At 72.1% G+C, this 57,671-nt stretch carries 50 protein-coding genes (2 of these 50 running past the window's edge); 12 read left to right on the forward strand and 38 right to left on the reverse strand.

The genetic code is table 11. From position 1 onward, the window contains the following. Positions 1-644: the 5' portion of an SOS response-associated peptidase gene (locus tag FGG90_RS05425; RefSeq protein ID WP_094129543.1), read on the reverse strand. The gene continues 103 nt to the left of window position 1, outside the view; the window shows 644 of its 747 coding nt (coding positions 1-644); the start codon lies at positions 642-644; its stop codon lies beyond the left edge, outside the window. 46 nt (positions 645-690) lie between these two features. Continuing rightward, positions 691-1,746 (reverse strand): anthranilate phosphoribosyltransferase, encoded by a 1,056-nt coding sequence (gene trpD, locus FGG90_RS05430; RefSeq protein WP_094129540.1) that lies wholly within the window; start codon positions 1,744-1,746, stop codon positions 691-693. 80 nt (positions 1,747-1,826) lie between these two features. Here trpD and ctaE point away from each other — a divergent pair, with 80 nt between their 5' ends. From ctaE to FGG90_RS05455, 5 genes are all read left to right on the forward strand, one after another. Further along, entirely contained in the window at positions 1,827-2,465 is a 639-nt protein-coding gene (gene ctaE / locus FGG90_RS05435) for an aa3-type cytochrome oxidase subunit III (protein ID WP_081001874.1), read from the forward strand. 26 nt (positions 2,466-2,491) lie between these two features. Next, on the forward strand, positions 2,492-3,292 hold the full coding sequence (gene qcrC / locus FGG90_RS05440) for a cytochrome bc1 complex diheme cytochrome c subunit (protein ID WP_094129537.1): 801 nt from the start codon (positions 2,492-2,494) through the stop codon (positions 3,290-3,292). A 45-nt stretch (positions 3,293-3,337) separates the two neighbouring features. After that, positions 3,338-4,447, forward strand: coding sequence for a cytochrome bc1 complex Rieske iron-sulfur subunit (qcrA, locus tag FGG90_RS05445; protein ID WP_094129534.1), 1,110 nt, complete (start codon positions 3,338-3,340; stop codon positions 4,445-4,447). Beyond that, positions 4,431-6,062: a cytochrome bc1 complex cytochrome b subunit gene (gene qcrB / locus FGG90_RS05450; RefSeq protein WP_094131485.1), complete on the forward strand. Its 1,632-nt coding sequence runs from the start codon at positions 4,431-4,433 to the stop codon at positions 6,060-6,062. Before qcrA ends, qcrB begins: the two co-directional genes overlap by 17 nt. A gap of 205 nt (positions 6,063-6,267) precedes the next feature. Further along, positions 6,268-7,146: a methyltransferase domain-containing protein gene (locus FGG90_RS05455; RefSeq protein ID WP_094129531.1), complete on the forward strand. Its 879-nt coding sequence runs from the start codon at positions 6,268-6,270 to the stop codon at positions 7,144-7,146. Positions 7,147-7,614: 468 nt separating this feature from the next. Here FGG90_RS05455 and FGG90_RS05460 read toward each other — a convergent pair whose 3' ends face one another. The 6 genes from FGG90_RS05460 to FGG90_RS05485 all read right to left on the reverse strand — a co-directional run bounded on the left by FGG90_RS05460 (position 7,615) and on the right by FGG90_RS05485 (position 13,182). Beyond that, a complete protein-coding gene (locus FGG90_RS05460) occupies positions 7,615-8,052 on the reverse strand; it encodes a GNAT family N-acetyltransferase (RefSeq protein WP_094129526.1) in 438 nt (145 codons plus the stop codon). 4 nt (positions 8,053-8,056) lie between these two features. After that, positions 8,057-8,473, reverse strand: a complete 417-nt coding sequence (locus FGG90_RS05465; protein WP_094129523.1) for a cytochrome c oxidase subunit 4 — start codon at positions 8,471-8,473, stop codon at positions 8,057-8,059. A 1-nt stretch (position 8,474) separates the two neighbouring features. Continuing rightward, positions 8,475-10,220: an aa3-type cytochrome oxidase subunit I gene (ctaD, locus tag FGG90_RS05470; protein ID WP_175345470.1), complete on the reverse strand. Its 1,746-nt coding sequence runs from the start codon at positions 10,218-10,220 to the stop codon at positions 8,475-8,477. Positions 10,221-10,232: 12 nt separating this feature from the next. Continuing rightward, positions 10,233-11,144 (reverse strand): aa3-type cytochrome oxidase subunit II, encoded by a 912-nt coding sequence (gene ctaC, locus FGG90_RS05475; protein ID WP_094129520.1) that lies wholly within the window; start codon positions 11,142-11,144, stop codon positions 10,233-10,235. A gap of 122 nt (positions 11,145-11,266) precedes the next feature. Continuing rightward, positions 11,267-11,629, reverse strand: coding sequence for an iron-sulfur cluster insertion protein ErpA (gene erpA, locus FGG90_RS05480; protein ID WP_012038530.1), 363 nt, complete (start codon positions 11,627-11,629; stop codon positions 11,267-11,269). A gap of 131 nt (positions 11,630-11,760) precedes the next feature. Beyond that, complete coding sequence (locus FGG90_RS05485; protein ID WP_094129517.1) at positions 11,761-13,182, reverse strand: dipeptidase; 1,422 nt, start codon at positions 13,180-13,182, stop codon at positions 11,761-11,763. Positions 13,183-13,222: 40 nt separating this feature from the next. Between FGG90_RS05485 and FGG90_RS05490 the strand changes: the two genes are divergently transcribed. Beyond that, the gene (locus FGG90_RS05490; protein ID WP_094129514.1) at positions 13,223-13,819 is read left to right on the forward strand and encodes a DUF3043 domain-containing protein; all 597 of its coding nucleotides are present in this window, start codon (positions 13,223-13,225) and stop codon (positions 13,817-13,819) included. Positions 13,820-13,870: 51 nt separating this feature from the next. Here the strand turns inward: FGG90_RS05490 and FGG90_RS05495 are convergent, their stop codons facing one another. The 3 genes from FGG90_RS05495 to hisD all read right to left on the reverse strand — a co-directional run bounded on the left by FGG90_RS05495 (position 13,871) and on the right by hisD (position 16,773). Continuing rightward, on the reverse strand, positions 13,871-14,905 hold the full coding sequence (locus tag FGG90_RS05495; protein WP_094131484.1) for a quinone-dependent dihydroorotate dehydrogenase: 1,035 nt from the start codon (positions 14,903-14,905) through the stop codon (positions 13,871-13,873). Positions 14,906-14,977: 72 nt separating this feature from the next. Then, complete coding sequence (nrdR, locus tag FGG90_RS05500) at positions 14,978-15,451, reverse strand: transcriptional regulator NrdR (protein WP_094129511.1); 474 nt, start codon at positions 15,449-15,451, stop codon at positions 14,978-14,980. 17 nt (positions 15,452-15,468) lie between these two features. Beyond that, a complete protein-coding gene (gene hisD, locus FGG90_RS05505; RefSeq protein ID WP_210433103.1) occupies positions 15,469-16,773 on the reverse strand; it encodes a histidinol dehydrogenase in 1,305 nt (434 codons plus the stop codon). Between the two features lie 61 nt (positions 16,774-16,834). On the opposite strand from hisD, the gene FGG90_RS05510 reads away from it, so the two are divergent. Next, positions 16,835-17,350, forward strand: coding sequence for a flavin reductase family protein (locus tag FGG90_RS05510; protein WP_094129505.1), 516 nt, complete (start codon positions 16,835-16,837; stop codon positions 17,348-17,350). A gap of 31 nt (positions 17,351-17,381) precedes the next feature. On the opposite strand, the gene dnaE is transcribed toward FGG90_RS05510, so the two are convergent. The 20 genes from dnaE to FGG90_RS05610 form a co-directional block, all read right to left on the reverse strand. Next, positions 17,382-20,843, reverse strand: coding sequence for a DNA polymerase III subunit alpha (dnaE, locus tag FGG90_RS05515; protein WP_250890990.1), 3,462 nt, complete (start codon positions 20,841-20,843; stop codon positions 17,382-17,384). A 127-nt stretch (positions 20,844-20,970) separates the two neighbouring features. Then, positions 20,971-21,888, reverse strand: a complete 918-nt coding sequence (locus tag FGG90_RS05520; RefSeq protein WP_094129499.1) for an RluA family pseudouridine synthase — start codon at positions 21,886-21,888, stop codon at positions 20,971-20,973. A gap of 123 nt (positions 21,889-22,011) precedes the next feature. After that, entirely contained in the window at positions 22,012-22,674 is a 663-nt protein-coding gene (locus FGG90_RS05525) for a DivIVA domain-containing protein (protein WP_094129496.1), read from the reverse strand. 138 nt (positions 22,675-22,812) lie between these two features. After that, positions 22,813-23,112 carry a YggT family protein gene (locus FGG90_RS05530; protein WP_094129493.1) on the reverse strand — a complete coding sequence of 100 codons (300 nt, stop codon included), beginning with the start codon at positions 23,110-23,112 and terminating at the stop codon, positions 22,813-22,815. A gap of 68 nt (positions 23,113-23,180) precedes the next feature. After that, on the reverse strand, positions 23,181-23,678 hold the full coding sequence (locus FGG90_RS05535) for a cell division protein SepF (protein WP_094131483.1): 498 nt from the start codon (positions 23,676-23,678) through the stop codon (positions 23,181-23,183). A gap of 48 nt (positions 23,679-23,726) precedes the next feature. Continuing rightward, positions 23,727-24,458 (reverse strand): YggS family pyridoxal phosphate-dependent enzyme, encoded by a 732-nt coding sequence (locus FGG90_RS05540; protein WP_094129490.1) that lies wholly within the window; start codon positions 24,456-24,458, stop codon positions 23,727-23,729. Continuing rightward, positions 24,455-25,594, reverse strand: coding sequence for a cell division protein FtsZ (gene ftsZ, locus FGG90_RS05545; RefSeq protein WP_094129487.1), 1,140 nt, complete (start codon positions 25,592-25,594; stop codon positions 24,455-24,457). Before ftsZ ends, FGG90_RS05540 begins: the two co-directional genes overlap by 4 nt. 135 nt (positions 25,595-25,729) lie before the next feature. After that, the gene (locus FGG90_RS05550) at positions 25,730-27,124 is read right to left on the reverse strand and encodes a cell division protein FtsQ/DivIB (protein ID WP_272930233.1); all 1,395 of its coding nucleotides are present in this window, start codon (positions 27,122-27,124) and stop codon (positions 25,730-25,732) included. Then, entirely contained in the window at positions 27,121-28,542 is a 1,422-nt protein-coding gene (gene murC, locus FGG90_RS05555; protein ID WP_094129484.1) for a UDP-N-acetylmuramate--L-alanine ligase, read from the reverse strand. The genes FGG90_RS05550 and murC overlap by 4 nt, the downstream gene beginning before the upstream one ends. Before the next feature lie 42 nt (positions 28,543-28,584). Next, positions 28,585-29,688, reverse strand: coding sequence for an undecaprenyldiphospho-muramoylpentapeptide beta-N-acetylglucosaminyltransferase (gene murG, locus FGG90_RS05560; RefSeq protein WP_094129481.1), 1,104 nt, complete (start codon positions 29,686-29,688; stop codon positions 28,585-28,587). Next, a complete protein-coding gene (gene ftsW / locus FGG90_RS05565; RefSeq protein ID WP_094129478.1) occupies positions 29,685-30,974 on the reverse strand; it encodes a putative lipid II flippase FtsW in 1,290 nt (429 codons plus the stop codon). The genes murG and ftsW overlap by 4 nt, the downstream gene beginning before the upstream one ends. Beyond that, positions 30,931-32,475 carry a UDP-N-acetylmuramoyl-L-alanine--D-glutamate ligase gene (gene murD, locus FGG90_RS05570; RefSeq protein WP_094129474.1) on the reverse strand — a complete coding sequence of 515 codons (1,545 nt, stop codon included), beginning with the start codon at positions 32,473-32,475 and terminating at the stop codon, positions 30,931-30,933. The genes ftsW and murD overlap by 44 nt, the downstream gene beginning before the upstream one ends. Before the next feature lie 2 nt (positions 32,476-32,477). Next, positions 32,478-33,587: a phospho-N-acetylmuramoyl-pentapeptide-transferase gene (gene mraY, locus FGG90_RS05575; RefSeq protein ID WP_094129471.1), complete on the reverse strand. Its 1,110-nt coding sequence runs from the start codon at positions 33,585-33,587 to the stop codon at positions 32,478-32,480. After that, a complete protein-coding gene (locus FGG90_RS05580) occupies positions 33,581-34,990 on the reverse strand; it encodes a UDP-N-acetylmuramoyl-tripeptide--D-alanyl-D-alanine ligase (RefSeq protein WP_094129468.1) in 1,410 nt (469 codons plus the stop codon). Before FGG90_RS05580 ends, mraY begins: the two co-directional genes overlap by 7 nt. Position 34,991: 1 nt before the next feature. Continuing rightward, positions 34,992-36,536, reverse strand: a complete 1,545-nt coding sequence (locus FGG90_RS05585; RefSeq protein ID WP_094129465.1) for a Mur ligase family protein — start codon at positions 36,534-36,536, stop codon at positions 34,992-34,994. A gap of 12 nt (positions 36,537-36,548) precedes the next feature. After that, a complete protein-coding gene (locus FGG90_RS05590) occupies positions 36,549-38,330 on the reverse strand; it encodes a peptidoglycan D,D-transpeptidase FtsI family protein (RefSeq protein WP_094129462.1) in 1,782 nt (593 codons plus the stop codon). Between the two features lie 91 nt (positions 38,331-38,421). Beyond that, a complete protein-coding gene (gene ftsL, locus FGG90_RS05595; RefSeq protein WP_094129459.1) occupies positions 38,422-39,096 on the reverse strand; it encodes a cell division protein FtsL in 675 nt (224 codons plus the stop codon). Next, positions 39,093-40,049: a 16S rRNA (cytosine(1402)-N(4))-methyltransferase RsmH gene (gene rsmH / locus FGG90_RS05600; protein ID WP_094129456.1), complete on the reverse strand. Its 957-nt coding sequence runs from the start codon at positions 40,047-40,049 to the stop codon at positions 39,093-39,095. Before rsmH ends, ftsL begins: the two co-directional genes overlap by 4 nt. A 103-nt stretch (positions 40,050-40,152) precedes the next feature. Further along, positions 40,153-40,584 (reverse strand): division/cell wall cluster transcriptional repressor MraZ, encoded by a 432-nt coding sequence (gene mraZ / locus FGG90_RS05605; protein WP_063072125.1) that lies wholly within the window; start codon positions 40,582-40,584, stop codon positions 40,153-40,155. A 341-nt stretch (positions 40,585-40,925) separates the two neighbouring features. Next, positions 40,926-41,318, reverse strand: coding sequence for a DUF3040 domain-containing protein (locus FGG90_RS05610; protein ID WP_094129453.1), 393 nt, complete (start codon positions 41,316-41,318; stop codon positions 40,926-40,928). 77 nt (positions 41,319-41,395) lie between these two features. On the opposite strand from FGG90_RS05610, the gene FGG90_RS05615 reads away from it, so the two are divergent. Beyond that, entirely contained in the window at positions 41,396-42,517 is a 1,122-nt protein-coding gene (locus FGG90_RS05615) for a polyprenyl synthetase family protein (RefSeq protein WP_094129450.1), read from the forward strand. A 32-nt stretch (positions 42,518-42,549) separates the two neighbouring features. On the opposite strand, the gene FGG90_RS05620 is transcribed toward FGG90_RS05615, so the two are convergent. Further along, positions 42,550-42,891, reverse strand: coding sequence for an Rv2175c family DNA-binding protein (locus FGG90_RS05620; protein WP_094129447.1), 342 nt, complete (start codon positions 42,889-42,891; stop codon positions 42,550-42,552). A gap of 224 nt (positions 42,892-43,115) precedes the next feature. On the opposite strand from FGG90_RS05620, the gene FGG90_RS05625 reads away from it, so the two are divergent. Both FGG90_RS05625 and pknB read left to right on the forward strand, forming a co-directional pair. Beyond that, on the forward strand, positions 43,116-44,384 hold the full coding sequence (locus tag FGG90_RS05625) for a LysM peptidoglycan-binding domain-containing protein (RefSeq protein ID WP_094129444.1): 1,269 nt from the start codon (positions 43,116-43,118) through the stop codon (positions 44,382-44,384). A gap of 82 nt (positions 44,385-44,466) precedes the next feature. Then, a complete protein-coding gene (gene pknB / locus FGG90_RS05630) occupies positions 44,467-46,416 on the forward strand; it encodes a Stk1 family PASTA domain-containing Ser/Thr kinase (protein ID WP_094129442.1) in 1,950 nt (649 codons plus the stop codon). An 88-nt stretch (positions 46,417-46,504) separates the two neighbouring features. Here pknB and FGG90_RS05635 read toward each other — a convergent pair whose 3' ends face one another. The 3 genes from FGG90_RS05635 to FGG90_RS05645 all read right to left on the reverse strand — a co-directional run bounded on the left by FGG90_RS05635 (position 46,505) and on the right by FGG90_RS05645 (position 49,679). Further along, the gene (locus FGG90_RS05635) at positions 46,505-47,875 is read right to left on the reverse strand and encodes a class II 3-deoxy-7-phosphoheptulonate synthase (protein WP_094129439.1); all 1,371 of its coding nucleotides are present in this window, start codon (positions 47,873-47,875) and stop codon (positions 46,505-46,507) included. Between the two features lie 58 nt (positions 47,876-47,933). Then, positions 47,934-48,623: a lysophospholipid acyltransferase family protein gene (locus FGG90_RS05640; RefSeq protein ID WP_053774695.1), complete on the reverse strand. Its 690-nt coding sequence runs from the start codon at positions 48,621-48,623 to the stop codon at positions 47,934-47,936. A 90-nt stretch (positions 48,624-48,713) separates the two neighbouring features. Beyond that, entirely contained in the window at positions 48,714-49,679 is a 966-nt protein-coding gene (locus FGG90_RS05645; RefSeq protein ID WP_094129436.1) for an ROK family glucokinase, read from the reverse strand. Positions 49,680-49,811: 132 nt separating this feature from the next. Between FGG90_RS05645 and FGG90_RS05650 the strand changes: the two genes are divergently transcribed. Next, a complete protein-coding gene (locus FGG90_RS05650; protein WP_094129433.1) occupies positions 49,812-51,635 on the forward strand; it encodes an AMP-dependent synthetase/ligase in 1,824 nt (607 codons plus the stop codon). 45 nt (positions 51,636-51,680) lie between these two features. Here FGG90_RS05650 and FGG90_RS05655 read toward each other — a convergent pair whose 3' ends face one another. Genes FGG90_RS05655 through FGG90_RS05665 form a run of 3 tightly spaced genes read right to left on the reverse strand, consistent with a single transcriptional unit; the run spans position 51,681 to position 57,087 of the window. Next, positions 51,681-52,172 (reverse strand): peptide deformylase, encoded by a 492-nt coding sequence (locus tag FGG90_RS05655; RefSeq protein ID WP_094129430.1) that lies wholly within the window; start codon positions 52,170-52,172, stop codon positions 51,681-51,683. A 32-nt stretch (positions 52,173-52,204) separates the two neighbouring features. Next, positions 52,205-53,671, reverse strand: a complete 1,467-nt coding sequence (locus tag FGG90_RS05660) for a mycothione reductase (protein ID WP_094129426.1) — start codon at positions 53,669-53,671, stop codon at positions 52,205-52,207. 8 nt (positions 53,672-53,679) lie between these two features. Beyond that, a complete protein-coding gene (locus tag FGG90_RS05665) occupies positions 53,680-57,087 on the reverse strand; it encodes a pyruvate carboxylase (protein ID WP_094129423.1) in 3,408 nt (1,135 codons plus the stop codon). 77 nt (positions 57,088-57,164) lie between these two features. Here FGG90_RS05665 and FGG90_RS05670 point away from each other — a divergent pair, with 77 nt between their 5' ends. Further along, positions 57,165-57,671, forward strand: partial view of a ParA family protein gene (locus FGG90_RS05670; RefSeq protein WP_094129420.1) — the 5' portion only. It continues 306 nt past the right edge of the window; only the first 507 of its 813 coding nucleotides appear in the window; the start codon lies at positions 57,165-57,167; the stop codon falls past the right edge of the window.

Consider the following 57,671-nt stretch of genomic DNA (forward strand, 5'->3'; position numbering starts at 1 on the left):
CGCGGCACGAGGTGCGGCTCGGGCAGCGACGCGAGCTGGTGCCGCACGTCCTCCACCGCCGTCGTGCCGGCGTCGAGCCAGTCGTCCAGCCGGTCGCGCGGCACGATCACGGGCGTCCGGTCGTGGATGCGCCCGAGCGCGTCGCTCGCGGCCGACGTGATGATGGCGAGGCTCCGCAGCCACGCCTCGGGCTCCCCCTCGGCGACGGCGGGGTCGCGCCAGTGCTCGTACACGGCGGCGAACGCGAGGGGCCGCTCGTCCTCGGCGTGCAGGTAGACGGGACGCTTGCCGTCCGCCGTCGCCTGCCACTCGTAGTACCCGTCGGCCGGCACGATCGCGCGACGCGACAGCACGGCCTTCCGGAAGGTCGGCTTCTCGGTCACGGTCTCGACGCGCGCGTTGATCAGCGGCGGCCCCTGCGGCGACCGCGCCCACGGCGGGACGATCCCCCACCGAGCGACCGTGGCCACGCGTCGGGACGGACCGGCGGCGTCGTCGCGCGGACGCCGGTCGGCGACCATGCGGACCGTCGTCGTGGGCGCCACGTTCCACGACGCCGGCGGACCCTCGTCCTCCACGTCGTCGACCGCCCAGTCGCCGACGAGATCGCCCGTCGCGCGCGCCACCACGAATCTCCCGCACATGCGTCCATCATCCGCCGTGCGCGCGACATCGCCGCGCCCGGGAGGATCAGGCGCGGGTCGCGGCCGCCCACTCCTCGAGCTTCGCGGCGGCGCGGCCCGAGTCCACGGCGTCGGCGGCGACGAGGAGCTTCTCGCGCAGCCGACGCGCCATGGGCTGCTGGACGCGCGTGGGATCCCCCATCAGGTCGAACGCCTCGAGCCCGGCCGCCGCGTTGAGCAGGACGACGTCGCGCTGCGGCCCCGGCTCGCCCGCCAGCACCCGCCGGATGACGGCGGCGTTCTCCTCGATCCCCTCGCCGAGGAGGGCCTCCACCGGCGCGCGCGGGATGCCGAGCTCCAGGGGGTCGAGGTCGTGCTCGGTGACCGCGCCCCGGCTGACCTCCCAGATGTGGCTGTGGCCGGTGGTCGTGAGCTTGTCGATGCCGTCGTCGCCCCGGTACACGAGCGCCGTCGCCCCGCGGGTGCGGAACACGCCCACCATGAGCGGGACCCGGGACAGGTCGGCGACGCCCACGGCGGACGCCTCGGGCCGCGCCGGGTTGCAGAGCGGCCCCAGCACGTTGAAGAGCGTCGAGATGCCGAGCTCGCGCCGCGTGGCCGCCGCGTGGCGGAAGCCCGGGTGGAAGAGGGCCGCGTGGGCGTACGTGATGCCCGTCTCGCGCAGGACCTCGCCGACGCGCCCGGGCGTGATCGTCAGGTCGACGCCGAGGGCGGTCAGCACGTCGGAGGCGCCCGAGGCGGAGCTCGCCCCGCGGTTGCCGTGCTTGATGACGGGGACGCCCGCCGCGGCCGCGATCACCGACGCCGCCGAGGAGATGTTGAGCACCGCGCCGTAAGGGTCCCCTCCCGTGCCCACGATGTCGAGCGCGCGGGGATCGGCGTCGAGGGGCAGCGCCTCCTCGAGCACGGCGTCGCGGAACCCGACGATCTCGTCCACCGTCTCGCCGGCCGCCCGGAGCGCCACCAGGAGCCCGCCCAGCTGGGCGGGCGTGGCCTCGCCCCGCATGACCTGGCGCATGGCCCAGGTGGACTCCGCGACCGACAGGTGGCCCCCCTCGATCAGGGTGGTGATGAGCGCGGGCCAGGTCGGGGCGGAGGGCATGCGGATCAGCCTAACGAGAGGCTGGATCGGATCTCACGGGCGGCCCGGGTGGGCATCGGGTGTCGTCGGCCTAGGTCATAATGGAACCTGTGACGACCACCTCAATCTCCCCTGCATCCACCGCGCCGGTGGTGAACCGGCCGAACACGGTCGCCGTCGGCACCATCGTGTGGCTCGGCAGCGAGGTGATGTTCTTCGCGGGCCTCTTCGCGATCTACTTCACCCTCCGCTCCACGTCCGGCGCCCTCTGGGAGTTCGAGGCCGGCCGCCTCAACGTGCCCTTCTCGCTGGTGAACACGCTCATCCTCGTGTCGAGCTCGTTCACCTGCCAGTTCGGCGTCTTCGCGGCGGAGCGCCTGCAGGCGCGGGCCACGGGCTGGAAGCCCAGCCAGTGGGGCACGGTCGAGTGGTTCTTCCTCACCTACGCCCTCGGCGCCATCTTCGTCGTCGGGCAGATCTTCGAGTACGCCACCCTCGTCACCGAGGGCATCACGCTCAGCAGCAACGCCTACGGCTCGGCGTTCTACATGACCACGGGCTTCCACGGCCTCCACGTCACCGGCGGGCTCATCGCCTTCCTCCTCGTCATCGGCCGCATCTTCGCGGTCCGGTCGATGGGGCACCGGGAGGCGACGAGCGCCATCGTCGTGTCCTACTACTGGCACTTCGTCGACGTGGTCTGGATCGGGCTCTTCCTGGTCATCTACGTCCTCAAATAGCACCGAGCGGGAGCAACAACCACAGCATGAGCACCAAGACAGCACGCGCCCGTCGCACCGGTCGCCGCAGCCCCCTGACCACCGTCGCCCTCCTCGCCATCGGCCTGCTCTTCACGGGCGGCGCCTACGCGCTGATCCAGACGGGCACCGCATCGGCGCAGGTCGACCTCAAGAGCGCGCAGACCATCGACGAGGGCCAGAAGCTCTTCGGCTCGAACTGCGCCACCTGCCACGGCATGGACGCGACCGGCACGGGCGTCGCCCCGAGCCTCATCGGCGTCGGCGCCGCCGCCGTCGACTTCCAGGTGGGCACCGGCCGCATGCCCCTCCAGGCCACCACGGTCCAGGCGGAGGAGAAGCCGACGCAGTTCACGGACGACCAGGTCAAGGAGCTCGCCGCCTACGTCGCCTCGCTCGCCCCCGGACCGGCGATCCCGGCCAGCCAGTACCTCGACGGGCAGGGCGATCCCGCGAACGGCGCCGAGCTCTTCCGCATCAACTGCGCCATGTGCCACAACGTCGCGGGGGCCGGAGGCGCCCTCACCGAGGCGAAGTTCGCCCCGAGCCTCAAGGGCGTGGACCCGGTGCACATCTACGAGGCCATGGTCACCGGCCCGCAGAACATGCCGGTCTTCAACGACACCAACATCTCCCCCGAGGACAAGCGCGACATCATCACGTCGCTCCAGTACATCGAGCAGAACAGCAACGTCGGCGGCGCGGACCTCGGCGGGCTCGGCCCGGTCTCCGAGGGGCTGTTCATGTGGATCTTCGGCCTCGGCGGCATCGTCGCCCTGACCGTGTGGCTCACGGCCCGGTCCAACTGACGCCCGCATCGATGACACGCACCAGAACACACGAGAGGCACGCACATGGCACACGACGATAAGGACGAGTCGGGCGTCGTCCCCGCGGGCTACGACGCCGGCGAGCTCGAGTCCGCCGGCCGTGACGTCGTCCTCCCGGGCGGCACCGCCGTCGCCACGCGCGACGCGTTCCAGAACCCCGGCTTCCCGGAGCACCGCCTCCGCGTCACCGACAAGGACCCGAAGAAGGCGCAGACGGCCGAGCGCGTCGTCTACACCTGGTTCTACCTGTCCATCGTCGGCAGCGTGTTCGCCATCGGGGCCTACTTCGGCTTCCCGATCTACGCGGACGACCCGGGCAGCGTGCGCCTCAACAACCTGTTCCTCGGCGTCGGCATCGCGCTCGCGCTGCTGAGCCTCGGCATCGGCGCCATCCACTGGTCGAAGGCGCTCATGAGCGACCACGAGCTGATCGACGAGCGCCACCCGCAGGGCGGCTCTCCCGCCACGCAGGCCCGCGCGGTCGAGATCTTCGCCCAGGCGAACGAGGAGTCCGGCTTCGGCCGCCGCTCGCTCATCCGCAACAGCCTCATCGGCGCCCTGGTCGCCTTCCCGCTCCCGGCGGTCGTGCTCTTCCGCGACCTCTACCCGGGCAGCGCCGAGGAGCCCGCCTCCGCCCTCAGCCACACGCTGTGGAAGAAGGGCGAGGTCCTCACCCGCGATCCCTCCGGCACGCCCATCAAGGCGTCCGACGTCACGATCGGCTCCGCGTTCCACGTCATCCCCGCGTCCCTCATGGACCTCGAGGAGGGCAAGCTCGAGGAGAAGGCCAAGGCCGCGGTGCTGCTCATGCGCCTGCGTCCCGAGGACCTCGTCGAGGCCCCGGAGCGCAAGGGCTGGTCGTACGACGGGATCGTCGCCTACTCCAAGGTCTGCACGCACGTGGGTTGCCCGGTGGCGCTCTACGAGCAGCAGACCCACCACCTGCTCTGCCCCTGCCACCAGTCCCAGTTCGACGTGACCAACCACTGCGAGGTCATCTTCGGACCGGCCAAGCGGCCCCTGCCGCAGCTGCCCATCGCCGTCAACGACGAGGGCTACCTCATTGCACAGAGTGATTTCACCGAGCCCGTAGGGGCGAGTTTCTGGGAGCGTCGTGGTGACTACAACAGCTGATCCGACCACGACGGGTGCCGCCGCGCCCGCCGCCAAGAGCGGGGGCGGCCTCACCGCCGCCGCCGCGACCTACCTCGACGAGCGCACCAGCGTCAGCGTCGCCGTCAAGGAGTTCGGGCGGAAGATCTTCCCGGACCACTGGTCCTTCATGCTCGGCGAGGTGGCGCTCTACAGCTTCGTCGTCATCCTGCTGACGGGCTCGTGGCTCACGTTCTTCTTCGACCCGTCCATGGCGGAGACGCACTACTCCGGCTCCTACGCGCCCCTCAAGGGCGTCGAGATGTCCGTCGCCATGTCCTCGTCGCTCGACATCTCGTTCGACATCCGCGGTGGGCTGCTCATGCGGCAGATCCACCACTGGGCGGCGCTGCTGTTCGTGGCGTCCATCGGGCTGCACATGCTGCGCATCTACTTCACGGGTGCGTTCCGCAAGCCCCGTGAGCTCAACTGGTTCATCGGCTTCGTCCTGTTCATCCTCGCGATGGCCGAGGGCTTCACGGGCTACTCCCTCCCCGACGACCTGCTGTCCGGCAACGGCCTCCGCATCATCGACGGCATGGTGAAGGGCATCCCGGTCATCGGCACGTGGATCTCGTTCCTGCTGTTCGGCGGCGAGTTCCCGGGCACCGACATCATCCCGAGGCTCTACACGCTGCACATCCTGCTGCTGCCGGCGATCCTCGTGGCGTTCCTGGCGCTCCACCTCCTGTTCGTGGTCGTGCACAAGCACACCCAGTTCGCCGGCCCCGGCCGCACGAACGAGAACGTGGTCGGCGTGCCGGTCCTCCCCACCTTCGCGGCCAAGGCCGGCGGGTTCTTCTTCGTCGTCTTCGGCGTGATCGTCGTGATGGCCTCGTTCTTCACGATCAACCCGATCTGGAACTACGGCCCCTACGACCCCTCGCCGGTGTCGGCGGGAACGCAGCCCGACTGGTACATCGGCTTCGCGGACGGCGCCCTGCGCCTCGTCCCGCCGGGACTCGAGTTCGTGCTGTTCGACCACACGTTCTCGTTCAACATCATCCTGCCGATCACGGTCCTGGGTCTGTTCATCGTGCTCGTCGCGCTCTACCCCTTCATCGAGGCGTGGATCACGGGCGACAAGCGCGAGCACCACATCCTCGACCGTCCGCGCAACGCCCCGACGCGCACCGCGATCGGCGCCGCCGGCGTCTCGTTCTACGCGGTCCTCTGGTCCGCCGCGAGCTCCGACCTCATCGCCACCCACTTCAAGGTGTCGATGGAGGGCGTCATCCACACGCTGCAGGCGCTGCTGATCCTTGGACCGGTCATCGCCTACCAGGTCACCAAGCGCATCTGCCTCGCGCTCATGAAGAAGGACCGCGAGATCGCCCTGCACGGCGTCGAGTCGGGCCGCATCGTGAAGCTGCCCGGCGGCGAGTTCATCGAGGTGCACGAGCAGCTCGACGAGTACGAGCGCTGGCGCCTGGTCAGCTACGACGACTACAAGCCGCTCATGATCCGCCCGGACAGCCGTGGACGCATCACGGTCAACCAGCGGGCACGTGCGGCGCTGTCCAAGTGGTTCTTCGAGGACCGGATCTCCCCGGTCACCACGAAGGACGTCGAGCGCAGCCACGGCGACCACCACTAGCAGCACCCGCTCGGTCTGATCCCGAGCGCGACCGAGAGCCGGTCCGGCATCACGCCGGACCGGCTCTCGTGCGTCCGGCTCGATTGGTTCGCCCTGCGACGCCGCGCAACGCGGCTCCGGCTACCGGCGGACGCTCACCCCTCCTGTCCGTCCCGCCACTGCTGACGCGTCACCCGACATCCACCACCCGCCACGAGGAGCGCACATGGACCTCGACCGCCTCGCGGCATGGCTCCGCTGTCCGGTCTGCGGCGACGACCTACAGGCCGTGCCGCCCCTCGTGCTGCGCTGCCGACGCGGGCACGCCGTCGACGCCAACAAGCGCGGCTACGCCTCCCTGCTGCCCGCCGGCACGCGCGTGACCGGCGACACCGCCGAGATGCTCTCGGCCCGTGGCCGATTCCTCGATGCGGGGCACTACTCCCCCATCTCCCAGGGCATCGCCGACGTGCTCGGCATCGGCGAGCACGGTGTCACCGACGCCGACAGATCGCGCCGAGTCCTGGACGCCGGATGCGGCACGGGCCACTACCTGCGAGCCCTCCTCGACCGCCTGTCGGACGCGCACGGTCTCGCGGCCGATCTCTCCGTCGACGCCGTCCGGACGGCCGTACGGGGACGACACGACGTCGACGGAGTCGTAGCCGACACCTGGGCCGGCCTGCCCGTCCGAGACGGCGTCGCGGATCTCGTGCTCGACGTGTTCGCCCCGCGCAACATGGCCGACTTCCATCGCGTCCTCGGGCGCGGCGGCCTCCTCCTCATCGTCGCGGCGGGGCCCGAGCACCTCCGCCAGCTGCGCGAGGCCGGCCGAGCGGTCGGGATCCAGGCCGACAAGCGCGAGCGCATCCTCGCCTCCGCGGACGCGCTCTTCGAGCCCCTGTCCGAGACGCGCATCCGCCACGACCTGCTGCTGCCTGCGGACGACATCGACCGCCTGCTCGGCATGGGTCCGTCCGCGCACCACCGCCATGCGCGCGGGGGATCCGACGTCCCGTGCCCGGAAGCAAGGTCCTCCCCCATCGAGGTGACGCTCGACGTGACAATCCACTTGATGCGGCGCTCCGACTCCCCGGGCACCTGATCGGGCACTGACGGCGCAGCGGGACGACGCCGAGCGGGTGCCCGCTACCTCGTGCCCGCGTCCGTCACGAGCGCCCGGTCAGCGCAATGAGGTCCAGCTCCGCCGTGACCCGCGTGCCGCGACAGCACGATCCGACGAACAGCAGGCAGCCATGACTCGGACGAGGACGCCCTCGTCCGGACAGCGGCACGGCGTCCAGCGCAGTGCAGCGCAGCGCAGCTCACTGCATGGACCGGATGTGCGACATCACGGGCGAGAGCCGTCCGACGTCGGACGCGGAGCTGCCCGCGCATCTCGGGCATCCGGTGGCCCATGAGGCCCTCGGCGCTGCGGAGCCAGCCCTTGCCCCCGGGCTCAGGAGCGGGGCAGAGTGCGTCCCGGTCCGTGTCCCGGCAGCAGCAAGCGCTCCCGCATACGAGAGACGCCCGGCCCCGCTCTCGCGGTTCGGGCGTCTCCGACGTCAGCGTCTCAGCGCAGCAGCTTCTTGTAGAACTCGGCCGTCCGCTCGTACCCGAGGCGCTTGTAGAAGTCGCCGGCACGACGGGTGCTCATCGTGATCTGGCCCACGCCGCGGTCGCCGCAGAGCCGCTCGACCGCGCGCACCAGGGCCGAGCCCGTACCGGCGCTGCGCGCCTCCCCGTCCACCACGAGCTCCTCGAGGTGGGCGCTGAGCCCTCCCGCGTAGAGCAGGCGGCTGACGACCAGGTACGCGTACCCGACGACACGACCCGCATCCTCGGCGACCAGGAGCACGTCGCGACCGACGTCCTTGTTCGCCCGCAGGATGTGGAAGAACGTGACGTCGAAGTCGTCCCGCGTCGCCGGGGCGTTGATCATGTCGAGCTGCTGGCACAGGGCGAAGACGGCGTCTCCGTCGGAGGCGAGCGCGTGCCGGATGTCGACCACGGGATCAGCGGGCGAAGTAGCCGCGGTAGTACTCGTAGGTCCATCCCACGAGCGCGATGAGCGCGAGCCCGCCGCCGATGATGGCGATCCAGATGCCCACGGCGAGGCCGAGGAACACGGACGCCGCACCGGCAGCCAGGATGACCGGCCACCAGCTCCACGGGCTGAAGAAGCCGAGCTCCGGGTCGCCGTCGTCGACGTTGGCGTCGCTGCGGTCCTCGGGGAGCTCGCCGTTCTGCGCCGCGTAGAGGCGGGCCACGAAGAAGCCGATGAACGCGGCCAGCACCCCTGAGAGGGCGATGGCCAGCGTGCCGACCCACTCGACCGTGTTCTGGTCGATGAGGTGCCAGATCGTGTAGGCGGCCGCCGCGATGACGAAGAAGACCGCGAGGACGTAGAAGAGGTTCCTATTGGCGCGCACGTCACTTCACCTTGTCGCTGGAGATGTCGTAGGTCGCGGCGTCCGGGGCGTCCTTCGCCGGACCGATTCCCACGGGGATGCCCGCCTCGGGGTGGTTGAGGTCGAAGGCCGGGGCCTCCGAGCGGATCCGCGGGATGGACGTGAAGTTGTGCCGCGGCGGCGGGCAGGACGTGGCCCACTCGAGCGAGCGACCGTAGCCCCACGGGTCGTTGACCGTGACGCGCGGCGCCGTGCGGGCGGTGATCCAGACGTTCAGGAAGAACGGGATCATCGACAGCGCGAGGATGCCGGCGCCGATGGTCGACAGCTGGTTCATCCAGGTGAAGTCGTCCTCGGGCTGGTACGTCGCGTAGCGACGCGGCATGCCCATGACGCCGAGCCAATGCTGGATGAGGAACGTCGTGTGGAAGCCGATGAACAGCAGCCAGAAGTGGACCTTGCCGAGACGCTCGTTGAGCATCGTGCCCGTCCACTTGGGCCACCAGAAGTAGAAGCCGGAGAACATCGCGAACACGACGGTGCCGAACACCACGTAGTGGAAGTGCGCGACGACGAAGTACGTGTCGGACACGTGGAAGTCGAGCGGGGGCGACGCCAGGATGACGCCGGTCAGGCCGCCGAAGGTGAATGTGATGAGGAAGCCGATGGCCCAGAGCATGGGCGTCTCGAACGTGACCGAGCCGCGCCACATGGTGCCGATCCAGTTGAAGATCTTCACGCCGGTGGGGACCGCGATGAGCATTGTCATGAGCGAGAAGAACGGCAGCAGGACGGATCCGGTGACGTACATGTGGTGCGCCCACACCGTGACCGAGAGGGCCGCGATGGAGATGGTCGCGTAGACGAGGGTCTTGTACCCGAAGATCGGCTTGCGGCTGAAGACCGGGAAGACCTCCGACACGATGCCGAAGAACGGCAGCGCGATGATGTACACCTCGGGGTGCCCGAAGAACCAGAACAGGTGCTGCCAGAGGATGGCGCCGCCGTTGGCCGGGTCGTAGATGTGCGCGTCGAAGATGCGGTCGGCGCCGAGGCCGAACAGCGCGGCCGCGAGGACCGGGAACGCCATGAGCACGAGGATCGACGTGACGAGGATGTTCCAGGTGAAGATCGGCATGCGGAACATGGTCATGCCGGGGGCGCGCATCGTGATGATGGTCGTCACGAAGTTGACCGCGCCGAGGATGGTGCCGAATCCGCTGAGCGCCAGGCCCATCACCCAGAGGTTGCCGCCCAACCCTGGAGAGAACGTCGTGCTGGACAGCGGCGCGTAGGCGAACCATCCGAACGAGGCCGCTCCGGCCGGGGTGAGGAAGCCGGCGACCGCGATGAGCGAGCCGAAGTTGAACAGCCAGTACGCGAACGCGTTGAGTCGCGGGAACGCGACGTCGGGCGCGCCGATCTGCAGCGGCATGAGCACGTTGGCGAAGCCCGCGAACAGGGGCGTCGCGAACATCAGCAGCATGATCGTGCCGTGCATGGTGAAGAGCTGGTTGTACTGCTCCTTCGTCTCCACCACGTGCAGACCCGGCTCGAAGAGCTGGGCGCGGATGACGAGCGCCATGACGCCGCCGAGGCAGAAGTAGAGGAACGAGGTGATCAGGTACAGGTACCCGATCGTCTTGTGGTCGGTGGAGGTGATCCAGTTGACCACGACGTTGCCACGACGTTCGGCCTTGCCGTTTCCGTCGAGGACCTTCGCCTGACCCGCGGGGATCGCGGTGGGACGGTTGAGGGTCGATGTCACGTTTCTGCTGCCCTACTCTTCGGACGACTCGGAGGTGGCCGGCACGTCGGTGCCGGGGAGGTTCTGCAGGCGGTCGTAGTCCTTGCCGAGGTCTCCCGCGAACCCGGCCGCCTTCTGCTTCTCGATGTAGGCGTTGTAGTCCTCGACGGACACGACCTTCACCTGGAACAGCATGAGGGAGTGGTACTCGCCGCAGAGCTCGGCGCACTTGCCCTGGTACGTGCCGAGCTTCTCCGGGATGAACGTCATGTAGTTCGTCTTGCCGGAGATGAGGTCCTTCTTGTAGAGGAAGTCCACCACCCAGAAGGAGTGCAGCGTGTCACGCGTGTTGAGCTCGAGCTCGACCTTGGTGTTGACCGGCAGGTAGAGGGTGGGGAGCTTGTCCTTGTCGATCGAGCCCTGCGGGCCCGTCGGGTCGTCGACCGCCTGGACGCCCTGCTCGTAGGCGCCGCCCTCGAGGGTCTGGCCGCCCTCGGTCTGGCCGCCGAGGTAGTTGAAGTCCCACGCCCACTGCTTGCCGAAGACCTGGACCTTGACCTCGGGCTGGTCGAAGCGGGCCTCGATGGCCGCCTGGTCCTTGGCCGTGAAGGCGAAGAAGCCGAGCACGAGGATCAGCGGCACGATCGTGTAGAAGATCTCGATCGGCATGTTGTAGCGCATCTGCACCGGGAGGCCGGTCTGGCCCTTGCGGCGGCGGTAGACGACCGCGGCCCAGATGGTGAGGCCCCAGGTGAGGACGCCCACCGCGAGGAGGACGATCCAGGCCGTGACCCAGAGGCCGATGACCGAGTCGACGTGGTTCGTGGTGCCCGGCTCGGTGGGGAGGAAGCCCTGGAGCTGCTGCTGCGTGCACCCCGCGAGGAGTACCGAGATGCCTATGGCGACGGGGATCGTCAGCCAACGTTGACGGCGAGTGAAGCGCACGTGCAGACCCTTCGAAGAACCGGATGTGACGGGTTCCACCCTACGCGACAGGGAGCCGCCCGAAGGACGACTCCCTGCTCGAAGCCCGGTTTCCCGGGCCGGATCGCTTACCGCTCCATGTGTCAGTGGAACGAGTCGCCGCAGGCGCACGAGCCGCCGGCGTTGGGGTTGTCGATGGTGAAGCCCTGCTTCTGGATGGTGTCCTCGAAGTCGATGGTCGCGCCGTCGAGGTACGGGACGCTCATCTTGTCGACGATGACCTCGACGCCGTCGAAGTCGACCGTGGCGTCGCCGTCGAGCTCGCGCTCGTCGAAATAGAGCTGGTAGATGAGGCCGGAGCAGCCGCCGGGCTGGACGGCGACGCGGAGGCGCAGGTCCTCGCGGCCCTCCTGCTGGAGCAGGCTCTTGACCTTGCTCGCGGCGGTGTCCGTGAGTCCGACGCGGTGGGCCGCCTGGGCGGTCTCGGTCAGCGTGGTGTCGGTCATGAGCACTCCTCGGGTGGTGGGATCTGCGGTCGGGCGACTCCGGTGGAGTCTACGTCGTGCAACCGCGCGAGTCACCCGGGTGTTCCCGCCGTCCCGCGGGGATCCGGGAGGATCCGCGCGGGACGGTCGGGTCAGTCGCGATGGGCGATGCGGCTGAGCAGCACGGCCTCGCTGAGGATCGCGCGCTGCAGGACGCCCAGGTGCTGCGACTCGTTCGGGCTGTGGGCGCGGGTGTCGGGGTCCTCGACGCCGGTGACGAGGATCTGGGCGGACGGGAACGCCTCGACGAGGTCGGCGATGAACGGGATGGACCCGCCGATGCCGGCCTGGACGGGCGCTCGGCCCCATCCGGCGGTCATGGCGGCGGTCGCCTCGGCCATGGCCCAGCCGCTCGTGTCGACGAGGAAGGGATCGCCCTGGTCGACGTCGCTGATCTCGACGTGCGCGCCGTACGGGCGGTGACCCTGCACGTGCGCCTCGAGGGCCCGGTAGGCGTCGGCCGCCGTCTGCCCGGGCGCGATGCGCGCGCTGATGCGGACGGAGACCTCGGGCAGCAGCGTGTTGCTCGCGTTGGCGACCGAGGGGGCGTCGATGCCCGTCACCGTGATGGAGGGCTGCGCCCAGAGCCGGGTCAGGATCGGGCCGGTGCCCACCGGGGACACGCCTTCGAGCAGCGCGGCCTCCTCGGCGAGGCGGGCGTCGTCGTAGTCGGGGGTGTCCATTTCCGTCGAGGCGAGGCCGGCGACGGCGACGGAGCCGTCGGCGTCCCAGAAGGAGTCGAGGAGGCGGACCGCGGCCATCATCGCGTCGGGGACGGCGCCGCCGAACATGCCGGAGTGCGAGGCGTGGTCGAGCGTGCGGACCGTGAGGCGGAACGTGACGTTGCCGCGGAGGGCGATGGTGATGGACGGGGTGTCCACGTCCCAGTTGTCGCTGTCCGCGACGACGATGACGTCGGCGGCCAGAGCGTCGTGGTGCTTGGCCAGGAAGTCGGAGAAGGAGCGGGATCCGGCCTCCTCCTCCCCCTCGATGAAGACCGCGAGGCCGAGGTCGAGGTCGTCGCCCTCCGCCTCGACGAGGGCGCGGATCGCCGCGACGTGGGTCATGATGCCGGCCTTGTCGTCCGACGCGCCGCGCCCGTGCAGGCGGTCGCCGCGCAGGGTCGGCTCGAACGGCGGGGTCTCCCAGTGCTCGTCCGCGCCGGGCGGCTGCACGTCGTGGTGGGCGTAGAGGAGGACGGTGGGCTTGCCGTCGCGCGCGGCGCGCGTCGCCAGGACCGCCGGCATCCCGTCGTCGCCGGACGGGGTCGAGGCGCGGTGCACGGAGACGTCGTCGAAGACGCCGAGGCCGGCGAGCAGCCCCGCGACCGCGTCCGCGCTGGCGGCGACGTGGGTCGGGTCGAACGCGGGCCAGGAGACCGAGGGGATGCGCACGAGCGCGGACAAGTCGGCCACGGTGGCGGGGAACCCGCCCGCGACGGCGGCGGCGAGCCGGTCGACGGCCTCCGGGTCCGGTGCGGTCACGGCGTCTGCGGAGCTCTCGGGAGGCGTCATGCAGGTAATCTTAGATTCACTCCAGGCAAGGACGAGAGACGTGGCGAAGCAGCACACCCCCGCAGAGAACCCCTCCGAGACGACCGCTCCGGCGGGCGTCGAGGGCCGCACGGCCGACGGGAAGAAGGGCCCCACCCCCACCCGCCGGGAGCGCGAGGCCGCGAACCTGCGCCCCCTCGTGCCGCAGGACCGCAAGCTCGCCGCGCAGCAGAGCAAGGAGAAGGCGCGCGAGGCGCGCGCCCGGGCCAACGCCGGCATGGCCGCCGGGGACGAGCGCTACCTGCCCGTCCGCGACAAGGGTCCGCAGAAGCGCTACGCCCGCGACGTCGTCGACGCGCGCTGGAGCGTCGGCGAGCTGCTGCTGCCCGTGATGGGCGTCGTCGTCGTGCTGACCTTCGTCCTGCCGGCCAACATGGCCACGATCCCGCTGCTGTCGATCTACGCGTTCGTGCTGGCCGCCATCGTCGATGCCTACCTCACCGGCCGCCGCGTGCGCGCCGCCATCGCCGCGCGGGTCGGCGCCGACCGCGTCGAGCGCGGCATCCGCTGGTACACGGGCATGCGCACCATCCAGATGCGCCCGATGCGCCTGCCGAAGCCGCAGGTGAAGCGGCGCGCGAACGTCACGTTCGGCTGATCCGCCGTCCGGCCCGCACGGCCGGTGGGCTCCCCCTCCGCGGGGTACCGCTCAGCGACCGCGACGGATCCGCGCGAGGCCCGCGTTGACGGACCGTGCCCATAGCGGGCCGCGGTAGAGGAAGGCCGTGTAGCCCTGCACCAGGGTGGCGCCCGCGTCGAGCCGGGCCTGCACGTCCTCGGCCGTGTCGACACCGCCGACCGAGATGACGCATGCCTCGGCGGGGAGCACCCGCCGCAGGATGCCCAGCACCTCGAGCGCGCGCGGCGCGAGGGGCGCGCCCGACAGCCCGCCGGCGCCCGCCGCCTCGACGACCGCGGCATCCGTGCGGAGACCCGACCGGGACAGCGTGGTGTTCGTCGCGATGACGCCCGCGAGGCCCAGCTCGGTGGCGAGGCCGGCGATGCGCTCCACCTCCGCGTCCTGCAGGTCGGGAGCGATCTTCACGAGGACCGGCACGCCGCCCGCGGCGTCGCGGATGCGCGTGAGCAGCGGCCGGAGGAGCTCGATCTCCTGGAGCCCGCGGAGGCCGGGGGTGTTCGGCGAGCTGACGTTGACGGCGAGGTAGTCGGCGACCGGCGCGACCAGCCGCGTCGAGCGCACGTAGTCCTCGACGGCGTCCTCGACCGCGACGGCGCGCGTCTTGCCGATGTTGACGCCGATGACGGGTCGGTCGCGTCGCGCGCGGAGGCGGCGGAGGCGGTCGGCGAGGGCGGCCGCTCCCCCGTTGTTGAAGCCCATGCGGTTGACGACGGCGCGGTCGTCGATGAGCCGGAACAGGCGCGGCCGGGGGTTGCCGGGCTGCGCCTCGGCGGTGACGGTCCCGACCTCGACGTGCCCGAAGCCGAGCTGGCCGAGGCCGAGCACGGCCAGCGCGTCCTTGTCGAAGCCCGCGGCGACGCCGAAGGGGGACGGGAAGCGCAGGCCGAGGGCGTCCACCGCGAGCGAGGGATCCGGTGCGGTCAGCCGACGGGCGATCCAACCGAGGCCGGACGACGGGAGGAGGGCGATCGCCGTGGACGCGAGGTGGTGCGCGTCCTCCGGGTCCATGCGCGACAGGATCGTACGGAAGAGGAGGGGATACATCGCCACCAGGCTAGCGGGTGCCGACCGCGTGCCCCGCGGACGCCCGCCCGCGACGGGCCAGAGCGCGGCGGGCTAGAGCGCGTCGGCCTCGGGCGAGGCGGCGTGCGCCACGCGCAGCTGGGCGATCGCGGACTCGAAGTCGTCGAGCGAGTCGAAGCCCTGGTAGACGCTCGCGAAGCGGAGGTAGGCCACCTCGTCGAGCTCGCGGAGCGGCGGCAGGATGCTGAGGCCGATGTCGTTCGCCTCGATCTGCGAGGCGCCGGTGGCCCGGATCGCCTCCTCCACGCGCTGCGCGAGGACCGCGAGATCGGTGTCGGTGACGGGGCGCCCCTGGCAGGCCTTCCGGACGCCGGTGACGATCTTCTCCCGGCTGAACGGCTCGACCACGCCGTTGCGCTTGATCACGCTGAGGCTCGCGGTCTCCGTGGTGCTGAAGCGACGGCCGCATTCGGGGCACTGCCGGCGCCGGCGGATCGACAGGCCGTCGTCGCTCGTGCGGGAGTCGACGACGCGGGAGTCGGGGTGGCGGCAGAAGGGGCAGAACATCGTGTGCCCAGGATACGTCAGCCCCGGAGGCGGGCCGTCACCGCGTCGCCGTGCGCCGGGAGGTCCTCGGCGCGGCTCAGCGCGACGATCATCGGCTCCGCCTGGCGCAGCGCGTCCGCGTCGTAGCGCACGACCTGCTGCGGGCGGAGGAACGTGTACGCGCCGAGGCCCGACCCGAAGCGCGCCTGGCCGCCCGTGGGGAGCACGTGGTTGGATCCGGCGAGGTAGTCGCCGAGGCTCACGGGCGCGTGCGGGCCGAGGAAGATCGCGCCGGCGCTGTGCAGGTGGGCGAGCAGCGCGTCGGGGTCCGCGGTCTGCACGGAGAGGTGCTCCGGGCCGTAGGCGTCGCTGTAGCGGGCGGCCGTGGCGAGGTCGTCGACCACGAGGATGGCCGACTGCGGGCCGGTGAGCGCCTGGCCGACGCGGGCCGAGTGTCCGGTGGTCGCGGCCAGCGCCGCGACCTCGGCGTCGACCGCGCGGGCGAGCTCCGGCGAGTCGGTGACGAGGACGGACGCGGCCATCTCGTCGTGCTCGGCCTGGCTCACGAGGTCGGCGGCGACGAGCCGGGCATCCGCGGACGCGTCCGCGATGACGAGGATCTCGGTGGTGCCGGCCTCCGAGTCGATGCCCGTGACGCCGCGGACGACGCGCTTGGCGGCGGCGACGTAGATGTTGCCGGGTCCGGTGACGACGTCGACGGGCTCGAGCCCGAGGTCCGCGACGCCGTGCGCGAAGGCGCCGATCGCCCCCGCGCCGCCCATGGCGTAGACCTCGTCGACCCCGAGGAGGCCGGCGGCGCCGAGGATGACGGGGTGCACGGATCCGCCGTGCGCGGCCTGCGCGGGCGAGGCGAGCGCGATGCTCCCGACGCCCGCGACCTGCGCCGCGACGACGTTCATCACGACGCTCGACGGGTAGACGGCTTTGCCGCCGGGGACGTAGAGGCCCACGCGGCGGACGGGCTGCCAGCGCTGGACGATCGTGCCGCCGGGGACGACCGTGGTCGTGGTCTCGGGCGGGACCTGCGCGGCGGAGCCGAGGCGCACGCGGCGGATGGCCTCCTCGAGCGCGGCGCGCACGTCGGGGTCGAGGCCGTCGACGGCCGCGGCGATGTCCGCCGCCGGCACGCGGATGGCGCCTGGGCGCACCCGGTCGAGCCGCTCCGCCTGGTCGAGGAGCGCGGCGCTCCCCCGCGTCCGCACGTCCTCGACGAGCTCGCGCGCCACGTCGAGCGCGACGGCGACGTCGGTGACGGGACGCGGGAGGAGGTCGAGCAGGTCGGCGGTGCTGGGCGTGGTGCCGCGGAGGTCCTGGATGCGCATCATGACTCCGGAAGTCTACCGAGCGGGCGCCGGCCGGATCCGGCGGCTAGCGTCTGCAGGCATGGACGCGCACCCCGCCACCACGCTCTCCGAGGCCCCGGGCCAGGCCGCCTTCCGCGCCGCGTTCCGACGGCACGCCGCCGGCGTCGCGGTCGTCACGGCGCGCGACGCCCACGGATCCCCGGTCGGCTTCACCGCCACGTCGCTCGCCTCCGTGTCGGCGGATCCCCCGCTCGCCAGCTTCAGCCTCGCCCGCACCGCTTCCAGCGCCGCCGCCCTGGCCGTCGCCGACCACGTCGCGATCCACGTGCTGGGCGCCCGCGACCGGCACCTCGCCGAGCGCCTCAGCGGTCCGGCGTCCGAGCGCTTCGCGGGCGACCACTGGTCCCCCGGCCCCCACGGCCTGCCCGTGCTCGCCGGCGGCACCGCCCTCCTCGTCGCCCGCATCGTGGAGCGGGTGCACGTCCACGACGCCATCGTCGTGATCGTGCGCATCGAGGACGGCGGCGCGGGCGTCGACGACGAGCCGCTCGTCTACCACGCGCGCCGCTACCTGCGCCCCGGCGCCGACGCCTGAGCTGCGGGCGCCGAGGCGCCGGCCTCTCGTATCAGCCCAGGCAGTTGGGGCCGAGCAGCGACTTGAGCTCCCCGTAGAGGTCGGCGCTCACCGTGACCGGGTACGGGATCTCGAAGACGCGCCCGTTGTCGCCCTTCACCAGCTGGAGCCGCACCTCGGTGTCGCCCGAGTGCCGGATCAGCACGTCGTTGAGGCCCATGACCGTCTCGGTCGTGGCGCGGTTCTCCGCCAGGCTGATGAGCAGCGGCCCCGAGCCGAGGCTCTGCCCGAGGTCGGGCTGGAACATCGAGAACGCGTGGATGTTCATGCCGTCGTCGCGCGTGGAGACGCGCCCGCGGATGACCACCACGGTGTCGCCCTGCAGCGCCGGCGCGAACTCCTGGTACGCCTTGCCCATGAACATGCAGGTGATCTCGCCGCCGAAGTCCTCGAGCTGCACCATGCCGTACTGGTTGCCGGAGTTCCGCGCCGTGCGGTGCTGCACGCTCGTGAGGAGCCCCGCCAGCGTCACCGTCTCGCCGTCCATCGACGCGTCGGTCGCCAGCAGCTCGGCGATGCCCGTCGAGGCGAGCTTCGCCAGCGGGATCTCGAGCCCGGCGAGCGGGTGGTCGGAGACGTAGAGCCCGAGCATCTCGCGCTCGAACGCGAGCTTGTCGCGCTTCGCCCACTCCGGCCGCTCGGGCACCTTGCGCGCGTGCTGCGGTTCGTCCCAGAGGCTGTCGAAGTCGAAGCCGACCTGGCCGTTCATGGCGGCGCGCTTGTCGCTCACGCTCGCGTCGATCATGCCCTCGTGCACCTCGAGGAGGGCCCGGCGGGTGTCGCCCAGCGAGTCGAAGGCGCCGGCCTTGATGAGCGACTCCACCGTGCGCTTGTTGGCGACCGGCAGCGGCACCTTCTTGAGGAAGTCGTCGAACGACTCGAACGCGCCCTGCTCGGTGCGGGCGCCGCGGAGCGCCTCGACCACGTTCGCGCCGACGTTGCGCACGGCGCCCAGCCCGAAGCGGATGTCGGCGCCGGCGGCCGCGAAGAACCCGATGGACTCGTTGACGTCCGGCGGCAGCACCTTGATCCCCATGCGGCGGCACTCGTTGAGGTACAGCGCCATCTTGTCCTTGGAGTCGCCGACGCTCGTGAGGAGCGCGGCCATGTACTCGGCCGGGTAGTGCGCCTTGAGGTACGCGGTCCAGTAGGAGACGACGCCGTAGGCCGCCGAGTGCGCCTTGTTGAAGGCGTAGTCGGAGAACGGCAGCAGGATGTCCCAGAGCGCCTTGACCGCGGCCATCGAGTAGCCGTTGTCGATCATGCCCTGCGAGAAGCCGGCGAACTGCTTGTCGAGCTCCGACTTCTTCTTCTTGCCCATCGCGCGGCGGAGGAGGTCGGCCTGCGCGAGCGTGAAGCCCGCGAGCTTCTGCGCCACCGACATGACCTGCTCCTGGTACACGATGAGGCCGTGCGTGGTGCCGAGCACCTCGCGGAGCGGCTCCTCGAGCTCCGGGTGGATCGGGGTGATCTCCTGCAGCCCGTTCTTCCGCAGCGCGTAGTTCGTGTGCGAATTCGCGCCCATGGGGCCCGGGCGGTAGAGCGCGATGACGGCCGAGATGTCCTCGAAGTTGTCGGGCTTCATCATGCGCAGCAGCGAGCGCATGGGCCCGCCGTCGAGCTGGAAGACGCCGAGCGTGTCGCCGCGGGCCAGCAGGTCGTACGCGCCCTGGTCGTCGAGGCCGAGGTCCTCGAGCACGAGCTTCTCGCCGCGGTTGGACTCGATGTTGTTGAGCGCGTCGTCGATGATCGTGAGGTTGCGCAGCCCCAGGAAGTCCATCTTGATGAGGCCGAGCGACTCGCACGCGGGGTAGTCGAACTGCGTGACGATCTGGCCGTCCTGCTCCCGCTTCATGATCGGGATGATGTCGATGAGCGGCTCGCTCGACATGATGACGCCGGCCGCGTGCACGCCCCACTGGCGCTTGAGGTTCTCGATGCCCTGCGCCGTCTCGAAGACCTTCTGCGCCTCCGGGTCCATCGCGAGCACCTCGCGGAAGTCGCCCGCCTCGCGGTAGCGCGGGTGGTCGGTGTCGAGGATGCCGGACAGCGGGATGTCCTTGCCCATGATCGCGGGCGGCATGGCCTTCGTGAGCTTGTCGCCCATGGAGAAGGGGTAGCCGAGCACGCGGCTGGAGTCCTTGAGCGCCTGCTTGGCCTTGATGGTGCCGTAGGTGACGATCTGCGCGACGCGCTCGTCGCCGTACTTGTCGGTCACGTACCGGATGACCTCGCCGCGGCGACGGTCGTCGAAGTCGACGTCGAAGTCGGGCATGGAGACGCGGTCGGGGTTGAGGAACCGCTCGAAGAGGAGGCCGTGCTCCAGGGGGTCGAGGTCGGTGATGCCCATCGCGTAGGCGACCATCGACCCGGCGCCCGATCCGCGGCCGGGGCCCACGCGGATCCCGTTCTCCTTCGACCAGCCGATGAAGTCCGCGACGACGAGGAAGTAGCCCGGGAAGCCCATCTGCGCGATGACGCCGACCTCGTAGTCGGCGCGCTTGCGCACGTCGTCCGAGAAGCCGCGCGGGTAGCGCCGGACGAGGCCGCGCTCGACCTCCTTGACGAACCAGGTCTGCTCGCTCTCGCCCTCGGGGACGGGGTAGCGCGGCATGTAGTTCGCGGACTCGTTGAACTGCACGTCGCAGCGCTCCGCGATGAGCAGCGTGTTGTCGCACGCCTCCTCGTGGTCGCGGAAGAGGTGGCGCATCTGCTGCGCGGTCTTGAGGTAGAACTCGTCGGCGTCGAACTTGAAGCGGTTCGGGTCGTCGAGCGTGGTGCCGGACTGCACGCACAGGAGCGCGGCGTGGCTGGTCGCGTCGTGCTCGTGCGTGTAGTGCAGGTCGTTCGTGGCGACGAGCGGCAGGTCGAGGTCCTTCGCGAGGCGGAGGAGGTCGCTCATGATCCGGCGCTCGATGCCGAGCCCGTGGTCCATGATCTCGCAGAAGTAGTTGCCCGCCCCGAAGATGTCGCGGTAGTCGCTCGCGGCCTTGACGGCCTCGTCGTACTGGCCGAGGCGGAGGCGGGTCTGGACCTCGCCCGACGGGCAGCCGGTGGTGGCGATGAGGCCCTTCGCGTAGGTGCTGAGGAGCTCGCGGTCCATGCGGGGCTTGAAGTAGTAGCCCTCGAGGGAGGCGCGCGACGACAGCCGGAAGAGGTTGTGCATGCCCTCCGTGGTCTCGGCGAGCATCGTGAGGTGCGTGTAGGCGCCGGATCCGGAGACGTCGTCCCGGCCGCCGTCGCCCCACCGCACGCGCGTGCGGTCCCCGCGGTGCGTGCCCGGCGTGATGTACGCCTCGGTGCCGATGATGGGCTTCACGCCGGCGGCCTTCGCCTGCTTCCAGAAGTCGAACGCGCCGAACACGTTGCCGTGGTCCGTGATGGCCACGGCGGGCATCTCCTGCTCCGCGGCGGCCTGCACGAGCGGACCGACGCGGGCCGCCCCGTCGAGCATCGAGTACTCGCTGTGGACGTGGAGGTGGACGAACGAGTCGTTGCGGGGCACGGGTCTCTTCTACTCATGGGTCGGCGGTGGAGCCATCATAGGCAGGCCCCCGGAGGTGCCTCGGGCGTGTCGGGCGTCAGTCGCGGAGGACCTCGAGGGCGTGCTGCAGGTCGGCCGGGTACGTGCTCGAGAACGACGCGCGGTCGCCCGTGCCGGGGTGCGTGACCTCCAGCCGCATCGCGTGCAGCCACTGCCGCCCGAGGCCCAGCTGCCCCGACAGGACGGGGTCGGCGCCGTACATCGCGTCGCCCACGCAGGGGTGGCGCTGCGCGGCCATGTGCACGCGGATCTGGTGGGTGCGGCCCGTCTCCAGGTGCACCTCGAGCAGGGCCGCGCGGCGGAACGCCTCGAGCGTCTCGTAGTGGGTGACGGACGCCTTGCCGTCCGCGGTGACCGCGAACTTCCAGTCGCTCCTCGGGTGGCGGCCGATGGGCGCGTCGATGGTGCCGGCCAGCGGATCCGGATGCCCCTGGACAACCGCGTGGTACACCTTCTCGACCTCGCGGTCGTGGAACTGGCGCTTGAGCTCGGTGTACGCGCGCTCCGTCTTGGCGACGACCATGAGCCCGCTCGTGCCCGCGTCGAGCCGGTGCACGATGCCCTGCCGCTCCTCCGCGCCGGAGGTGCTGAGGCGGAACCCGGCGGCGGCGAGGGCGCCGAGGACGGTGGGGCCGGTCCAGCCGACGCTCGGGTGCGCCGCGACGCCGACGGGCTTGTCGACCACCACGATGTCGTCGTCGTCGTGCACGATGCCGAGGTCGGGCACCGCGAGCGGGACGACCGACGGCTCCTGCTTGGGCTGCCAGCTGACGGCGAGCATCGACCCGCCGACGAGCCGGTCGGACTTGCCGGCCTCGCGGCCGTCCTGCGTGACGCCGCCGGCCTCCGCGACCTCGGCCGCGAAGCTCCGGGAGAAGCCGAGGAGGCGCGCGAGGCCCGCGTCGACGCGCTGCCCGTCGAGGCCGTCGGGGACGGGGATGCTGCGGTGCTCCATCGGTGGTGCCTCTTCCGGTGCGGGGGATGACGGGCCGCGCGAACGACGACGGCGACGCGGGACCCTCGTGGCTCGTGGGAGCCGGGTCCCGCGTCGCCGTCGGGCGCGCGGGTGGTGCGGGTGCTAGTTGCCCGAGTAGCCGGGGAACGAGGCGGTGGCCGGCGCCTCGGTCGATCCGGCGGAGTCCAGCTCGCGGAGCTGGCCCTCGATGTAGCCCTTGAGCTTCGTGCGGTACTCGCGCTCGAAGGTGCGGAGCTCGTCGATGCGGCCCTCGAGGACCTGGCGCTCCTTCTCGAGCACAGCGGTCTTGGAGCGCTGCTCGGCCTCGGCCTCGGCGGCGATGCGCGCGGCGGTGGCGTGCGCCTCGGCGACGAGCGCGTCGCGCTTCTCGACGCCCTCGCGGACGTGCTCCTCGTGCAGCTTGCGGGCGAGCTTGAGCAGGCTGCTCGTGCTCGAGGTCTCGTCGTCCTCGGTGGCCGGGGCGGCGGGCGCCTGGGCGACCACGGGGGCCGGCTCGGGCTCGGGGGTGGGCTCCGGCTCGACGACGACGGGCGCCTGCTCGACCGAGGCGGGCGCGGGAGCGGGGGTCTCGATCGCGGTGGTCGCGGCGGGGGCGGACTCGCCCGGGGAGAGGCGCTGGCGCAGCTCCTCGTTCTCCTGGTGGAGGCGACGCAGCTCGACGACCACCTCGTCGAGGAAGTCGTCCACCTCGTCCTGGTCGTATCCCTCGCGGAACTTGGTCGGCTGGAAACGCTTGTTGACGACGTCTTCAGGAGTGAGAGCCATGGCCTGCCACCTCTTTTGTGCGTAGAGCGGGGTCCGCGGGCGCGGACGGGGATTCGGGACAACGTGCGCTTCAACGCTACCAGCGGAACGCCCGGGTCCGGGGACTCGGGCCGCGATCCGCGGACGGAGGAGCGGCGCCTAGGCGATGAAGCCGCGCGCGACGTTGAAGAGGATGATGGCGACCAGCATCGTGATCATCCAGCCGAAGTCGAGCGCGACCGGCCCGAGGCGCAGCGGCGGGATGAGCCGGCGCACGAACCCGATGGGCGGGTCGGTGACCGTGTACGACGCCTCGGCCACGATGAGCATCGCGCCGCGCGGGCGCCACTCCCGGGAGAGGGACTGCACGAGGTCGAGGACGAACCGGCCCCACATGCAGATGATGAACGCCAGGAGGGCGAACCACACGACGGTGGCGACGAGGGAGACGATGATCACGGAGACAAGTATGGCGGGCGTCGATGGGAGCTCCCGTCGACGCCCGCCATCTCAGCGGTCCGCGTGGATCAGCGTCCGAAGAAGGAGGCCTCGACCTCGGCCTCGGTGGCCGACTGCTCGCCGGACACGGCGACGTGCGAGGGCGAGAGCAGGAAGACCTTGCTCGTGACGCGCTCGATCTTGCCGTAGAGGCCGATGGAGAGGCCGCTCGCGAAGTCGATGAGGCGGCGCGCGTCGTCGTCCGTCATCTGCGACAGGTTGATGATGACCGGGACGCCCTCGCGGAAGTTCTCGGCGATGACCTGCGCGTCCTTGTAGGCCTTGGGGTGGACGGTGAGGATCTCGTTCATTTCAGCCGGCGCCGCATTCCTTGTGGTGGTCGAGGGCTTGTGCAGGGGGGTCACGGGGGCGCGCTTCGCCTGCTGCTGCTCGCGCTGCTGGGGGGCGGGCGCCGGCGCGGGGACGGCCTGCACGGGCGACTGCTGCTGCGCGGGCTGCTGCGGGTAGTCGAGCTCCTCGTCGGCGAGTCCCAGGTACACCATGGTCTTGCGAAGTGGGTTGGCCATCATTCCTCTTTCCGTTTCGGCCTGACGAACCGGACCGCACCTCCGACATTAAGGGCGGTCGGGTCGCTTTCCCGTGATTGCCGACCCGATCCGAAGGTGTGTCGCGCCCTCGAGCAGCGCCTCGCGCAGGTCGCCGGACATGCCGGCCGAGATCGCCCGGGCGTCGGGCAGGATGCGCCGCACGTCGTCCGAGATGGCGCGCAGGCGGGCGAACGCCCGGCGGGGCTCCCCGTCGTCGGGCGCGACCGCCATGACGCCGAGGACGCGGATGCCGGCGGCGGCCGCCGCGTGCTCCGCGAGGGCCTCGGCCTCGGCTGGTGGCACGCCGCCGCGGGCCGGATCGTCGGTGAGGTTGACCTGGAGGAAGACGCGCGTCTCCTCGTCCTCGGACGCCAGCGCGTCCACGAGCGAGGGCCGGTCGACGGAGTGGATCACGGAGGCGTAGCGGCGCACCTGGCGCGCCTTCTTGCCCTGGAGCTGCCCGACGAAGTGCCAGGCGACGCCGCGCCCCGCGAGCTCGGCGGCCTTGCCCTGCGCCTCCTGGTGCCTGCTCTCCCCCAGGTCGCGCACGCCGAGGTCGACGAGCTCGCGGAGGAGCGACACGGGCTGGAACTTCGTGACGACGATCGTGGTCACCTCGCCCGGGTCGCGGTCCGCCTCGAGGATCGCGTCGGCCACCTGCGCGCGCACGGACGCCCACCGCTCGGCGAGGCCGGGGTGGGCCTCGTCGGGGTGGGCGTCCGACGCGTGCGCGCCGCCGGTCAGCGGGGCGTCGCTCACTTCAGGAAGTCGGGGATGTCCAGGTCGTCGCCGTCGTCCTCGAACGTCGGGTCGCTCGCCGGGACGGCCGCGACGGGCGCCTCGGCCTGCGGACGCGACGGCGCGGACTCGACGGCCTCCGGGGTGGCGACGGCTCCCCCGCCGGCGGCGACGAAGCCGCTGCGGCGGTTCTCGACCTTGGCCGACGGCTCGCCGCCGTCGAAGCCCGCGGCGATGACGGTGACGCGCACCTCGTCGCCGAGGGTGTCGTCGATGACCGCGCCGAAGATGATGTTCGCCTCGGGGTGCACGGCCTCCTGCACGAGCTTGGCCGCGTCGTTGATCTCGAAGATGCCGAGGTTCGATCCGCCCTGGATGGAGAGGAGCACGCCGTGGGCGCCCTCGATGCTGGCCTCCAGCAGCGGCGACGCCACCGCGAGCTCGGCCGCCTTGATCGACCGGTCGGCGCCGCGGGAGGAGCCGATGCCCATGAGCGCGGATCCGGCGCCCTGCATCACGGACTTCACGTCGGCGAAGTCGAGGTTGATGAGGCCGGGGGTCGTGATGAGGTCCGTGATGCCCTGGACGCCCGCGAGGAGCACCTGGTCGGCGGTCGCGAAGGCCTCGAGCATGCTGATGCCGCGGTCGCTGATCTCGAGCAGGCGGTCGTTCGGCACGACGATGAGCGTGTCGACCTCGTTCTTCAGCGTCGCGACGCCGAGCTCGGCCTGGGCCGAGCGGCGCTTCCCCTCGAAGCCGAACGGCTTCGTGACGACGCCGATGGTGAGCGCGCCGATCGACTTCGCGATGCGGGCCACGACGGGCGCGCCGCCGGTGCCGGTGCCGCCGCCCTCGCCCGCGGTGACGAAGACCATGTCGGCGCCCGCGAGGGCCTCCTCGATCTCCTCCGCGTGGTCCTCGGCGGCGCGACGGCCGACCTCGGGGTCGGCGCCGGCGCCGAGGCCGCGGGTGATCTCGCGGCCGACGTCGAGCTTGACGTCCGCGTCGCTCATGAGCAGGGCCTGCGCGTCGGTGTTGATCGCGATGAACTCCACGCCCCGCAGACCGAGCTCGATCATGCGGTTGACGGCGTTGACGCCGCCACCGCCGATGCCGACGACCTTGATGACGGCGAGGTAGTTCTGGTTGTTCGACACGACGGGCCTCCGCTAGAACCTTCGACCTCCGGTGGAGGCTTAGAGTTTACTCAGTATGCATTTCCTGATCCCGACGTTAGGGGGCGTCGGGCGGGTGCGGCGACCGGCGCGCCGCGTGTCGTCACACCCGGCGGATCATGGGCCCGCGACGGGCGCGTCGGGCGCCGAGACGTCGTAGGAGCCGACGTCGCCGCGGGCCTTCACGAGCGCCTGCAGCACCTGTGCCTTCTCGGCCGAGCGCTCCCCGCTCCCCCACAGCACCTTCTTGCCGCTGCGGAGGGTGAGCATCACGTCGTCGGTCGTGTTGGCCTGGATGCCGTCGACCTGCGGCAGGAAGTCCGCGGGCAGCGCGACGAGCACCGCCGTCGCGGCCCGGAAGCGCGGGCTGGAGAGGTCGGCGCTCGGCAGGTCGACGAGGGGGTAGCCGTCCGGACGCGCCGTGGCGCGCTCGATGGTGACGCCCGCGGGGTCCACGAGGTCGAAGCCCGCTCCCGACTGGATCACGGCGACGGGCGTGCGCTCGACGATGCGGATCACGAGGGTGGAGGGCGGCCGGCTCTCCGTGCTGTAGCTGCGGATGAGCGGGAAGGCGCGCAGCTCGTCGCCCACGCGGCCGAGGTCGACGAGCGGGAGGGGCGTGCCGACCTGGTCGGCGAGGGCGGCCTGGATGCTGTCGGGCGAGACGCGGTCCGCGCCCTCGACCTCGACGGTGCGCAGGGCGAGGAGCGGCGAGTAGACGGCGATGCCGACGACGATCGCGAGGACGAGGAACGCGCCGAGCGCGCCGAGGAGGCCGGCGCGGCGGCGGCGCGTGCGCTGCGTGAACCGGCGCACCTCCTGGCGCTCGTAGCGCTGGCGCTCGCGGCGGGCGCGGCGCAGCTGACGGCGGGCCTCGGCGTCGCCGGTGGTCGCGCTGGCGGGACGCGCGGGCCGGTGCGCGCGGGGCGTCGGCTCGGCGTCGCCCTCCGCGTGCGTGCGGCGGCGGAGCGGCTTCGCGGCCGTGGATCCGGCGGCCTGCGCGGCGCCGCGCGCCCGGCGGCCGAGGCGGCCGGCGATGCCGCCCGCGCGGGACGCCGTCGGCTCCCGCCCGGTGCTCGGGGCGGGAGGGGCGGTGACGGGCGCCTGCGCGAGGTGCGGCAGGACGATCGGCTCGGTGTCCGGTTCGTCGTCGTCCCGCCATGCGGCGCGGGGCCGGTCGGCCGCGGGCGGCGTCCCGCCCGTGCGGGCGGGCGTCCCGGTGCCGGAGGCCGTGCCGACGCCGGGGGCCGTGCCGGTCCGGGGTGCCGCGGGCGGCGCGACGGGGCGCGGGACGACGGGGCGCGGTGCGGCGGGTCGCTGCGCGGGCGGACGCTGCGGGGCCTGCGGAGCGGGGCGCGCCGGGTCGGTCGCGGGTCGCTCGGTCGCGGAGGCGGATGCGGGCGGGGACGCCGGCCGGGATCCGCGTCGTCGCGACGCCGGGGCCTCGGCGCCGTCCGCGGGCGCGGGCCGGCGCGGGACCCGGGGCCGGTCGAAGCCCTCGGGCCGCTTCACTCGCGCGGCCGGGGGGTCGCCGCGGGCTGGGCCGGGCGCGCCAGCGCGTCGACCACCTGCGGGATGATCCGGTACACGTCGCCGCAGCTGAGGGTCACGACGAGGTCGCCGTCGCGCGCGATCTCCGCGACGCGGTCGGCCGCGTCCTGCCAGTCGGGCAGGTAGTCGACGCGGCCGGCGTCGGCGAATCGCTCCGACACGAGCGCGCCCGTGACGCCGGGGATCGGGTCCTCGCGCGCGCCGAACACGTCGAGCACGACCGTGTGGTCGGCGAGCTCCTCGTAGACGCGCGCGAAGTCGCCCGCCATGAGCTGCGTGCGGCTGTACAGGTGCGGCTGGTGCACGGCGATGATGCGGCCGGATCCGACGACCGTCCGCGCGGCGGAGAGGGCGGCGCGCACCTCGGTCGGATGGTGCGCGTAGTCGTCGTAGACGCTCACGCCGCGGACCTCCGCGTGCAGCTCGAAGCGGCGGCCGGTGCCGGAGAACCCGGCGAGGCCCGCGATCGCGTCGTCGGGATCCACGCCGAGGCCCACGAGGACGGCGTACGCGCCGGCCGCGTTGATCGCGTTGTGCCGACCGGGCACGCGGAGCGCGGCACGTCGGGAGACGCCGTCGTGGGTGAGCGTGAAGGCGACGGGGCCGTCGGTGACGATGTCGGAGATGCGGACGTCGGCGGCCGGGTCCTCGCCGAACGTGACGATGCGGCCCTCGATGCGCGCGGTGACGCGGCGGGCGCCGGGGTCGTCGCTCGAGATCACGACGAGCTCGGACGCGGCCGACGCGAAGCGCACGAAGGCGTCGTCGAAGGCCTCGTGCGAGCCGTAGTGGTCGAGGTGGTCGGCGTCGACGTTGGTGATGAGCGCCACGGCCGTGTCGTAGAGGAGGAAGGAGCCGTCGGACTCGTCGGCCTCGACGACGAACAGCTCCTCGGATCCGGGGGCGCTGGAGACGCCGAGCCCGCCGATCACGCCGCCGTTCACGAACGACGGGTCGCGCCCGGCCTCGAGCAGCGCGGTGACGATCATGCCGGTGGACGTGGTCTTCCCGTGCGCGCCCGCGACCGCGACGAGGCGCTGGCCGCTGATGAGCCAGGCGAGCGCCTGCGAGCGGTGCAGGATCGGGAGGCCCCGCTCCTTCGCGAGCACGTACTCGGGGTTGTCCTGCCAGAGCGCGCCCGTGACGACGAGCGCCTCGGCGTCGCCCACGTGGGCCGCGTCGTGGCCGACGTGGATCTCGGCGCCGAGCTCCCGGAGCGCCTGGACGGCGTCGGAGTCTCGCGAGTCGGATCCGGTGACGCGGTGGCCCGCGGCGAGGAACAGGCGCGCGATGCCGCTCATGCCGGACCCGCCGATGCCCACGAAGTGGACGCGGCCGAGCTCGGTCGGGATGTCCATGGTCAGGTCGGGTGCGATCACGTGCGGTCTCCTCGGGAGGTGGGAAGCGGGCGGGCGGCGCGGTCAGCGCCGGGCGGCGGGCCGGGACGGGCGTGCGGCGACCGCGTCGCGCACGAGGTCGGCCATGCGGGCGGCGCCGTCGCGGCCGCCCACGGACGCGGCGGCCGCGGACATGCGCGCGAGCGCGGCCGGGTCGGACAGGAGCGGGAGCACGTGCGCGAGCACCCAGTCGGGCGTGAAGTCGGCGTCCGCCACGACGATGCCGCCCCCGGCCGCGACGACGCCGCGGACGTTGACGGCCTGCTCGCCGTTGCCGACCGGGTACGGGACGTAGACCGCGGGGAGGCCCACGGCCGTGAGCTCCGAGAGCGCGCCGGCGCCCGCCCGGGAGACGACGAGGTCGGCCGCGGCGATGGCGAGCTCCATCCGGTCGGAGTACCCGACCACGTGGTACCGCTCGACGCCCGGGTCGGTGAACTCCTGCGCGCCGCCGACGATGTGCAGGATCTGCGCACCCGTCGCGGTGATGCGCTCGGCCACCTGCACGACCGTGCGGTTGAGGCTGCGGGCGCCTGTGGATCCGCCGGTCACGAGGAGCGTCGGCCGGTCGGCGTCGAGGCCGAGCTCGGCGCGCGCGTCGGCGCGGACGGCATCGCGGTCGAGGGTCGCGATCTCGCGGCGGAGCGGCATGCCGACCACCCGCGCGCGCGGCCCGAGGGCCGTGCCGGGGAACGTGATGCCGACCGAGGCGGCGACGCGCGCGCCGAGGCGGTTGGCGAGGCCGGGCGACGCGTTGGCCTCGTGCACGACGACCGGCACGCGCGAACGTCGTGCGGCGAGGTAGGCGGGCGCGGCCGCGTAGCCGCCGAAGCCGACGACCACGTCGATCCCCCGCTCGGCGATCATGCGGCGGATCTGGCTGACCGCCCGCGCGAACGCCGGCGCGAACGCGACGGCCGCGCGATTCGGGCGGCGCGGGAACGGCAGGCGCGCGATGGTGAGCAGCTCGTAGCCGCGGGCCGGGACGAGGCGCGCCTCGAGGCCCTCGCGCGTGCCGAGGACGAGGATCGTGGACTCCGGCTCGCGCGCGCGCAGCTCGTCGGCGACCGCGAGCAGCGGGTTGACGTGCCCCGCGGTGCCGCCGCCGGCGAGCAGGTAGACCGTCACGAGCGCATGCCGATCACGGCCGGGATGACGTCCGGCGACTCCTCGGTCGTGGGCTTCCGCGCGAAGCCGAGCACGATGCCCATCGCGACGAGCGTCGTGACGAGCGACGACCCTCCCGACGACACGAACGGCAAGGGCACCCCGAGCACCGGGAGCAGGTTGAGCACCACGGCGATGTTCACGAAGGCCTGCACGATGATCCAGGTCATGACGGCGCCCGTCGCGACGCGGGCGAAGGTGTCGGTGTTGGCGCGGATCACGCGGATGAAGCCGATGGCGAGCACCACGAACAGGAGGATGACGACGATGGCGCCGATGAGGCCGAGCTCCTCGCCGATGATGGCGAAGATGTAGTCGTTGTCGGCCTCGGGCAGCCACATCCACTTGGCCTTGGAGTTGCCGAGGCCCACGCCGAAGACGCCGCCCGCGGCCAGCGCGTAGAGGCCGTGCGTGGACTGCCAGCAGCCGCCCGCGTAGTCGCACTGCCCGGTGAGGAACTCGGTGACGCGGCGCATGCGGCTGTCGCTGATGACGGTCATGAGCACCGCGAGCACGGAGCCGATCGTGAGCATGAGCGTGAGCTTGCCCATCGGGATCCCCGCGAAGAACAGGGCGCCGAGCACGATGCTCGCCATGATGATGACCGTCCCGAGGTCGCCGCCGAGCGCCACGAGGCCCACGGCGCCGCCCGCGACGGGGAGCACGGGGATGAGGATGTGCGGCCACGTGCGCAGCAGGTGGCGCTTCCTCGAGAGGATGAAGCCCAGCCAGATGACGAGCCCCACCTTGATGAGCTCGGCGGGCTGGAACGTCGTGCCGGCGATGCGGATCCAGCCGATGTTCTCGCCGACCTTCACGCCCATGGGGCCGAACACGAGCAGCTGCACGCCGCACGCGGCCAGCAGCAGGACCCACGCCCAGCGCTTCCAGAACATGGGCGGCACGAGCGAGACGAGCAGCATGAGCGGGACGCCGATGAGCGCGAACATGCCCTGCTTGAGGAAGATGCCGAAGAACCCGCCGCCCGCGACGAACGAGTCGATGCTCGACGACGACAGCACCATCACCAGGCCGAAGACCACGAGGAAGAGGGTCGTGCCGAGCAGGAGGAAGTAGGAGCCGCTCTCCGCGTGGAAGGCGCGGCCGAGGCTGATCCGGGCGGCGAGCCCGCGGCGCTGCGTGCCCTCCTGCGCGTCCTCGACGGGCGCGGACGGGGTGCGCGGGCCGCGGGGGCCCGGCGCGTCAGCCGCGCGGCCGGTCCGCGTCGTTCTCGGGGGCAGTGTCATCCGCCGCACCTCCCAGGTGGTGGTCGACCGCGGCGCGGAATCGGCGCCCGCGATCGGCGTAGTCGGTGAATTGGTCCATGGATGCCGCCGCCGGGGCCAACAGGACCGTGTCGCCCTGCTCTGCCACGCCCGCCGCGAGCCGCACCGCGGTCCGCATGACCTCCTCAGTGTCGCTCTCGGCCACCTCGAGGACCGTCACGTCGGGCGCGTGTCGCGCGAATGCCGCGAGCACCTCGGCGCGCTCGGCGCCGATGACCACGGCAGCCCGGACGCGGGCGGCGTGGGAGCGGATCAGCTCGTCGAGCTCGACGCCCTTGAGCAGCCCCCCGACGACCCAGACGACCGAGGGGAACGCGGCGAGGGACGCGGACGCGGCGTGCGGGTTCGTGGCCTTGGAGTCGTCGACGAACGCGACGCCGTCGCGCTCCCCGATGCGCTCGATGCGGTGGCTGTCGAGCTCGAACCGCTGGAGCGCCTGGCGCACGACCGCCGGCGAGACGCCGTAGGACCGGGCGAGCGCGGCCGCGGCCAGGATGTTCTGCACGATGTGCGGCGCGGCGAGCCCGACCGCGCGCAGCTCGTCGAGCGTCGTCAGCTCCAGCGCGCTCGTGAAGCGCTCCTCGAGGAACGCGCGGTCGCAGAGGATCCCGTCGACGATGCCGAGGTCGCTCGGGCCGGGCGCGTCGAGGCCGAAGCCGATGGCGCGCGCGCCGTCCTGCACGTCGGCGTCGCGGAGCGCGTCCTCGGTGGCGCGGTCGGCGCGGTTGTAGACGCAGGCCACGCGTGTGTCCGCGTAGATCCGGCCCTTGGCCGCCGCGTACGCCCGCCGGGACCCGTGCCACTCGAGGTGGTCGTCGGCCAGGTTGAGGAACGCGCTGGAGTACGGCCGCACCTCGCGCATGTAGTGCAGCTGGTGGCTGGACAGCTCGACGACGAGCACGTCGAAGCCGTCGGGGTGCCGCACCACGTCGAGCACGGGCAGGCCGATGTTGCCGCACGGGACCGCGCGCACGCCGCCCTCCTGCAGGAGCGCTGCCGTGAGCTGCGTGGTGGTGGTCTTGCCGTTGGTGCCGGTGATGGTGATCCACTCGGCCGGCGTGCCCGTCTTGTCCCGCACGCGCCAGGCCAGCTCGATGTCGCCCCACAGCGGGATGCCCGCATCGACCGCCCACGCGGGGAGCGGGTGCGTCGGCGCGTAGCCGGGCGAGACGACGACGAGCTCGGGCGCGAAGTCCACGAGCCCCGCGGGCACGGGCGACTCCTCGGTCGGCCGGACGAGGCGCCCGCCGATGACCTCGAGCAGCGTCAGGCGCTCGGGCGACGCGTCGGACGCGACGACGAGCACGTCCGCGCCGAGCTCCACGAGGGTGTCCGCGACCGAGAACCCCGTGCGGCCGAGGCCGAGGACGGCGACGCGGAGGCCGGTCCAGTCGTCGTGCCAGCTGTGCAGGGAGTCGGGGCGCGCGAGCGTCGCGTCGTCGCCGAGGGGAGCGTCCGTCATCTCTACTGCGTGATCCATTCCAGGTAGAAGGTGCCGACGCCGGCCGCGACCAGCAGGCCGGCGATGATCCAGAAGCGCACGACGACCGTGACCTCCGCCCACCCCTTGAGCTCGAAGTGGTGGTGGAGCGGGCTCATGAGGAAGATCCGCTTGCCGTGCGTGAGCTTGAAGTAGATGCGCTGCAGGATCACCGAGCCCGCGACGATCACGAACAGGCCGCCGATGAAGACGAGCAGCAGCTCCGTGCGGCTGAGGACGGCGAGGGCCGCGAGGGCGCCGCCGAGGCCGAGGGAGCCGGTGTCGCCCATGAAGATCTGCGCGGGCGAGGTGTTCCACCACAGGAAGCCGATGAGGGCGCCGACGATGGAGGCCGCGATGATCGCGAGGTCGAGCGGGCTCGCCACCTCGTAGCAGCGGTACTCGTTCTGGTAGCTGGAGACGCTGTCGCAGGACTGGTTGAACTGCCAGAAGCCGATGATGACGTAGGAGCCGATCGAGAAGATCGACGCGCCCGCGGCCAGGCCGTCGAGGCCGTCGGCCACGTTCACGCCGTTCGAGGTGCTCGCGACGATGAGGCAGATCCAGACGATGAACAGCGCCGTGCCGATGACCGCGCCGAGCGCCATGAAGTCGAGCGGCAGGTCGCGGAAGAGACTGATGGCGGTCGACGCCGGCGTGAGGCCCGACACGGGGTCGCGGAGCGTGATGGCCAGGACGGCGAACACGGCCGCGACGAGCACCTGGCCGGCGATCTTCTGCCAGCCACCGAGCCCGAGGGACTGCTGCTTGCGCGTCTTCAGGTAGTCGTCGAGGAACCCGACGAAGCCGAGGCCCACCATCATGAAGACGACCAGCAGGCCCGACGGCGTCACGGGGTCGAACCGGACCCCGTCCCACGTGAGCAGGTGCCCGACGAAGTAGCCGATGACGCTCGCCAGGATGATGACGATGCCGCCCATGGTGGCCGTGCCGCGCTTGGTGTGGTGCGACTGCGGACCGTCGTCGCGGATGAACTGGCCCCACTGCAGCCGGTGGAACAGCTTGATGAACAGGGGCGTCAGGAACAGCGTGAAGACGAGCGAGATGGCGCCCGCGCCGAGGAGGGCTACCACGCGTGCTTCTCCCCCAGCTCGTCGCCGAGGAAGCGGAGCCCGGCGGAGTTCGACGACTTGACGAGCACGAGGTCGCCGTCGCGGAGGATGCGGTCGAGCACCTCGCGGGCCTCGTCCACGTCCTCGGCGAAGATCGACTCGCCGTCCCACGAGCCCTGGGCGATGGCCTCGAGGTGGAGGCGGCGTGCGGCGCGTCCGACGACGACGAGCTGGCCGATGTTGAGCCGCACGGCGAGGAGGCCCACGCGATCGTGCTCCTCCTCGGAGAACTCGCCGAGCTCGCTCATCTCGCCGAGGACCGCGACCGTGCGCTGCTCCGGACCGCGGATCTGCGCGAGGGTGCGCAGCGCCGCGGCCATGGAGTCGGGGCTCGCGTTGTAGGCGTCGTTGATGACGGTGACGCCGTTGCCGCCGAGCACCTCCATCCGCCAGCGCTCGGCGCGCTGCACGGTCTGCAGCGCCGAGACGATGGAGTCGCCGTCGACGCCGAGCGCCCACGCGCCCGCCGCCGCGGCCAGCGCGTTCGTGACGTGGTGCTCGCCGAGCACGCGGAAGGACACCGGCCGCGTGGATCCGTCGGGCAGGTGCAGCGTGAAGGTCGTGCCGGCCGCCGAGGCGACGATGTCGGTCGCCCGCACCGCGGCCCGCGCGTCCCGCCCGAACCACAGCACGGGCGCCTCGGTCTTGTCGCTCATGGAGGACACGCGCGGGTCGTCCGCGTTGAGCACGGCCGTGTCCTCGGGCAGGAGGTCCTGGACCATCTCGGTCTTGGTGCGGAGGGTCTGCTCGATGCCGCCGAAGCCGCCCGCGTGCGCGAGGCCCACCGTGAGGACGATGCCCACGTCGGGCTTCGCCATGCGCACGAGCCGCGTGATCTCGCCGGGCCCGCTCGCGCCCATCTCGGCGACGAGGAACCGCGTGGTCCGCGTGACCTTGAGCATCGTGAGCGGCGCGCCGACCTCGTTGTTGAACGACGCGACGGGCGACACGGTCTCGCCCTGCGTCTCGAGGATCGCGTGCAGCAGGTTCTTCGTGGTGGTCTTGCCGTTGGATCCGGTGACCGCGACCATGCGCAGGCCGCCGAGCGCGCGCACGCGGGCGACGACCTCGTGGGCGAGCACGCCGAGCGCGTCGACCACGTCGGGGACGAGCACCTGGGGTACGGGCAGGTCGAGCTCGCGCTCGACGAGCAGCAGCGCGGCGCCCGCCTCGACGGCCTGCGGCGCGAAGAGGTGCCCGTCGGTCTCCTCGCCGGGCTTGGCGACGAAGATCCCGCCGGGCGCGATGAGGCGGCTGTCGGTGTCGACCGCGCCGTCCACGACGGTCTGCGGGGTGGCGTCGCCGCGCAGCAGGAGGCGGCCGTCGACCGCCTCGGCGATCTCGGCGAGGGTGAGGGCGATCATGTCAGCTCCAGCCTGCGTCGCGGAGGGCCGCGCGCGCGTCGTCACGGGCGGAGAACGGGATCTTGCGCCCGGCCACCTCGTGGTAGTCCTCGTGCCCGGGTCCGGCGACGAGGATGGTGTCCCCCTCGCCGACCAGCGACACCGCGGTGCGGATCGCGGTGGCGGGGTCGGGCACCTCGTGGATCTCGCGGTCGGGCACGGCCGCCCGCGCGCCCGCGATGAGCGAGGCCCGGATCGACGCCGGGTCCTCGTAGCGCGGGTGGTAGTCGGTGATGACCACCACGTCGGCCAGGCGGGCGGCGATCGCGCCCATCTCGGCGCGCTTCGTGGTGTCCCGGTCGCCGTCGGCGCCGAACACCATCACGAGCCTCCCGGGCGTGAACGGCCGCAGCGCCTGCAGCGTCTGCTCGAACGCGTCGGGCGTGTGGCCGTAGTCCACGAAGAAGAGGGGGCCGCTCTCGCCGGACACGCGCTCGGCGCGGCCGGGGATGTAGGCGCGGATGCCGCCGTCGCGGTCGAGCACGTGGGCGACCGCGTCGAGGTCGTAGCCCGACTCGACGAGCATGACGATGGCGAGGCCGGCGTTCGCGGCCATGAACCACCCGGGCACGGGCACGCGCGAGACGAGCACGCGGTTGTCGGGGCCCTCGAGGCGGAAGCCGGTGGAGTCGGGCGTCTGCTCGAGGACCGTCACGGTCCAGTCCGCGTCGACGCCGGGCTTCGACGAGATCGTGGTGATCGGGATGCGGGAGCCGTCGACGATGCGCTGGCCCCACTCCGTGTCGAGCGAGACGACGCCGCGGCGCGCGCGGTCGGGGTCGAAGAAGGCGGCCTTCGCGTCGAAGTACTCCTCGAAGTCCGCGTAGTCGTCGAGGTGGTCGTGGCTGAGGTTGATGAAGGCGGCCACGTCGAACACGAGCCCGTCCACCCGGTGGCGCGACAGCGCCTGGGCCGAGACCTCGATCGTCACGGCGCGCACCTCGGCCTCGCGCATGCGCGCGAGGAGCGCGTGCAGCTCGCTCGCCTCGGGCGTGGTGAGGCGGCTCGTGATGCTCTCCTCGCCGATCCGGCGCTCGGCGGTGGAGGTGAGGCCGGTCACGACGCCGAGCTGGCGGAGCAGGCCGTCGAGCAGGTAGACGACGCTCGTCTTGCCGTTCGTGCCCGTGACGCCGTACAGCGTCGCCGGGTCCTCCGCCGAGCGGTGGACCCACGCCGCGATGTCGCCGAGCGCCGCCCGCGGGTCGGGGGTGAGGATCACGGGGAGCCCCGAGCCCTGCGCGTCGGCCAGGCCGTCGGGGTCCGTGAGGACCGCGACCGCGCCGCTGGCCGCCGCCGCCGACGCGAAGCGTGCGCCGTGGGCGCGCGCGCCGCGGAGGCCGACGTACAGGTCGCCCGGCTGCACGTCGTCGGTCGACAGCGTGACGCCGGTGACCTCCACGTCGTCCACGTCGCCGACGACGTCGAGCGCGAAGTCGCTCACGAGGCCGGACAGCGACCGTGCGACGGGATGCTCGGGGCGGAGGGCGGGGGTGGCAGGGGAGGTCATCGCCCTCATCTCTCAGTAGGTCGTCGGGAGGTTCGGGGACGGCACGGTGGAGGGGGGCACCCGGTAGGTCTTCAGGACCTGGGACATGATCTTCTGGAAGACCGGGGCCGCGGCCGCCGAGGACTTCATGGTATCCGGATTGGCCAGGCTGATCGACACGACGTACTGGGGGTCCTCCGCCGGCGCGAGGCCCGCGATCGACACCAGGTAGTTCTTGCCGTACTTGCCGTCGGCCTCGGCGACCTGCGCCGTGCCGGACTTCGCGGCGACCCGGTAGCCCGGGATCGTCAGGTCCTTCGAGAGGTGGCCGTCGGTGACGACCGTCTCGAGCATGTTGACCGTGGAGTCGGCGGCCTGGGGCGAGACGACCTGGGTCCCCTCGGTCGACGGCTGGTGCGTCACGGTGCCGTCGGCCTGCTTGCAGCCGGACACGAGCGACAGCGGCAGCTTCACGCCGTGGTTGCCGATGGTCTGGTAGATGCTCGCGACCTGGAGCGCCGTCGTCGTGAGGCCCTGCCCGAACATGGTCGCGTAGTTGGTCTGCGGGTCCCACTGCTGCCACGGGCGCACGAGGCCGCTGCTCTCGCCGGGGAAGTCGATGGCCGTCTTCTCGCCGACGCCGAAGGCCTTGAGGTAGTCGTAGCGGTCGGACGCCGGGAGTCGCTCGCCGAGCGCCGAGATGCCCGTGTTCGACGAGTCCATCAGCACGCCCGCGAGCGTGAAGTGGAGGTCGGGGTGCACGTAGCTGTCGCTGAGGTTCACGTTGGGACGGGTGAACGTGTAGGGCGCCACCACGTGCGTGCCCGCGTCGGCCTTCCCGGAGTCGAGGAGCGCCGCCGCGGTCACGGACTTGAGCGTGGATCCGGGCTCGAAGGGCAGGCTGAACGCCCGGCTCCCGCGGTCGATCGGCTTCGTGGCGGACACGTCGTTGGGGTCGACCGACGGGTACTCGGCCACCGCCAGCACCTTGCCCGTCTTCACCTCGACGATCGTCGCGTGCCCGTAGTCGGCGCCGACCTTCACGGCCTGCTCGGCCACCGCGGTCTGCGCGAAGTACTCGAGGTCGGTGTCGATGTTCGTCATCACGTCGCTGCCGTTGACGGCCGGCTTCTGCGTGACCGTGCTGCCCGCGATGGCGACGCCGTCGGCGCCGCGCTCGTAGGTCTGCGATCCGTCCTGCGCGGCCAGGCAGCTGTCGTACTCCTGCTCGAGGCCCGCCTTGATCGTGCCGTCACCCGCGATGTAGCCGAGGATGCTGCCGGCGATCTGCCCGTTCGGGTACGTGCGGCTCGACACGGCCTGGAAGTAGATCCACGGGATCTTGAGGTCGCGCACCTTGAGGTAGGCGTCGACGTCGAGGCCCTTGGTCACGTAGCCGAAGAGGGACTTGGGGTCCTTCGCGAGGGCGCCCGTGATCATCGCGTGGATCTCCTCGGGCTTCTGCCCGGTGATCCCGGCGAGCTCGCCCTCCGCCTGGGCGAGGGTCACGGTCTCCTTGGCCGGCTTCCCGTCCGCGCCCGTCACCGTGCGGCTGAAGTCGCCGGCCTTGGACGGGTCCATCGTCACGTCGTAGCGCAGCACGCTGCTGGCGAGGACGTTGCCCTCGGCGTCGTAGATGCTGCCGCGGACGCCGGGCAGGGGCTGCTCGATGGCCCGCTTGCCGAGGGCGGCCTCGTTGAGCTCGGTGGCCTGGACCACCTGGATGTCGATGAGCTTGACCACGAACACCCCGATGACCGCGAGGATCGCGATGAGGGAGAAGGCGATGCGCCGTCGGTTCGAGATCGTGCTCACTCGGTGGTTCCTCTCGGTGCCTGCGGTGCGGTGCTGTGCTCCGTCGGAGCGTCGTCGTGCGGGTGTCGCGTCCCCCCGAGGGGGACCGCGGTCATCGGGTCTGCGGGGTCGGGATCGCCGTGGCCGACGCTAGCCCGGAGGCCGCGCCGGAGGCGGGAGGCGCGCTCGGGGTCCCGGCGGTCACCCCGCCTGCGGCCTCCGCCGATCCGGGGATGGCGGAGCCGGGGTCCACGGCGGCGCCCGCGTCCGGCGAGGTCGCGGCCTGGACCGCCGCGGCGCGCTTCGTGGGATCGGCGTCGACGGTCAGCGGCACGCCCGCGAGCAGCGAGTTGCCGATGAGGCTGTCCGCGGTGAGGGCCGTCGTCGCGCCGTCCTTGGCCTGCGGCGTGCCCTGGATGCTGCCGTCGAGCGAGAGGAAGGAGGGCGACGCGCTCGCTACCATGCCGAGCGCCTGCGCGTTGCGCGCGAGGTTCTGCGGCGACGAGAGCCGGTCGACGTCCTCGGTGAGCGCCTGGTGCGTGCGGTCGAGCTCCTTCTGCTGCTGCTGGAGCGACTGGATGGCGTAGGCGCCGTCGGACAGCCCGATGGAGAGCAGGAGCTGCGCGAGCAGGAGGACGAAGAGGCCGCCGACCACGATCAGGGCGTAGACGGTGCGCGGACGGGCGCGACGCTGGCCGCGCGTGGCGACCACCTCGATGTGGCGGGTCGCGGGCTCGGCGGACGGCCGGATCCGGGGACGCGCGGTCGCGCGTGCTGCATCGGTCATGCGTGTCGCCTCCTGGCTCGTTCGGCGGCGCGCAACCGGACGGATGCGGCGCGGGGGTTGCGGGCGATCTCGTCCTGGTCCGCGAGCTCGGCTCCGCGGACCAGGAGCTTCAGCTCGGGACGGTGCTCGGGCAGCTCCACCGGCAGGCCGACGGGAGCGGTGCTCGTCGACCGCGCGCGCAGCTCGCGCTTCACGATGCGGTCCTCGAGCGACTGGTACGACTCGACGACCACCCGGCCGCCCACGGCCAGCCGGTCGATCGCGGCGGGCATCGCGCGGGCGAGGACGCTGAGCTCCTGGTTGACCTCGATGCGCAGCGCCTGGAAGACGCGCTTCGCCGGATGCCCGGCCCGCTGCACGGCTGCCGGCGTCGCCTGCTGGATGATCTCCACCAGCCGCGCCGAGGTCGTGATCGGCTCCACCTCGCGCGCCTGCACGATCCGGCTCGCGTAGCGCGGGGCGAGCTTCTCCTCGCCGTAGTCGTAGAAGATGCGGCGGAGCTCGAGCTCGTCGTACTCGGCGACCACCTGCGCGGCCGTCAGGCCGGCGGTGCCGTCCATGCGCATGTCGAGCGGGGCGTCCTGCGAGTACGAGAAGCCGCGCTCCACCCGGTCGAGCTGCAGCGAGGAGACCCCGAGGTCGAAGAAGACGCCCTGCACCTCGCCGATGCCGAGGCCGTCGAGCGCGCGCCCGATCCCGTCGTAGACGGTGTGGACGAGGTCGACCCGGTCGCCGAAGCGCGCGAGCCGCTCCCCCGCGATGGCGAGGGCGTCCGGATCGCGGTCGAGGCCCACGAGCCGCAGCCCGGGGAGCGCGTCGAGGAACGCCTCGGAGTGGCCGGCCATCCCGAGGGTGGCGTCGACGAGCACGGCGCCGTCCTCCCGCAGGGCGGGGGCGAGGAGCTCGAGGCAGCGCTCCAGGAGCACCGGGGTGTGGATGTCGTCGAGTGCCATGGCATCCCGATGTCCCGTCCGCGGCTCCTGATCCCCATCCGTCCCGACCTGCCACCGGGGAAGTGCGGCAGGGCGTCGGACGGCTGGGAGTCAGGGGCCGGGGTCAGAACAGGCCGGGGATCACCTCCTCCGCGGTGTCGGCGAACGCGCTCTCGTTGGCGGTGAGGTACTCGTCCCACGTGGCCGCGTCCCAGATCTCGACCCGGCTGCCCGCGCCGATGACCGCGAGCTCGCGGTCGAGGCCCGCGTAGGTGCGGAGCGCCTGCGGGATGGTGATGCGGTGCTGCTTGTCCGGCGTCTCTGCGTTCGCCCCGGACAGGAAGACGCGCATGTAGTCGCGCGCCTGCTTGCTGGCGAGGGGCGCCTGCCGCATGCGGTCGTGCAGCTCCTCGAACTCGCGCGTCGTGAACACGTAGATGCAGCGGTCCTGCCCGCGCGTCATCACGACGCCGCCCTCGAGCTCGTCGCGGAACTTCGCGGGGAGGATGAGCCGCCCCTTGTCGTCGAGACGAGGCGAATGGGTGCCGAGGAACACACCGACACCCCCTGTCTCTCCGGCCGTGGTTCAGGACTTGCTCCACTTTACTCCACAGCCCTCCACCCACCGCTAGGAGGCGCGCGTGAATGTCCGATGTACGACCGCGCATTCCCCTGATCCAGCGGGTTCCGGAGCGGGGAGGGATGTGGAGGACGGATGCTGCCACGGCGCGCCGCGCGAGCACGACGACGCCCCCGGGCGCAGGTGCGGGCGCGATTGGGGGCGTCGGGGAGCCCGGTGGAGGGCTCGGAGGACGGAAGAAGGGGCCGGCCCCGTGTTCGGGACCGGCCCCTTCGGGTCGGGTGGAGGGAGGTGGAGGACCTCCGCTCAGGGGGTGGTCAGTCCTGACCGCCCTGGCGCTTCTCCCAGCGCTCGTTGACGCGGTCCATGAAGGAGGACGAGCCGCCCTTGGCCGCGGGGCGACGCGCTGCGCCGGGCGTGCCGGCCGGAGGCACCGACTCCGACGATCCGCCGCGGGGGCTGAAGATGAGGAGGGCACCGACGATCATGACGGCGAAGCCGAGGACGCCGATGATGGCCAGCTTCGTGATGACGCCCGCGGCCAGGGCGGCGATGCCCAGGACGATGACGAGCACCCCCACGACGACCATCGTGTAGTTCGGTCTGCTGCGGCGGCCGCTGACGGTCGCCACGAAGTCTGCGTCGTTGTGATAGAGGCTTCGCTCCATCTCCTCCAGCAGGCGCTGCTCTTGCTCGGAAAGCGGCATCATGTTCCCCTCAGGCTCGGGACGACGCGTCGGTGTTCACCTGTGGATTCTAGCTCGCCACCCCTGGCTAGGCTAGGCGGGTGCCCGAAAGCGACCGCCTCGTCAGCCACGTCCAGACCCGCCTCGACGACTTCCTGGCGGCGCAGGCGGCGGGGCTCCGGGAGATCAGCCCGGATCTGACGCCCGTCCACGAGTTCTCCGCGGATCTGCTGAGAGGCGGCAAGAGGTTCCGGGCGCAGTTCTGCTATTGGGGTTGGCGCTCGGTCATCGACCTCGAGCCCTCCCCCGCGGGACGCCCTCCGGGCGAGGAGCGGCCGGGCTACCGGGCGGTCGTCGGCGTCGCCGCCGGCCTCGAGGTGTTCCACGCCGCGGCGCTCGTGCACGACGACATCATCGACCGGTCCGACACGCGTCGAGGACGCCCCGCGGCGCACCGCCGGCTCGAGGCGCTGCACGCCGCGAGCGGATGGGGCGGGTCTTCCGCGGCCTTCGGCGAGGCCGGAGCCATCCTGCTCGGCGACCTCCTGCTCGGCTGGAGCGACGAGCTCCTCATCGACTCGCTGCTGGCGCTGGCCGACGGATCCGCCGCCCGCGCCACGCGCGCCGAGCTCGCCACCATGCGCACGCAGGTCACGCTCGGCCAGTACCTCGACGTCCTCGAGGAGGTCGCCTGGCCCACCGTCGACGAGGACGACACGCTGGCGCGGGCCCACAACGTGGTCGTCTACAAGTCGGCGAAGTACAGCATCGAGGCCCCGCTCGTCGTCGGGGCGAGCCTGGCCGGCGCCTCGGCCGCGCAGGTCGCCGCGCTGCGCGCCGTCGGCCTCCCCCTCGGCATCGCCTTCCAGCTGCGCGACGACGTGCTCGGCGTCTACGGCGACAGCGCGGTGACGGGCAAGCCGAGCGGCGACGACCTCCGCGAGGGGAAGCGCACCGTGCTGGTCGCGCTCGCCCGCCGGCGGCTGCCCGACGGCGTGCGCCGCACGGTCGACGCGCTCCTCGGCGACCCGGAGCTCGACGACGAGCAGATCCGCGTCCTCCAGTCGATCCTGCGCGAGAGCGGCGCGCTCGACGAGGTCGAGGGCATGATCGCCCGCAACGTGCGGGAGTCCCTCGCCGCGCTCCGCGACGCCCCCATCTCGCCCCGGGCGCGCAACCAGCTCGAGCTGCTCGTGGACGGCGTCACCCGACGCGTCACCTGACGGCGGACGGACGAGGCCCGGAGGTCAGCGGGTCAGGCGCTCGCCTGGGCGACGCGGCGCACCTCGGCCTTGCGGCCGGCCAGCAGGGCGTCGATCGGCGCGGCGCCGAGGCTCGGCTCCTCGGTGAGGAGCCACTCCATCGCCTCGTCGTCGTCGAAGCCGTTGTCGCCGAGGACGATGATCGTCCCGCGCAGCTCGGAGAGCGGCTCGCCGTCGCGGAGGAAGACGGCGGGGACCTTGAGCACGCCGTCGAGGCGGACGGCCAGCAGCCGCCGGTCCTCGATCAGCCCGCGCACGCGGCTCACGGTGAGACCCAGGAGGTCGACGAGGTCGGGGACGGTCAACCACTCACGGTCGGCATAGGGCTCGTTCACGTGTCACATGCTGGCACGCCCGGAGCGGGCGCGGCCACCGCGGGCGGCCTCTCCCCCGTCGCGGACGCCGTCCACCACGCGGATCGGGACTGCCTATCCGCCGAATGCGCGTGTCGCTGTTCACTCCAGTCACATCCATCACTTATGTGCACTTCATGCTCCCTGCGTGTTAACGTGGAACACCTGCATCAGGGAATCGTGCACGACGGCCGGAGTAGACCAACATGCCCATGACCGAACCCACCCCTCCTCGCGACCCCCGCCGGTCCTCGGACACCTCGACCGGCCGGACGGCCACCCGTCGCTCCAAGGCGCTGCTGGCCACCATGCCCATCGTGCTGGTGGGATCCCTCGCGGTCAGTCTCGGCATGGCGTCGCCCGCCGAGGCCGCTCCCGTCAAGCGGGTGCCCAAGGCCAAGTCCGGCCCCGCGCAGACCAAGCTGCCGACCGTCGCCGCGCCCACCGCCGCCCCGGCCGCCGCGCCCATGGCCGCCACCCCCTCCTCCTACGTGGTGGAGCAGGGCGACACCGTCTCGAGCATCGCGGGGCGCTTCGGCATCTCCACGGCGTCCGTGCTCGCGCAGAACGGCCTCGGCTGGAAGACGACCATCTTCCCCGGCCAGACGCTCACGCTGGGCGGATCCGGCGCCTCGTCGTCGACGCCCAGCCCCGCGTCCGCTCCCACGGCGTCCGGCTCCCGCTACACCGTCGTGGCGGGCGACACGGTCACCGGCATCGCCGGCAAGCACGGCGTCTCGACCTCGGCGGTGCTGTCGGCCAACGGCCTCCAGGCCACGAGCACGATCTTCCCGGGCAACCAGCTGACCATCCCCGGCGGCTCGGCGCCGGCCGCGGCGACCGCTCCGAGCGCCTCCCCCGCCGCCAAGGCCGGGCTGAGCGGCACGTACACGATCGAGACCGGCGACACCCTGCACAGCATCGCGCAGGACTCCGGCGTCACGGTGCAGGACCTGCTGAACGCCAACGGCCTCAACTGGTCGAGCATCATCTACGCGGGCAGCAAGCTCACCATCCCGCACGCCTCCGCCTCGGCCGTCCAGGTCGCCTCGGTGAGCGGGACGACGATCATGACGGACGAGATGCGCACGAACGCGCGCATCATCGTCTCCGAGGGGCGGAAGGCCGGGGTCAACGACTACGGCCTGGTCATCGCGCTCGCCACCGCCGCGCAGGAGTCCACGCTCCGCAACCTCGACTGGGGCGACCGCGACTCCATCGGCCTGTTCCAGCAGCGCCCCAGCCAGGGCTGGGGGCAGCCCGCGCAGCTCAACGACGCGCGCTACGCGGCTCGCGCGTTCTTCGGCGGACCCGTCAACCCCAACCCGGGCGCCACGCGCGGCCTCCTCGACATCCAGGGCTGGAAGTCGATGACCGTCACGCAGGCCGCGCAGGCCGTGCAGTACTCGGCCTACCCCGACGCGTACGCGAAGTGGGAGGCGTCCGCCTGGGCCTGGCTCGACGAGATCGGCTGACCCGGGAACCCGTGCGCATCCGCACCGCGTCGCTCCGGTGTGCCGGGGAGGCCCGGGCATCGGCGATCCCTAGAATCATCCAGTGACCTCCAGCCCGACCGACCCCATGATCGGCCGTCTCCTCGACGGCCGGTACCAGGTCAGGTCCCGCATCGCGCGCGGCGGCATGGCGACGGTCTACGTGGCGACCGACCTGCGCCTCGAGCGGCGCGTGGCCGTGAAGGTCATGCACGGGCACCTCGCGGACGACAGCGCGTTCCGCGACCGCTTCATCCAGGAGGCGCGCTCGGCCGCGCGGCTCGCGCACCCCAACGTGGTCAACGTCTTCGACCAGGGCCAGGACTCCGACATGGCGTACCTGGTCATGGAGTACCTGCCCGGCATGACGCTGCGGGAGCTGCTGCAGGAGTACGAGCGGCTGACGCCCGAGCAGACCCTCGACATCCTCGAGGCCGTGCTCTCCGGGCTCGCGGCGGCGCACAAGGCCGGCATCGTCCACCGTGACCTGAAGCCCGAGAACGTGCTGCTCGCGGACGACGGGCGCATCAAGATCGGCGACTTCGGCCTCGCGCGCGCCGTCAGCGCCAACACCGCGACGGGGCAGGCGCTGCTCGGCACGATCGCCTACCTCTCCCCCGAGCTCGTCACGCGCGGCATCGCGGACACCCGCAGCGACATCTACGCGGTCGGCATCATGATGTACGAGATGCTCGCGGGCGAGCAGCCGTTCAAGGGCGAGCAGCCCATGCAGATCGCCTACCAGCACGCCAACGACCAAGTGCCGACGCCGAGCACGACGAACCCGTCGGTGCCCGTGGAGCTCGACGAGCTCGTGCTCTGGGCCACGGCCCGGGACCCGGAGCAGCGCCCCCGTGACGCCCGCGCGCTCCTCGACGAGCTGTACGCCGTCCAGAACCGGCTCGACGCGCGCTCCGGGGATCCGGCTCCGCTCCAGCGGACCGTCGTCTTCCCCAGCGCCCCGGCGCTGCCGCCCGTCACGACCGGCGAGACGCAGGTCGTGGTCGGCCCGCCCGTCCCGGTGCGCCAGGAGGACGAGCGCACGCAGCCCGACTCCGTGGTCGCTCTCACGGCCGCCGGCTCGCGGCGCCGTTCGCGCGGGTGGGTCCTCGCCCTCCTCGTGGTCATGCTGGCCGCGCTCGCCGGCGGGACGGGCTGGTACTACGGGCAGGGTCCCGGCGCCCAGGTGCCCGTGCCCCGGGTGACGTCCATGGCGGTCGACGACGCGGCGGGGACGCTGCAGGGCCAGGGCTTCGTCGTGGCGCGCGCGGAGGAGCCGAGCGTGGACGTGGAGGTGGGGCACGTGACCCGCAGCGTCCCGGCGTCGGGCACGCCCGTCGACCAGGGATCCACCGTCACGGTCTACGCGTCCACCGGTCCCCAGCTCCTCGACGTGCCCGACGTCGTGGGCGCCGCGGAGGCCGACGCGCGCACCCGCCTCGAGGGGGTGCCGTTCGTCGTCCAGGAGGCGGTGGTCCGCCAGTACGGCGACGCTGCCGGGGGCACGGTCCTGCAGGTGCTCGACGCCTCGGGAGCCCCCATCGGCGCGCAGTACCCCGAGCGGCAGCCGGTGACCCTGGTGGTCGCCGCCGGCGCGATCCCGCAGGTCAACGGACGCTCGGTCGACCAGGCGAAGGCGACGCTGGCCCAGGCCGGGCTCGTCGGCGAGCCGGGCAAGCAGAGCTTCAGCGACGACGTCGACAAGGGCGAGGTCATCTCCGTCTACGCGCTCGACCAGAACCCGGTCCGCTCCGGCGTCGGCGACGCCGCGGGCAGCAAGGTGGGGCTCGAGATCTCCAAGGGTCCGGATCTCGTGGCCGTGCCCACGGTCGTCGGCATCACGCGCGACGAGGCGAAGGCCGCCCTCGACAAGGCCGGCTTCAAGTACGCGTACTCGGCGTTCTGGGACGCGCTGCCGAACACCATCACCCGGGTCGCGTCCGCGAGCCCGGACCAGGGTGCTCTCGCCCGCCGCGGGTCGACCATCAACCTCGGCATCACCGCGTCCGGCTAGCCGGCGGACGCGCCCGCCGGCGTCGGTGCCGGAGACGACGATGCCCCGCCGCCCTCGTGGGCGGCGGGGCATCGTCGTGCGGAGCGGGTCAGCCGCGTGCGGCGGCCAGCTCCTCGGCGACCAGGAACGCGAGCTCGAGGCTCTGCATGTGGTTGAGGCGCGGGTCGCAGAGCGACTCGTAGCGGGTGGCGAGCGTGGCCTCGTCGATGTGCTCGGATCCGCCGAGGCACTCCGTGACGTCGTCGCCGGTGAGCTCGATGTGGATGCCGCCCGGGTGCGTGCCCGCCGCGCGGTGGGCCTGGAAGAAGCCCTGCACCTCGTCGACGACGTCGTCGAAGCGCCGGGTCTTGTAGCCGGTGGGCGTCGTGAGCCCGTTGCCGTGCATGGGGTCGGTGACCCACAGCGGGTTGGCGTCGGACGCCTTGACGGCCTCGAGCAGGGGCGGCAGCGCGTCGCGGATCCTGCCCGCGCCCATGCGCGTGATGAAGGTGAGCCGACCGGGCTCGCGGTCCGGGTCGAGCTTCTCGATGAGCTCGTGCACGGTCTCGGGCGTCGTCGACGGCCCGAGCTTGACGCCCAGCGGGTTGCGGACGCGCGACAGGAAGTCGACGTGCGCGCCGTCGAGGTCGCGCGTGCGCTCCCCGATCCAGATGAAGTGGGCCGACGTGTTGTACGGCGTGCCGGTGCGCGAGTCGATGCGGGTCATGGGCCGCTCGTAGTCCATGAGGAGGCCCTCGTGGCCCGTGTAGAACTCGACGCGCTTGAGGTCGTCGAAGTCCGCGCCGGCGGCCTCCATGAACTTGATGGCGCGGTCGATGTCGCGGGCGAGGTGCTCGTAGCGCTGGTTCGCCGGGTTCGCGGCGAAGCCCTTGTTCCAGCTGTGCACCTCGCGGAGGTCGGCGAAGCCGCCCTGCGTGAAGGCGCGGATGAGGTTCAGCGTGCTGGCGGCCGTGTGGTACCCCTTCACGAGGCGCGCGGGATCCGCCGCACGGGACTCGGGCGTGAAGTCGTAGCCGTTGACGATGTCGCCGCGGTACGCCGGCAGCGTGAGGTCGCCGCGCGTCTCGGAGTCGCTCGACCGGGGCTTGGCGAACTGGCCGGCCATGCGGCCCATCTTGACGACGGGCATCGCGGCGCCGTACGTGAGGACGACCGCCATCTGCAGGACCGTCTTCACGCGGTTGCGGATCTGGTCGGCCGTGGCCCCCGCGAAGGTCTCGGCGCAGTCGCCGCCCTGGAGGAGGAACGCGCGGCCGTCGGCCGCCGCGGCCAGGCGGCTGCGCAGCTGGTCGACCTCTCCCGCGAAGACGAGGGGCGGCAGCACGGCGATCTCGGCGCTGGCGGCGTGCACCGCGGCGGCGTCGGGCCAGGCCGGCTGCTGCTTGACCTCGAGCGTGCGCCAGTGGTCGAGGCCCGCGAGGACGTCGGGGTGGGCGGGGACGAGGTGCTCTGAGGCCACGGTGGGATCCCGGTTCGTGTCGTGCGCGTGTGCGCGGTGGAGGCGGTGCGGGAGACGGTCAGCGGGCCGCGCTCGCGCGCTTCTCCTTGACCGAGGTCGCATAGACGTCGACGTACTCCTGGCCGCTCAGCCTCGAGAGCTCGTACATGATCTCGTCGGTGATGGAGCGGAGGATGAAGCGGTCTCCCTCGAGGCCGGCGAACCTACTGAAATCTAGCGGCTCGCCGATGACCACACCAATCCGGCGGACCTTCGGGATGCGCGTGCCGATGGGCATGACCTTCTCGGTGTCGATCATGGCGATCGGGACGACCGGGACCTCGCCCTCGAGGATCATGCGCGCGACGCCGGTGCGGCCGCGGTACATCTTGCCGTCGGGGCTGCGGGTGCCCTCGGGGTAGATGCCGAGCATCCGGCCCTCGGCCAGCACGCGGAGGCCCGTGTTGAGCGACGCCTCGGACGCCTTGCCGCCGGAGCGGTCGATGGGGAGCATGCCCGTGGCCGTGAAGAACATCTTCGTGGCCCAGCCCTTGAGACCCGTGCCCGTGAAGTAGTCGCTCTTGGCGAGGAAGACGAGGTTGCGGTCGACCAGCAGCGGCAGGAACACCGAGTCGATGAAGGAGAGGTGGTTGCTCGCGAGGATGACGCCGCCCTTGGCGGGGATGTTCTCGAGCCCGGTGACCCAGGGGCGGAACGTGCTCCGCAGGAGGGGTCCGGCGACCAGGTTCTTCATGAACCAGTAGAACATCGGGTGGCCACCTTCCGGGCGGGGTCGGGATCCAGCATAGCCAGCGGGGGCGCCCGGGGACGCCGCGCCGCGGGGCGCCGGTGCGGCGGATCAGGCGCCGTGGCGCAGCGCCGCCGCGTGCAGGCGGGCGAGGTCGGCGGCGCCCACGACGCCCGCGTCGTTCACGAGCTCGGCGATGCGGAACTCGGGCTCGGGGTGGTAGCCGCGCGCCGGGAGGTGGGAGAGGTAGGCCTCGCGGATCGGGTCGAGCAGGAGGTCCCCGGCCTGGGCGACGCCGCCGCCGATGACGAACATCTGCGGGTCGAGGATCGCGCCGATGCTCGCCGCGGCCTCCCCGAGCCAGGAGCCGAGGCGGCGGAGCGCCGCGAGGGCGCCCGGGTCGCCGGCCTGGATCAGGTCGCTGACGTCGTGCCCGGTGAGCGTGCCGACCTCGCGGCGGCGCGCGGCCAGGCCGTCGCCGTGCGTGCCGCCGAGGTCGGCGAGCTCGTTGGCGGTGCGGAGGAGGGCGCGGCCGGATCCGTACTGCTCGATGCAGCCGCGCGCGCCGCAGCCGCAGGGCAGGCCGTCGGGCACGACGCGCATGTGGCCGAGCTCGGCGCCGGCGCCGAAGCCGCCGCGGAACAGGCGGTCGTCGGCGACGATGGCCCCGCCGACGCCCGTGCCGATGGTGAGCGTGACCATGTCGCTGACGAGGCGCCCCGCGCCGTAGCGGAACTCCGCCCAGCCGGCCGCGTTGGCGTCGTTCTCGATGACGATGGGGAGGTCGATGCGGCGTCGCAGCCGCTCGCGCACGGGCTCGTTCCGCCAGTTGATGTTCGGGGCGTAGTACACGGTGGACTGCGCGGCGTCGATGAAGCCCGCGGCGGCGACGCCCACGGCGACCGCGTCCGGGTGCTCGGCGCGGAGGCCCTCGACCATGGCCACGACGGCCTCGACGATGGCGTCCGGGCTGCTCGCCTCGGTGGGCGTGCGCGCCTCGGCCGCGATGGTGCCGAGCTCGTCGACCACGGCTCCCGCGATCTTCGTCCCGCCGATGTCGATCCCGATTGCATGCACGTGGCGGGCCCTTCCGTTGATCTCGCCTGACGATCCTACCGACGCGCGGGACGCCCCCGACCGGGGACGAGCGCCCGGCGACCCCGCGCCGTTACTGTGGGAACATCCATTTCCGGTACCGAGGGAGTTGCCGTGGAACAGCACATCATGCCCGCCGCCGTCGAGGCGCGGCCCGACGACAACGTCACCGACGTCCTGGTGCACCGCGTGAGGACGAGCCCCGACGCTCCGCTGTTCGCGCTGCCGGACGGGGACGGCTGGCGCGACGTCTCGGCGCGCGAGTTCCACCGGCAGGTGGTCGCCCTCGCCAAGGGCCTCGTCGCCGCCGGCATCGAGCCGGGCGAGCGCATCGGCATGATGTGCCGCACGCGCTACGAGTGGACCCTCGTCGACTTCGCCGTCTTCTTCGCCGGCGGCGTCCTCGTGCCCGTCTACGAGACCTCCTCCCCCGGCCAGGTGCACTGGAACCTGCAGGACTCCGGCAGCGTCGCCGTGATCCTCGAGTCCGCCGAGCACTTCTCCCGGTTCGACGAGGTGCACCCGGAGCTCCCGGCCATCCGCCGCGTGTGGCAGATCGACCTCGGCGACCTCGACAAGCTCGCGGAGCAGGGCGTCGACGTGCCGGACGCGGAGATCGAGCGGCGACGGAACCTCGCGGTCGGCTCCGACATGGCGACGCTCATCTACACGTCCGGGACGACCGGTCGGCCGAAGGGCTGCATCCTCACGCACGCGAACTTCGTGGAGCTCGCGCGGAACGCGGAGGTCGCGATGGAGGAGGTCGTGCAGGTCGGCGCGTCGACGCTGCTGTTCATCACGACCGCGCACGTGTTCGCGCGCTTCATCTCCATCCTCAACGTGCAGGCGGGCGTCAAGACGGGCCACCAGGCCGACACGACGCAGCTGCTGCCGGCGCTCGCGTCCTTCAAGCCGACGTTCCTCCTCGCGGTGCCGCGCGTGTTCGAGAAGGTCTACAACTCCTCGGAGCAGAAGGCCGAGGGCGCCGGACGCGGGAAGGTGTTCCGGAAGGCCGCCGAGGTCGCGTACGCGCACTCCGTCGCGGTCGACGCCGGCTCCGTGCCGCTCGCGCTGAAGCTCCAGTACAAGCTGTTCGACGCGCTCGTGTACTCCAAGATCCGGCAGGCGATGGGCGGGCGCGTGCGCTTCGCGGTGAGCGGATCCGCGCCCCTGGGCCTCCGGCTCGGCCACTTCTACCGGTCGCTGGGGCTGACGATCCTCGAGGGCTACGGCCTCACGGAGACGACGGCGCCCGTGAGCGTGAACCTCGTGAAGGGCTTCCGCATCGGCACGGTCGGCCCGGCGCTCCCGGGCGTCGCGACGCGGATCACCGACGAGGGCGAGATCGAGGTGAAGGGCGTCAACGTCTTCGACGGGTACTGGCAGGACGAGGAGGCGACGGCGGAGGTCTTCGACGACGGCTGGTTCCGCACCGGCGACCTCGGCAGCTACGACGACGACGGCTACCTCACCATCACGGGACGCAAGAAGGAGATCATCGTCACCGCGGGCGGCAAGAACGTGGCGCCCGCCGCGCTCGAGGACCCGATCCGCGCGAACCCGCTCGTCGGGCAGGTCGTGGTGGCGGGCGACCGGCGGCCGTTCATCTCGGCGCTCATCACGCTGGACCCCGAGATGCTCAAGGTGTGGCTGGCGAACAACGGGGAGGATCCCGCGATGACGCTCGAGCGGGCGTCGCAGAACCCGGCGGTGCTCGCCGAGGTGCAGCGCGCGGTCGACGCGGCCAACGCGACGGTGTCGCGCGCGGAGTCGATCCGCAAGTTCGTGGTGCTGCCGGTCGAGCTCACCGAGGCGGCGGGGCACCTGACGCCCAAGCTCAGCATCAAGCGCCAGGTCGTGCTCGAGGCGTTCGGCGACGTCGTCACCCGGATCTACGAGGCGGCGCCCACGACCGAGGGGCACTCGCTGGTCCACTGACCCCGACCGCCGGTCCCGCGCGCGTGCGCGGGACCGGCCGACGGCTCAGAACCAGTCGGACTCGCGGACCTGCTTCATCGCCTCGCGGCGCCGCTGCTTGTCGAGCCGGTCGAGGTACACCAGCCCGTCGAGGTGGTCGACCTCGTGCTGGAACGCCTGCGCGAGCACGCCCGTGCCCTCGAGGCGCACCGGCTTCCCGTCGAGGTCGATGCCGCTGATCACGGCCTCGGGGTGGCGCATGGTGGGGAACCACAGGCCCGGCACCGACAGGCAGCCCTCGTCGACGAGGACGGCCTCGCCGCGGAGCTCCTCGATGACGGGGTTGAGGATGTAGCCGAAGGACGGGCCGACGTTGTAGCTGAACGCGCGGAGGTTCACGCCGATCTGCGCGGCCGCCACCCCGGCGCGGCCGTCGGGCCGCACGCTGTCGAGGAGGTCCTCGACCAGGGCGCGCACGCCCTCGTCGACCTCGTGGATCTCCGTGGAGACGGTCTTCAGCACCGGATCGCCGAAGAGGCGGATCTGTCGTTCAGTCATTCTCTGCTTCCGTGGGTCCTGTGGGCCGGCGGTCAGGGTCGATCGGCGCCCGCGGGCGCGAGGCCCGATCCATTCTCCCGTGCCCAGTCGGCGATCGCGGACTCGGCGGCCAGCAGCGCGTTCTCGACGACCTCGGTGACGGCCGGGTGCGGCCAGTACTGCGCGCGGGCGAGGCCGGCGACGCGGTGGCCGAGGCTCGCGGCGGTGAGGAGCGGCTGGATCAGGGCCGCGGAGTCCGAGCCGATGATGTGCGCGCCGAGGATGGTGCCGCCGTCGCGCGGATCCACCACGAGCTTGCAGAAGGACGTCGTGTCCTCGAGCGCCCAGCCCCACGCCGTGGACGAGTACGGCTGCTCGATCGTGACGACGGGGCCGGCCTCGCGCGCCTCCGCCTCCGTGAGGCCGAACGAGCCGATCTGCGGGCGCGAGAAGACGGCCTGCGGGACGGGGCCGGGAGCGCCGCCGACGAGGTCGTCCGGGTGCAGCAGGTTGTGCTGCACGACGCGCGCCTGGTGGTTCGCCACGTGCTTGAGCTGGTGGTCGGAGCTGATGTCGCCGAGCGCGAAGACGCCGGGCACGGGTTCCCCGCCCGCGAGCACGCGCTGCTGCGCGTCGACCACGATGCGGCCGTCGTCGTGCAGGTCGTAGCCGGCGTTCGCGACCGCCAGCGTGTCCGTGTTGGGGACGCGGCCGAGCGCGACGAGCACGGCCTCCGTCTCGACCAGGTGCCCGGAGGCGAGGCGCGAGCGGAGCACGTCGCCGTCGCGCTCGATCTCCTCGACCTCGCAGTCGGTGATGACGTCCCACTGCGTGCGCGCGAGCGTCGTGAAGCGCGTGGAGACGTCGGCGTCGAGGTTGCCGAGCAGGTGCGCGGAGCGGGCGACCTGGGTCACGTGCACGCCGAGGTGGCTGAACACGTGCGCGAACTCGGCCGCGACGTAGCCGCCGCCCACGATGAGGAGCGATGCGGGGAGCTCGGCGATGCGCATGATCGAGTCGGAGTCGTGGATCGCCGGGTCCGGCGCGTAGACGGCCGGCAGCGGGCGGGGGCGGGATCCCGCCGCGAGCACGACGCGGTCCGCGAGGATCCGCTGCCCGCTCGCCGACACGAGCACGCCGGGCGCCTCGAAGCCCACGCTCTCGCGCAGCAGGGTCACGTTCTCCATGCCGCTCTCGCGCCACTCGCGACCGCCCTCGCTGATGGCGTCGATGCGGCCGAACACGCGGGCGGCGATGGCCGGCCAGTCGACCGCGTCGACCGACGCGCGGATGCCGAGCGCCGCGGCGTCGCGGGTCCCCGCCGCCACGTCGGCGACGTGCACGAGCATCTTCGTGGGGATGCAGCCCGCGTTGAGGCAGGTGCCGCCGAAGTGCTCCCCGTCGTCGACGAGGAGCACGCGCTGGTCGGCGAAGCGCTCGTCGGCGATGGAGTTGCCGGATCCGGCCCCCACGATCACGAGGTCGTAGCGCTCGTCCTGCATCCGGTCCGTGTCGGTCATCCCGTGCCTCACTCCTCGATCTCGACGACGACGAGCAGGTCGCCCGCGTCGACCTGCTGCGTCGTCGGCACCGCGAGGCGCGCCACGCGTCCCGCGACGGGCGACGTGATGGCCGCCTCCATCTTCATGGCCTCGATGGACGCCACGGCCTGCCCGGCCGCGACGCGGTCGCCCGGCTCGACCTTGAGCGTCACGACGCCGGAGAACGGCGCGGACACGTGGCCGGGACGCGACGCGTCCCCCTTCTCGGCGACGGAGGTCGTGACGGCGACGCCGCGGTCCCGGACGAACACCGGGCGCAGCTGGCCGTTCATCACGGCCAGGAGCGTGCGCATGCCGGAGGAGTCCGCGTCGCCCACGGCCTCGAGGCCGATGAGGACCTCGACGCCCCGGCTGATGCGCACGACGTGCTCCTGGCCCTGGCGCAGCCCGTAGAGGTAGTCCTCGGTGTCGACCACGGACAGGTCGCCGAACAGCTCCCGGATCGTCTCGAACTGCTCCGTCGGCTGCGGGAAGAGCAGGCGGTTCAGCGCCCGCCGGCGGTCCGCGCCGGGCACCTGGAGCGCCCGCCGGTCGTCGGCGGAGAGCGGCGTGATCCCGATGCGCACGTCGCGGCCCTGCAGCACGCGCGTGCGGAAGGGCTCGGGCCAGCCGCCCGGCAGGTCGCCCAGCTCGCCGGCCATGAAGCCGATGACCGAGTCCGGGATGTCGTAGTCCTGGGGGTTCCGCTCGAAGTCGGCCGGGTCGGCCCGGGCCGCCGCCAGCTGGAGCGCGAGGTCGCCGACCACCTTCGACGACGGGGTGACCTTCGGGATGCGGCCGAGGATCCGGTCGGCCGCGGCGTACATGTCCTCGATGAGCTCGAAGTCGTCGGCGAGCCCCAGCGCGATGGCCTGCTGCCGCAGGTTGGAGAGCTGGCCGCCGGGGATCTCGTGCCGGTACACCCGCCCGGTGGGGCCCGGCAGCCCGGACTCGAAGGGCCGGTACAGGCGCCGGACCGCCTCCCAGTAGGGCTCGAGGTCGCTGACCGCGTCGAGGGAGAGGCCGGTGTCGCGCTCCGTGTGGGCGAGCGCGGCGACGAGCGCGGACGCGGACGGCTGGCTCGTGGTGCCGGACATGGGCGCGCTCGCGACGTCGACCGCGTCGGCCCCGGCACGGCTCGCGGCGAGCAGCGTGGCGAGCTGTCCGCCCGCGGTGTCGTGCGTGTGCACGTGGACGGGCAGCTCGAACTCGCGGCGGAGCGCCGTCACGAGCAGCTCGGCCGCGGCGGGCCGGAGGAGCCCCGCCATGTCCTTGATCGCGAGGACGTGCGCGCCCGCGGCGACGCTGCGCTCCGCGAGGCGCAGGTAGTGGTCGAGCGTGTAGAGGTCCTCGGCGGGGTCGAGCAGGTCGCCGGTGTAGCAGAGCGCGACCTCGGCGACCGTGGTGCCGGTGGCGAGCACGGCGTCGATGGCGGGGCGCATCCGGTCGACGTCGTTGAGCGCGTCGAAGATCCGGAACACGTCGACGCCCGTGGCGGCCGCCTCCTCGACGAAGGCGTCGGTGACCTCGACCGGGTACGGCGTGTAGCCGACCGTGTTGGCGCCGCGCAGCAGCATCTGGATGGCGACGTTGGGCAGCGCCTCGCGGAGCGACGCCAGCCGCTCCCACGGGTCCTCGCCGAGGAAGCGGAGGGCCACGTCGTAGGTGGCGCCGCCCCACGCCTCGACCGAGAGGAGCTCGGGCGTCATGCGCGCCACGTACGGCGCGACGGCGACCAGGTCGCGCGTGCGGACGCGGGTCGCGAGCAGCGACTGGTGGGCGTCACGGAAGGTCGTCTCGGTGACCGCGAGGGCGGTCTGCGCGCGGAGGGCCCGCGCGAACCCGACGGGGCCGAGCTCGAGCAGCCGCTGGCGGGATCCGGCCGGCGCGGGCTGCTTGAGGTCGAGCGCGGGGAGCTTGTCGGCGGGACGCGGCGTGCCGGGCCGCGCGCCGTTCGGCTGGTTCACGGTCACGTCGGCGAGCCAGTTGAGGATCTTCGTGCCGCGGTCCTTGGACACGTTGCTCCGCACGAGCCCCGGCCGCTCGTCGATGAAGGACGTGCTGAGGTCCCCCGCCTGGAACTGCGGGTCGTCGAGCACGGCCTGGAGGAACGGGATGTTGGTGGAGACGCCGCGGATCCGGAACTCGGCGAGGGCGCGCTTGGCGCGCGTGACGGCCGACGGGAAGTCGCGCCCCCGGCAGGTGAGCTTCGCGAGCAGGGAGTCGAAGTGGGGGCTGATCTGGGCCCCGGTGGCCACCGTGCCGCCGTCGATGCGGATGCCGCCGCCGCCCGGCGAGCGGTAGGAGGTGATCTTGCCCGTGTCGGGTCGGAAGCCCTGCGCCGGGTCCTCGGTGGTGATGCGGCACTGGAGCGCCGCGCCCCGCAGCACGATGTCGCCCTGGCGCAGCCGCAGGTCGGCGAGCGTCTCCCCCGCCGCGATGCGCATCTGCGACTGCACGAGGTCGACGTCGGTCACCTCCTCCGTGACCGTGTGCTCCACCTGGATGCGCGGGTTCATCTCGATGAAGACGTGCTGGCCCTTCCGCGGGCCGTCGGTGTCGAGGAGGAACTCGACCGTGCCGGCGTTGACGTAGCCGATGCTCCGCGCGAACGCGACGGCGTGCGCGTGCATGGCGTCGCGGATCGCCGGGTCGAGGTCGGGCGCGGGCGCGATCTCCACGACCTTCTGGTGGCGGCGCTGCACCGAGCAGTCGCGCTCGAAGAGGTGGACGGTCTCCCCCGTCGCGTCCGCGAGGACCTGCACCTCGATGTGCCGGGGCCGGAGCACCGCCTGCTCGAGGAACATGGTGGGGTCGCCGAACGCGCTGTCGGCCTCGCGCATGGCGGCGCGCAGCGCCTCCTCCAGGTCCTCCGCGCGCTCGACCCGGCGCATGCCGCGCCCGCCGCCGCCCGCGACGGCCTTCGCGAAGATCGGGAAGCCGATCGCCCGTGCCTGCTCGAGCAGCAGGGCGACGTCCGTCGACGGCGGCGTCGACGCGAGGACGGGGACGCCCGCCGCGGTCGCGTGCTCCTTGGCCGTGACCTTGTTGCCCGCCATCTCCAGCACGTCCGAGCCGGGTCCGATGAAGACGATGCCCGCCGCGGCGGCGGCCCGCGCCAGCTCGGGGTTCTCGGACAGGAAGCCGTAGCCCGGGTAGATCGCGTCGGCGCCCGACTCGACGGCCACGCGGATGATCTCGTCGACGTCGAGGTACGCCCGGACCGGATGCCCCTCCTCGCCGATGAGGTACGCCTCGTCCGCCTTGAGACGGTGCAGGGAGCCGCGGTCCTCGTGCGGGTAGACCGCCACGGTGCGCGCGCCCAGCTCGACGGCGGCGCGGAACGCCCGGATCGCGATCTCCCCCCGGTTGGCGACGAGGATCTTCGTGAACATGGCGGGCCTCTCGTCGGCAGGGCTTCGGGGGCGACGCGTTTAGGTTCTCCCAGAGTATCGACGGTAGCCTCTCCCTCGTGCATGTACTGAGCGTCAGCTCCCTGAAGGGGGGCGTGGGAAAGACCACAGTGACCCTGGGACTGGCGTCCGCCGCCTTCTCCCGCGGCTTGAGGACCCTCGTGGTCGACCTCGACCCGCAGGCCGACGTGTCGACGGGCATGGACATCCAGGTCGCCGGCCACCTCAACGTCGCCGACGTGCTCGCCTCCCCCAAGGAGAAGATCGTGCGCGCGGCCATCGCCCCGAGCGGCTGGACCAAGGGGCGCACCGGCACCATCGACGTCATGATCGGCAGCCCGTCCGCCATCAACTTCGACGGACCGCACCCGAGCATCCGCGACATCTGGAAGCTCGAGGAGGCCCTCGCCAACGTCGAGGCCGACTACGACCTCGTCCTCATCGACTGCGCCCCGTCGCTCAACGCCCTCACGCGCACCGCGTGGGCCGCGAGCGACCGCGTCACCGTCGTCACCGAGCCCGGCCTGTTCTCGGTCGCGGCCGCGGACCGCGCGCTGCGCGCCATC

The sequence above is a fragment of the Clavibacter michiganensis subsp. tessellarius genome (genome assembly GCF_021922985.1).
Classification (GTDB): domain Bacteria; phylum Actinomycetota; class Actinomycetes; order Actinomycetales; family Microbacteriaceae; genus Clavibacter; species Clavibacter tessellarius.

Excerpts from the sequence above, each read along its gene's own strand:
- trpD (WP_094129540.1), bottom strand. The coding sequence starts at position 1,746 with ATGCCCTCCGCCCCGACCTGGCCCGCGCTCATCACCACCCTGATCGAG.
- ctaE (WP_081001874.1), top strand. The coding sequence starts at position 1,827 with ATGGAACCTGTGACGACCACCTCAATCTCCCCTGCATCCACCGCGCCG.
- qcrC (WP_094129537.1), top strand. The coding sequence starts at position 2,492 with ATGAGCACCAAGACAGCACGCGCCCGTCGCACCGGTCGCCGCAGCCCC.
- qcrA (WP_094129534.1), top strand. The coding sequence starts at position 3,338 with ATGGCACACGACGATAAGGACGAGTCGGGCGTCGTCCCCGCGGGCTAC.
- FGG90_RS05455 (WP_094129531.1), top strand. The coding sequence starts at position 6,268 with ATGGACCTCGACCGCCTCGCGGCATGGCTCCGCTGTCCGGTCTGCGGC.
- erpA (WP_012038530.1), bottom strand. The coding sequence starts at position 11,629 with ATGACCGACACCACGCTGACCGAGACCGCCCAGGCGGCCCACCGCGTC.
- FGG90_RS05485 (WP_094129517.1), bottom strand. The coding sequence starts at position 13,182 with ATGACGCCTCCCGAGAGCTCCGCAGACGCCGTGACCGCACCGGACCCG.
- FGG90_RS05495 (WP_094131484.1), bottom strand. The coding sequence starts at position 14,905 with ATGTATCCCCTCCTCTTCCGTACGATCCTGTCGCGCATGGACCCGGAG.
- nrdR (WP_094129511.1), bottom strand. The coding sequence starts at position 15,451 with ATGTTCTGCCCCTTCTGCCGCCACCCCGACTCCCGCGTCGTCGACTCC.
- hisD (WP_210433103.1), bottom strand. The coding sequence starts at position 16,773 with ATGCGCATCCAGGACCTCCGCGGCACCACGCCCAGCACCGCCGACCTG.
- FGG90_RS05510 (WP_094129505.1), top strand. The coding sequence starts at position 16,835 with ATGGACGCGCACCCCGCCACCACGCTCTCCGAGGCCCCGGGCCAGGCC.
- dnaE (WP_250890990.1), bottom strand. The coding sequence starts at position 20,843 with ATGCTCGACGGGGCGGCCCGCGTCGGTCCGCTCGTGCAGGCCGCCGCG.
- FGG90_RS05520 (WP_094129499.1), bottom strand. The coding sequence starts at position 21,888 with ATGGAGCACCGCAGCATCCCCGTCCCCGACGGCCTCGACGGGCAGCGC.
- FGG90_RS05525 (WP_094129496.1), bottom strand. The coding sequence starts at position 22,674 with ATGGCTCTCACTCCTGAAGACGTCGTCAACAAGCGTTTCCAGCCGACC.
- FGG90_RS05535 (WP_094131483.1), bottom strand. The coding sequence starts at position 23,678 with ATGGCCAACCCACTTCGCAAGACCATGGTGTACCTGGGACTCGCCGAC.
- ftsW (WP_094129478.1), bottom strand. The coding sequence starts at position 30,974 with ATGACACTGCCCCCGAGAACGACGCGGACCGGCCGCGCGGCTGACGCG.
- murD (WP_094129474.1), bottom strand. The coding sequence starts at position 32,475 with ATGACGGACGCTCCCCTCGGCGACGACGCGACGCTCGCGCGCCCCGAC.
- FGG90_RS05580 (WP_094129468.1), bottom strand. The coding sequence starts at position 34,990 with ATGATCGCCCTCACCCTCGCCGAGATCGCCGAGGCGGTCGACGGCCGC.
- FGG90_RS05585 (WP_094129465.1), bottom strand. The coding sequence starts at position 36,536 with ATGACCTCCCCTGCCACCCCCGCCCTCCGCCCCGAGCATCCCGTCGCA.
- ftsL (WP_094129459.1), bottom strand. The coding sequence starts at position 39,096 with ATGACCGATGCAGCACGCGCGACCGCGCGTCCCCGGATCCGGCCGTCC.
- rsmH (WP_094129456.1), bottom strand. The coding sequence starts at position 40,049 with ATGGCACTCGACGACATCCACACCCCGGTGCTCCTGGAGCGCTGCCTC.
- FGG90_RS05610 (WP_094129453.1), bottom strand. The coding sequence starts at position 41,318 with ATGATGCCGCTTTCCGAGCAAGAGCAGCGCCTGCTGGAGGAGATGGAG.
- FGG90_RS05625 (WP_094129444.1), top strand. The coding sequence starts at position 43,116 with ATGCCCATGACCGAACCCACCCCTCCTCGCGACCCCCGCCGGTCCTCG.
- FGG90_RS05640 (WP_053774695.1), bottom strand. The coding sequence starts at position 48,623 with ATGTTCTACTGGTTCATGAAGAACCTGGTCGCCGGACCCCTCCTGCGG.
- FGG90_RS05655 (WP_094129430.1), bottom strand. The coding sequence starts at position 52,172 with ATGACTGAACGACAGATCCGCCTCTTCGGCGATCCGGTGCTGAAGACC.
- FGG90_RS05660 (WP_094129426.1), bottom strand. The coding sequence starts at position 53,671 with ATGACCGACACGGACCGGATGCAGGACGAGCGCTACGACCTCGTGATC.
- FGG90_RS05665 (WP_094129423.1), bottom strand. The coding sequence starts at position 57,087 with ATGTTCACGAAGATCCTCGTCGCCAACCGGGGGGAGATCGCGATCCGG.